We start from the raw sequence: 56,085 nt of genomic DNA, 5'->3' as shown, positions 1-56,085 counted from the left end.
CGACGACGGCGGGCCGGGGCAAGCGCCCCCGCCCGCCTTTCGGCGTTTCCACGGTGTCCTTGCTGGCGGTGCTGATAGCGCTGTTTTCGCTGCTTCCGCTGGGCTATGTCCTGTACATGACAGCAGCGACCGGCTGGGACACCGCCGTCGATCTGATCGTGCGTCCCCGCGTGGGCGAGCTGCTGCTGAACACGGTTTTATTGATGATCTTTACCGTGCCCCTATGCTTGGTGCTCGGCGTGGGCGGGGCGTGGCTGGTGGAGCGAACCAGACTCCGCGGACACCGCTGGTGGGCGGTGCTATTGGCCGCCCCTTTGGCTATACCTGCGTTCGTCAACAGCTACTCCTGGGTGTCCGCTGTCCCTTCCTTGGAGGGGCTCTGGTCCGGGGTGCTGATTGCCACGTTGTCCTATTTCCCGTTGGTGTACATCCCCGCAGCGGCGACGCTTGGCCGTTTGGACCCCGCCATTGAGCAGTCCGCGGCATCGTTGGGCCTGGGTTCCTGGGCCGTGTTCCTCCGCGTTGTCCTACCGCAGCTGCGCATCGCCATGACGGGCGGCGCCTTGCTGGTGGCCCTGCATTTGTTGGCTGAGTACGGTGCTTTCGCGATGATCCGTTTTGATACGTTCACCACGGCGATCATGGTCCAATTCCAGTCCACCTTCAACGGGACCGCAGGGAACATGCTGGCCAGTGTTCTGGTGTTCCTGTGTTTGCTCCTGCTGCTGGCCGAAGTAAAGAGCCGGGGCACTGCCCGCTATGCCCGGATCGGCTCCGGCGCGCAGGCAAAGGCTATCCGATTGCCCCTGGGTGGCTATCAAGTGCCTGCCCAGCTCGCTCTGCTGACCCTCACAGTCCTGGCCTTCGGGCTGCCGCTCTGGTTTGTGCTGAAGTGGGTGATGGCGGGCGGTTCTGACGTGTGGGCGGCTGATGAGTTCATCCCGGCACTCTCGCAAACCCTCATCTATGGGGCAGCGGGTGCACTGGTCACCACAGTGGTGGCATTCCCCATGGCGTACCTGGCGGTCCGGCACCCGAGCTGGTTCTCCAAGATGCTGGAACTGTCCAACTACGTCACCAGTTCGCTGCCGGGAATCGTGGTGGGCCTGGCCTTCGTCACCGTCAGCATCCGCGTGGTCCCCGGGGTTTACCAGACTGCGGGGGTTCTGATTGCGGCGTACGTCCTGCTGTTCCTTCCGAGGGCTTTGGTGAACATCCGTGCCGGCTTGGCACAGGCCCCCAAAGAACTCGATGAGGCCGCGCAGTCCTTGGGCAAAACGCCTTTGGCATCCTTCTTCAAAGTGACGTTGCGGCTCACCGCGCCGGCAGCTGCCGGCGGGGCTGCGTTGGTCTTCCTGGCCATAGTCAACGAGCTGACAGCCACCCTGCTACTCTCACCCAACGGTACGCGCACCCTGGCCACGGAATTTTGGAGCAAGAGCAGCGAGATCGACTACGCCGGTGCCGCACCCTACGCGTTGCTGATGATCCTGCTGTCAGCCCCCATGACATACCTCCTCTTCCAACAGTCCAAGAAAGTAGCCGGACAGTGACCGAACAATCTCCTTCCAGGCTTCCCGCGCCCCGGGTGGCCCCTTCGGTGGCTCCCACCACGAATGCGCATCTGGATATTCGGGAGGTCACCAAGAACTTCGGCTCCCAGGCGGTGCTGAAGGGCGTAAACCTCTCTGTGGCCAAAGGCGGGACCACTGCGATCGTGGGTCCTTCCGGTTCAGGCAAGACCACACTGTTGAGGTTGATCGCGGGCTTTGAGCATCCGAACACCGGTTCCATCAGCCTGAACGGTTCCCGGGTGGCCGGTGAAGGCGACTGGGTGCCTGCGCACAAACGGCAGGTAGGGTACGTCGCCCAGGACGGCGCGCTCTTTCCACACTTGACGGTGGGTCAGAACGTCGCGTTCGGCTTGGATTCGGGAAAGCTCGACGGCGGTCGCGGTGCCGTGAGGTCGCGGGTTTCGGAACTGCTTGAGATGGTGTCCTTGGATGCGTCCATGGCCAAGCGCCGGCCGCACCAGTTATCCGGCGGTCAGCAGCAGCGGGTCGCCTTGGCCCGGGCGTTGGCCAGGGAACCTGAACTCATGCTCCTTGACGAACCGTTTTCAGCGCTCGATGCCGGACTTCGGGTAGCCACCCGCAGGGCCGTAGCCAAGGTGCTCAGTGCTGCCGGTGTGACCACCATCCTGGTGACCCACGATCAAGCTGAAGCGCTCTCCTTCGCTGACCAGGTGGCCATCATGCGCGGCGGCAAGCTGGCCCAGATCGGTAACCCTTTTGTGGTTTACACCCGGCCGGCGGATCGCGCCACGGCTGAATTCCTTGGCGATGCCGTGATTCTTGATGCCTGGATGGAGGGCTCCCTGGCCACGTGCTCGCTGGGTGGAATCCCGGTCCGTCGACCCCCAGCCCAAGGGAAAGTCCAACTCATGCTCAGGCCCGAGCAAATCCGCATCGCACCCGATGGGCCCATCCGCGGAGTGGTGGTGGACACCGATTACTTCGGGCCGGAAACCACTGTTCGCATCAAGCTGGGTGAGTACACGGCCCCCGACGGCGGCGCCTCGGGCAACAGCCACCGCTATCCGGGCGGCGGCGAGATCATCACCATCAGGCACTGGAACGCTTCGATCACCAAACCCGGCACTGAATTGTGTCTGCGCGTGGTGGGCGAAGGGGTGGCGTTTCCTTCCGAGGCCTGACCGGCCCGCTGGATTACGTCGGCCGCTTTTTCTGGGGGTACGGGGTTTCGTGGCGGGCCAGCATCTCCACGAAACCAGCGATTTTGCGCGCCCGGGTCTCTGCCCGTTTGACACCGTTGGTGCGGTGGATCAGGGCGAAGCGGTTCTGTGACGTCAGGACGTCGAACATAGCCTGCGCCTCCGGGACTGCGGCGATCGCTGCCGCGAGATCGTCCGGAACCACCGAATCCGCCGGGCCCGCGTATGCAGCTTCCCACCGTCCGTCAGCTTTCGCGGCCTCAACCACGGCACGTCCGGCGTCGGTCATCCTGCCCTCGGACTCCAGACGGGCAATGTGCCCCACATTCCGCACTGACCAGATGCTCTTGCGGCCGCGGGGCGTCATCCGCTGGAAGTAGCTTTGGTCGTCGCGCCTCTTCACCTGACCGTCGATCCACCCAAAGCACAGGGCCTCGTCCAACGCGGCGTCATAGTCCAACTCCGTGACGTTGCCGCCCTTCTTGTGCAGGATCAGCCACACGCCGGGGCTGTCTGTGGCATTCGCGGAGAGCCAGGCACGCCACGCGGCGCCGTCTTTGACAAGGAGTTCCTCAAGTTCATTGGGCATGGATTCAGCATAGGCTTTGATGAGGACCCACCCAGGAGGACCAATGTTGCGAGCCCGCCCCACCCACTACACCTCGCGCCCCGAACAGTGGGCCACGCTGCTGATGGCCCTCGGTTTGGTGAAGACGGTGGACGACGGCGACTGGCGGGAGTTCGACGCCGGTTCGGGTCGCCTGGCGGTGGGCTCAGTAGTCCACGCACACCCCTTGGACGGCTCCACGGTTTTCGGGGTGGAGGTAGGCAACCTGGAGGAGTTCGCGCGCCGCACCGAGGAAGCCGGCACTCAAGCGGAAATCCACGAAGGTCATGAGGGAACCACCGTGCAGATCTCATCCGATGACGGCTTTGAGTTCTTCGCCTTCCCTGCGCAACGGGCAGCGGATGGCACGTGGGCCACCTCGGACAAGGCCGACCCAGGGCTGGCGGTGGTGGCTACCTGGGTCAGCCCTTTGGTGGGCCTTGCCGCCACCGCCTTGCGGAACACCGGCGCCCGGCCGCGCACTGAGGACGACGAATCAGCCACGTTCACCACCAAGAACGGCGGAATCCTTCGCATCATTCATGGCGCGGATGCCACTAACGGGGACCTCGCGTTTGAGTACGACGGCGATCTGGAACCACTGTTGTCCCGCCTCAAAGATGCAGACATTGAGGCCAGGATCGATGAGGACGTCCTGTACGTCGCCAACCCGGACGCCGTGAGTGGCGCGGCCCCGGCGTCGATCGTGGTGGTGGCTGTTTAGTCCTCCAGCGCCCCGTCACACAGGCGGCCGACCACCTCGGTAAGCATGGTGAGCCCGGCCACGATGTCCTCATCCGTGGTGTATTCGTGCTCATTGTGGGAGATGCCATCCACGCTGGGCACGAAGAGCATCACCGTGGGAACCAGGTCCTTCATATTCGTGGAGTCATGCCCGGCGAGGGTCATGACTTCCTTGTTGGACAACCCGAGGTCCGCGGCAACCTTGGCCGCGAGTTCCACGCCTTCGGGCTGGTACGGGGTGACGGCCCAGGAGTGTGAGTGGTGCTTCTCAACGGACACGTTGGCAAGCCGTTCGATCTCCGAGATTCGGGCGTGCAGCAGGGCGTCGGCCTCGGCCAGGACGGCTTCGTCGGCGCTGCGCAGGTCCAGCAGCAGGTTCACGCGGGAAGGCACCACCACGGGCGAATTTGGGTAGACGTTGAGCTGACCCACCGAGGTGTGCAGCACTCCGGGGAAGCGGTCGGCGAGTTCACGTGCGGCAACCACCAGCATGGACGCCCCAAGAAGGGCGTCTTTGCGGTCGGCAATCACCGTGGAACCGGTGTGTGCTTGCTCGCCGTGGACCACGAACTCGTACTTGTTCGCTGCCCAGTTGGAGCTGACCAGGCCGATGGTGATGCCCTCGCGCTCCATGCTGCGGCCCTGTTCGATGTGGATCTCGGCGCAATATGCAGCCTCCGGCCCCTCAAACGTCCCGCGGCAGCCGATCGCGTCCAAGGCATCACGCACGGTGACTCCGGCGGCGTCCTGGGTATTGAGTGCGTCCTCGAGATCCAGCTTGCCGGTGTAGACGGAGGAGCCCATCATGGACGGCTTGAAGCGGCTGCCTTCCTCGTTGAACCAGTTGACGACGGCGAGGTTGAACTTGGGTGCCTCGGCGCCGGCTTCCCAACGGGCTGCAAGGCGGAACGCGGCGTGGGCTGCGGCGAGGACGCCATAAGCGCCGTCGTAACGTCCCGCCGTCGGCTGTGAATCCATGTGCGAGCCCACCACCACGAACGGCGCACCTGGCACGGCTTCGTAGAGGCCCCACTGGTTGCCGGTGTGGTCGAACTTCACCGTGAAGCCGTGCTCCTCCAAGAGACCGGCGAGCCAGCGGCGCTGTTCGCCGTCGGGAATGGTTGCGGCTTGGCGGTCCACGCCGCCGTTCGCCGTGGCACCGAAGGCGCTCATGGTCCGGAAGTCCTGCACGAAAGCGGTGTCCTGGGCGGTGAAACTTGTGGTGGTTGTCATGGTCTCCCCTATGAGTGGGCCGCGAACGAACTTTCACGGGAAAGTTCAGCGTTGAAGCCGGTTGATTGATAGGTAAATCGGCCTCCGACGGCGGTGGCCAGGACGTGAAGTTCGCTGATGTCCAGTGCCGTCAAAGGTGAGGCAGAAAGGACGGTGAAGTCGGCCAATTTGCCAGCTGAAAGGGTGCCCTTCTTGCCCAGGGACCCTGTGGCTGCGGCGGCTCCGCTGGTGTAAGCGGCGAGGGCCTGCTGCGGAGTGAGGCGTTCGGCCGGGTTCCCGAAGACGGCCCCGGACCCGGTCCGGCGGTCCACGAACGCCTGCATGCCGCGGAGCACGTTTCCGTCGGCGACCGGCCGGTCCGAGCTTCCCGCGAGCACCACTCCGGCTTCCAGGAAACTGGCTGCCCGGTAGGCCCACGGCAAGCGGTCCGGCCCGAGGGACGCGGTCATCCCGTCACCGCCTTCGCGGAAGAAGCTTGCCTGGGGTGTCACGGCAATTCCTGCGTCCGCGAGCCTTGCCAGCTGCTCAGGGCGCGTCATGGAGGCGTGCTCGATCCTGTTGGGCAAGCGGCGCTGCCCATACTGAGCCTGGCAATCCGTGATGATGTCCACCGCGAGGTCCACGGCCCTGTCACCGATGGCGTGGGCTGCGATGGACCACCCGGCGGCGTAGGCGGCTTCGATGCGTTCCCGCAGCTGGGCGGGGTCCGCTTGGAAGTAGCCAACGTTGCCGCGGTTGTCCTTGTGGCCGTGGCTGCAGAACTCGTGGCTCACGGCTGCGGTTTCGCCCAGAAGTGAGCCATCCAGGAACACCTTTGCCGGGCCCAGGGACAAGTAGTCATTCCCGAATCCGCTGGTGATGCCAAGATCCAGCCCGGCCGGGGCCGCACCGGGACTGTCAGATGCATGCCCGCCCAACCCGTGCAGCACATCCAGCACCGGCATGACCTGGGCACGGGCATGCAACCGGCCGTGGGCGGAGGCGCTCTGGTAGGCGGCAAGCTCGGCCGGGCTGTGCCCGATCCACCCGCCGCCCACCCCGGCCTCAGTGAAACTCGTGATGCCCTCGGAGGCGTAGAACAGCGTGGCCCTCTCAAGGGCGGCCTCGATGTCCTCCAACGAATACGGCAGGATCAGCTGCTGGATCAGTTCCTGGGCCGTCTCTTGGACCAGCCCCGTGGGATGTCCCGCCGCGTCGCGGACGATCGCTCCGCCGTCGGGATCCGGGAACGACGGCGACTCGGCACCTGCCAGCCGCAGCGCGGCGGTGTTGACCACGGCCATATGCCCGGAGTTGTGCCGCATGAACAGCGGCCGCTCCCCCGTGATGCGGTCCAGCTCGGCGATGTCCGGGAAGGCCCCGCCGTGCTGGGTCTGGCTGAAGCCGGTAGCGAAAAGCCAGCCCACGCCGTCGATCCCCGAGTGAGTAACAGCACCGCGGAGAAGCTCATACAGCTCCTCCAGGCCGCGGGCACCGGACACGTCCAGCTCCGCCAGGCCCAGCCCGAACCACGTGGTGTGGCAGTGGGCATCGATGAAGCCTGGAGTGACGGTGGCACCGCCAAGGTCCAGGACCTCAACGGCGTCCAAACCATCAAGGTCCTCGTCCAGGCCCACGATGCGCCCCTTCCATATGCCCAGCGAACTGGCCACCGGGTGGTCCGGATCCATGGTGATGATGTCTGCGTTCCGCAGGAGGAGGTCTAGTTTCATGTCAGGTTCTAGCGGTGGGAGGTGGTGACGGACTTGATGCGCGTGTAGTCCTCAAGTCCATAGACAGAGAGGTCCTTGCCCGTACCCGAATGCTTGAATCCGCCGTGCGGTGCTTCGGCCGGGATCACCTGGTGGCAGTTGATCCAGACGGCTCCGAAGTCCAGCTCCATGGACACACGAGTGACCACGCCGTGGTTCTCGGACCACACGCTGGATGCCAGGGCGTACTTGGTGCCGTTGGCGAGTTCGATCGCTTCCTCCTCGGTGGCGAACGGCTGAACGGTCAGCACGGGGCCGAAGATTTCGTCGCACACTACCTCGTCTGTCTGGAAGACGCCGTCGATCACCGTCGGCTCAAAGTAGAAGCCTGTCCCGGTGCGCTTGCCGCCGGCGAGGACGCGGGCGTTGGCAGGCAGGCGGGACATGAAGCCCTCCACCCGATCCAACTGCGCGGCACTATTGAGTGGACCGAGGTCCGATCCCACTTTCAAAGCAGCAGCGGCGTCAGCCAGGGCAGCCGCGAACTCCGTATGAATATCCTGGTGGACCAGGACGCGGGTCACCGCAGTACAGTCCTGCCCGGCGTTGAAGAAGGCAGCCAGGGCGATTTCGCTGGCGGTCCGCTGGATATCGACGTCGGCAAACACCACAGCGGGCGCCTTGCCGCCCAGCTCCAGGTGGACATCCTTGAGGGTTTTGGACGCCGCGGACATGACCTGCGCACCGGCCCGGGTGGAGCCCGTAATGGAGACCATCTCCGGGATGTCATGCTCCACCATCGCGGCACCGGCCTCGCGGCCGCCGCACACGATGTTCACTACGCCTGCCGGGTAAACCTGCTGTGCCAGCTCACCCAGGACCAAGGTGGACCAGGGGGTGGTGTCGGCAGGCTTGAGGACCAAGGTGTTGCCCGCAGCCAGGGCCGGACCAATCTTCCAGATGGCCATCATGAACGGGTAGTTCCACGGCGTAATCTGGGCCACCACACCAATGGGTTCGCGCCTGATGGTGGAAGAGAAACCCTCCACGTATTCGGTCTGGGCCGTACCGGAAACCACCCGGCATGCCCCGGCAAAGAAGCGCAGTTGGTCCGCGCCGCGCAGGATTTCAAGCTCTTTGGTGAGTGCGGCAGGCTTTCCGGTGCAGGCCACCTCAGCCTCGAGCAGACGGTCAACGTTCGCCTCGATGAGGTCGGCCAGCTGCAACAGCAGCGACTGGCGCGTTCCCGGCGTCGTGCGCTTGTAGCTCTTGAAAGCTGCGGCAGCGGCCTGGAAGGCGGCGTCGACGGCGGCAGCGTCACTGTCCGGCGCGGTGCCGATCTGCTGGCCCGTGGCGGGGTCGAAGAACGGCAGGCTGGCCGCGGCGTCCACGGACTCGCCGTTGATGATGTTCTGAAGCTGGATCACGGTAAGGGCTCCGGTCAGTTGGTTGAAGTCTTGGGGGAACGCGTGGTGGGGTCCTGCGGCAAGTGCAACAGGGCCGGGAGGCCGGAGTCGACGGCGCGGCGGAACGCGGCCGCGAAGTCTTCCGTTCGCTCCACCCGCTCGCCGTAGCCGCCGTAGGAACGGGCGAGTGCGGCGAAGTCCGGGTTGGTCATGTGCGTACCTGAGGGCCGGTCCGGGTAATGCGCTTCCTGATGTTCGCGGATGGTGGCGAAGATGCCGTTGTCCACCACCAAGACGATGAACGCGGCGCCGTAGCCCATGGCCGTGGCGATTTCCTGGCCGTTCATCATGAAGCAGCCGTCGCCGGCCACGGAAATGACCTGACGGCCGGGATATGCCAGCGAGGCTGCCACGGCTGCGGGAATGCCCATGCCCATGGCCCCGTTGCGCGGAGCGGCCAAGGAGTTGGCCGAGTTGTGGCCCAGGTACCGGGCGGGCCACAGGGCGTGGTTTCCCGCACCGAAGGTGAGGACGGCGTCGTCGGCCATTTCCTTTGTGAGGACCTCCATGGCGACGCCCAGGTCCACACCGATACCGCCGTCGGGCCGGGGCGTGGAGAAGGTGAGCTGCTCGGCGCGGGCGCTGGCGAACCAGCCTTCCTGGCGTTCGCCAGCCGCATGAGTGCCAGCCAACGCGGTGGCGAACGCGGCGACGTCCGCGATGATGTGCTGGTCCACCCGGCCGAAGTGGCCCAGGAGGTTTGCGTCGGCGTTGACCACGACGGTCTCGGCGTCGAGTCCGCGTTTGTAGCCATCGGAGAGGACGTCGCCGCGGACACAGCCCACAAAAACGAGCAGATCGGCGTCGTCCAGGCGCTGGGCGTTGGCGTCGCTGCGGCCGTAGCCCAAGTAGCCGGCGTAGGCGTCACTGCGGTGGGGAACGGCGTCGTAAGCCCTGAAATCGGCAACCACCGGGACGCTGTGTCGGCTCGCCCAGGCGGCCAGCTGCTCGCCGGACTCCTGGGTCCAGCCTTCACCGCCGACGACGGCCAGCGGCTTGCGTGCCTTCTCCAGCTTCTGGGTCAGCTCAGCCAGCTCCGCGGGGGCCGGCTCTGGACGGGCAATCCTGCGGGGTTCGACGGTGGCGTTCTCCACCACATGCACCAGCACGTCCTCCGGCAGGCCGATCACCACGGGTCCGGGGCGTCCACTGAGGGCGGTGAAGATGGCGTCGTCCACCACGCGGGCGGCGGAAGCTGCGTCGTCGAGCGTCACTACTTTCTTGGCTGTGCTGCCGAACCAGGCGTTGATGTCGAACTCCTGGAACGACTCGCGGCCACGGTCGGCCACCGGGATCAGGCCGACGAACAGGATCAGCGGAGTGGCATCCTGGTAGGCGGTGTGTATGGCGATGAAGGCATTGGCTGCGCCCGGGCCACGGGTCACCATGGCGATGCCGGGAAGCTCAGTGAGCCGGCCTTCGGCCAGTGCCATGAATCCGGCGCCGCCTTCCTGGCGGGCCACCACGTTCTGGATCGGCGAACCGTGCAGGCCATCCAGGACGTCGAGGAAGCTCTCACCCGGCACGGTGTAGACGCGCTTGACGCCTGCCCGTTCCAGTTGGCCAACAATCAAGTGGCCGGCAGTGGTTGTGCTCAATGCTTCATTCCTTCTTCTTCGATGGAAAGGGCGGGGAGGAACAGGCCGGAAAGTGCCGTCAGTGCGGACACGACCAGCAGGATGATGGCGCCGGGCCAGAAGGAGTTGTTGGCGGCCACCAGCGCGGTGGCGATCAGCGGCACGAAGCCGGAGATAACGCCCGCAGTGTTGGAAGTGATGGCGACGCCGGTGTAGCGGACCTTCGTGGCGAACAGGGCAGTCAGCGCGGTGCCGGAGACGGCGTATGGGATGGAGAGGACAGCAACGCCGATCATCATGCCTAGGACCACCAGGACGGGGTTGCGGGAGTCGATGGCCAGGAAAACGGGAACTGCGATAGCGGCCGAGGCAACACCGCCCCACAGGATGACCTTACTGGCGCCGAACTTTTCGCCGAGCCGCCCGGCCCAGATGAGGGCGCCGATCTCAAGTGCTGCAGCCAACAGGGTGCCCAAGAGCAGGAGTTCGGAGGGCAGCTTGAGCACCTTGGTGCCGTAGAAGACCACAAAGCTGGTGATGAGGTAGAAGCCACCGATGCCGAGCAGCGCCGAGCACATGCCCACCAGGATCTGGCGCCAGCTGTTCTTCAGAACTCCACGGATGGGAGCATGTTCGGTCTCACCGGACTCCATGAGGGCTTCGAATTCGGGTGATTCGCTCAGGCGGCTGCGGATCCAGAGTGAGATTGCCAGCAGCGGGATCGCGGCGATGAACGGGATGCGCCAGCCCCACGCGTCAAAGTTGCTCTGACCCACCAGGAACAACATGCCGAAGAAGCCACCGGAAGAAAGGATGGTACCGATCGGGGAACCGATCTGCGGCAGGGCCGCGTAGCGTGCACGCTTCTCCACAGGAGCGTTTTCGACGGCGATGATCACCGCGCCGCTCCACTCACCGCCGACTGCGAGGCCCTGAACGATGCGCAGGGCCACCAGGAGAATAGGCGCCGCCAGGCCGATGGTCATGTAGTTCGGAAGCAGACCGATGAGGCCGGTGACAATGCCGATACCCACGATGGTGACCATGAGGATCTTCTTGCGACCCACCTTGTCACCCAGGGCGCCGAAGATGAAACCACCGATGGGGCGGGCCACGAAGCCGACGGCCAAGGTAGCGAAGGATCCCATGGCTGCTACAAAAGGGTCTTGGGAAACGAAGAACTGTGCGTTGAACACCAGCGCAGCAGCTGTGGTGAACAGGAAGAAGTCGTACCATTCCAGCGCAGTACCCACCAGGGCCGCGAGGGCCACCTTCTTGGTGACGCTTTCATCGACGACGCGTACTGCCTTGGGACTGGTGTCCGTGGCTCCGCTGACCGTGCTTGCCATTGTTGCTCCATGAGTGCGAACGGGACCGGACCTTGGGGATGCCCGGGCAAATTTGTGTGACTCAATCCATAGTGCCAGTAGTTTTTCCCAAAATGACTAGCAATCCATCACGGAAACATGGCGCTAGAATGTGTGAATGCACAATTCCGAGACATCCGGGCACGCCGTTCGTTGGACTGAACTGGTGGATCAGCTTGAAGGCCGGCTGGACACCCTGGCCCAAGCCTTCACCACGAGGGTCCGCGAGATCCCCGAGTACGGCGAAAGCCAGGTGACGGTCCTGGAAATCCAGGAGACCGCACGGGAGACATTCCGGCGGCTAATCAGCGGCTTGAGGAATGGCAGGACGGACAGCCGTGATGGCCTGCTCGACTTCGCTTCCGACCTTGGATCCAAGCGCGCAAGGGCCGGCATTCCGCCGGAGTCCCTCACCTCTGCCGTCCGGTTGGACTTCAGCATTCTCTGGGCCGAGCTGCTGGAGATCGCCCACACCGAGGACGCCGCGTTGCTGGCCACACGGGTGGACCAGGTATGGAGTGTGGTGGACGAATTCGCCACCCGGACGCACACGAGCTACCTGACCGAGCGCGTCAGGATGGCCCAGGAAGAATCAAGCATTCAGCGCGAGTTCATTGCCCGCCTCTTCAACCAGAGCACCCCCTCGCAGGAAACCTCCGCGCAAGTGGCTTCGGCTTTGGGCATCAATCCCGAATCACGCTTCGCCTTGGTAGCGGCCAGCGGTGAACCTGGTGCACGGCTGCGGGCAGCAACGTCCCAGTTCGGATCAGGACAGCACTCCCGGCAGCGGCTGTTCCTCCATGAGTCGGGCGGCAACACGTATGTCTTCTGGGCTCTGCCTGCCACCCGGACCCGCGGTCCGGAACCCCGGGGCGAGACGCGCAGCCCGGAACCCGACAGCCAGCAGCTGCCACCCGGCGTCGTGAACGTCCCCTGCGGCTACGTGCCTGAGGTCCTTGGACTGCGCGCACTTCCCGGAGCGGCCCGCACCGCTGAAAGCCTGGCGGCGCTGCTTCGCCCCCGCGACGCCGGCCCGCTGTCGGCCGATTCGGCCTGGGCCCGGCTGGCCCAGCAGAACCTGCAGGACGCCGGCCTCGACCTTGCCGCCGAACTCGAAGAGGCTTTGGCGGAGTGCCGGGGCGGCGAGCGCGAACGCCTGCTGGAGACGGTCCGGAACTATCTGGCCACCGGCAATGTCACAGTTACCTCCGAGCAATTGTTTTGCCACCGCAACACCATTCTCAACAGGCTCAATCGATTCCAGGAACTGACGGGAATCGATCTCGCTGTTCCCGCGAAGACGGCCCGGCTGGTAGTGGCCTGGGCATGACCGGCCGCTGCCGCGTTGCTACCTGACCCTGTTTTCCGGCGGCGAGGGTGAAAAGTGACCGGAAAGGGTTGATCTCGACCCGGCTGGGACCAAAATGAGGTCACCAAGCCACGGCGGCAGGCAGGCAGGCCCCACCAGGAGGCCCGTCGTCGGGAATTCCGTGCACCGTGGCTTCGGTGTGTGTTTTCACATTCCCGGGCCAGTTTTGATGGGAGTTATGCCATTGATGGTGTGATCGGGCACACACCATAGTTGTAGCTACCTTGCACCGGACATTCGTCCCCGCACCGCATCCGGAGAATCAGATGGCCCATACGGTAGATACTGCCTCCGCATCATCGTCCAGGCTTGACCTGGCAAAGATGCGCAAGATTGCCCTCGCCAGCGTTATTGGCACCACCGTCGAGTGGTACGACCTTTTCGTCTTCGGGACGGCGTCGGCCCTTGTCTTCAACAAGATCTTCTTCCCCAGCTTTGATCCGATCGTCGGCACCATGCTGGCCTTCGGTACGTTCGCTTCCGCCTACATTGCCCGCATGGTGGGCGCCATCATCTTCGGCCACTTCGGTGACCGATTGGGCCGCAAGTCCATGCTGCTGGTTTCCCTCCTGACCATGGGAGCGGCTACCTTCGCCATCGGCCTGCTGCCCGACTACAACAGCATCGGCATCATGGCGCCACTTCTGTTGCTCTTCCTCCGTGTCATCCAAGGCCTGGCCCTCGGCGGCGAATGGGGCGGTGCCGTGCTCATGACAGTTGAACACGCGCCCCCTACCCGGCGCGGCTTCTACGGTTCACTGGTACAGGTGGGGGTTCCCGCCGGCACCCTGATTGCGAACGTAGCCTTCCTGATTGTTGCCTCCACGGTCAGCACCGAAGCCCTCTATTCATGGGGCTGGCGCATCCCGTTCCTGGCCTCAGTCCTCCTTGTCACTGTGGGCATCTACATCCGCCTGCACATCGAGGAAACTCCGTCGTTCCAGGCAGTCAAGACCGCCGGCGCCAAGGCGAAAATGCCGTTCGCTGCGCTGATGGCCAAGTATTGGAAGCAGGTTGTCCTCGGCGGCGTCGCAACCCTGTCCACGGGCAGCACGTTCACCCTGCTGGTAGCCTCCGGCGTCTCCTACGGCAAGAAGGAACTCGGCCACTCCGAGAGCCTGATGCTCTGGGTGGTCCTGGCTTCCTGCGTCCTGGGGCTGTTCCTCATCCCGTTCTTCGGAAAGCTATCGGACAAGTTCGGGCGCAAGCCCATCATCTTCGCCGGTGTTGCTGCCGAGGCCGCCCTCGCGTTCCCGATGTTCTGGCTCATGGACACCAAGTCGGTGGCACTGCTGTTCGTGGCCTACCTGGCCATGATGACCGCGTTCTGCGCCAACTACGGACCCATCGCCACCTTCCTGGCCGAGCTCTTCGGGTCCAAGGTCCGCTACTCCGGCCTGTCGGTGGCCTACATGCTATCCGGCCTCCTAGGCAGCGCCGCCACCCCGTTCGTCACTACCTGGTTGTTGGGCATGACGGGGCAGAGCTCCTCGATCGCCTGGTACATCATGGCCGCGGCCGGACTGTCCTTGGTTGCACTCTTCCTACTGACCGAGACCCGGTACGGCAACATCGACGCCGTCGATGAGGCACCGGCGTCCGCTGGCTCCACGGAAGCCGCGGCAGCGCGGTGACCGTCACCACCATCGGGCGCCTGGCCGGTATCCCCGGCCAGGCGCCCGCCGTCGGGCCTTTTTCCCCGGCGGTCATTGCGAACGGTTTTGTGTTCACCTCCGGCCAGATACCGGCCATCACTGGACTGGATGATCAGCCGGAGACCTTCGAAGAACAAGTCCGGCAAACCATCCAGAACCTCGACGGCGTCTTGGAAGCCGCAGGATCCAGCCTGGAGCACGTGGTCAAGGTCAACACCTACTTGACCAGCCAGGACCAACTTGAGGAGTACAACCGCGTGTACGCGGAGTACTTCGGCACCGCCAAACCGGCCCGGACCACCGTGTGCGTGAGCCTGTGGGGCGTGTCCTTGGAAATCGAATGCGTAGCTGTCCTTGCGCAGAAAGCGGAGGTAACCCCGTGAGTCCAACACTCCTGAAGGACCTGACCGACGTCAGCTACCCGACCATCGGCCACTTCCTCGAGGACGGATTCGTCTCCCCCGCTATCCAGTCCCTGCATGCAAACGTGAAAATAGCCGGACCCGCCGTCACAGTCCGAATCGCGGACCACGATGCCATCGCCATGAACCACGCACTCCTGGCACTCCGGCCGGGCGACGTCCTGGTGGTGGACATGCTCGGAGACCACCATCATGCGCCCGTGGGGGCCGTCACGGCAGCCGCGGCACTCGCACAAGGTGCTGCCGCCGTCGTGGTTGATGGCATGGCCACTGACGTTCTGGAACTGCGGCAGACAGGTCTGCCGGTGTTTGCCCGCGGGACATCGTGCCTCACTACCAAACGGCTCCATGGCACAGGTTCCGCCGTCAATGTCCCTGTGCGCTGCGGAGGGACAGAGGTCAACCCCGGCGACCTGGTGCTCGGAGACGACAACGGACTGATTGTTCTTTCACCGGAAACTGCCCGGGATGTCCTGGAAAGAGCGCTGCAGTCGGACGCCGCGGAGCCCGCCATCCTTGCCCGCATAGCATCCGGGGAACCGCTCGAGTCGATCCTGGCCCTCTAATACTGCCGAGAGCGTAACCACGCAGCCACGGCAGCGCCGCCAAGGAAGTTCGGCGGGTGATGCGGTAGAACTTAACCATGAGCGTACGTACACCCGACCCGTATCCAGGCTGGCTTTCTGACGAAGACCTCTTCGAAGCCCGCGGCCGACTCCCCATGGTCTATGTGGAGGCCGTTCCGGTCAGGCTGGATCCGCTCGGCTATGTCAATGAGGTGGGCACACTCCTGCAGGGCGACGCCGACGGAAACATGGTCCGCTACCTCGTCTCCGGCCGCGTTCTGTACCGCGAGACCATCCGCGCGGCACTGCTGCGGCACATGGAAAAGGACCTAGGCCCCTTGGCCTTCCCGCAGCTGCCCATCAGCCCCGTTCCTTTCACGGTGGCCGAGTACTTCCCTGCCCCGTCACAGACCGGTTTCACGGATGACCGCCAGCACGCCGTCTCGCTGGCCTACGTCATCCCCGTCACCGGTGAATGTGAACCGCGCCAGGACGCCCTGGAACTGACGTGGATGACGCCCCAAGAGGTGCTGAGCGAGAACGTCCAGCAGGAATTCGACGGCGGTCGCGGGAACCTCGTGCGGCAGGCACTGGCTTTCTCGGGCATCGTTCTCTAGCGGGTCCCGGCCCTTGCGCCGGCTGGTCTTTGTAGACTGGACGGCGGACCCCACGAGAACCAAAGGATTTCCGATGACTCACAGCCCAGCCACACAGCAGTACAGAGAAAAGCAGGCTGGGGACCTGCAGCCCGGCGATTTTGTGTTCCCGCCCGGGGATGGCCCGGCCGAGGAAATCGCCGCCGTTGAGGTGCAAAACGACGATTACGGCGTAGCAGCGCTGCTGCTGGTAACAATGGTGGACGGCGGCACGGTGCGGATCGCTACAGGGTCCAGTGTTCCTGTGGGCGACGGTGTTCCGGCCGACTCCGGCGCGGACTCAAGCGCCTCGGACTCCTCCGCCGACGCAGCCCTGAACGCCACCACCGCTTCCGAGTCCGGCCACTCCCGCACCAGCACCCCCGCGGAAGGCGACGCCCAAGCGCAAGCCGGAGCCGCCGTCGTCGTGCCTCCCCGCCCGGAGACCCCACCAACGTACACCGGCCCCACCGCCGAGGAGCTTGCGCTCATTCCGGAGCCCGACGGCACGCCCGAAGCCGTGGTCCGTGCCGCGGCCGCCAACCACAAGGGCAAGAACGGCGTGCAGGTCCTGGCGGAACGGCTGGCGAAGGGCATCAACACCAAATCCGGGAGCTGCCTCCGGGACCTCAGTGATCTTGCCTTCGACCTGTGCATCGTGCTGCGCGATCCGGACCACGCCCTGGCCGTGGCCGATCTGCTGAACGTGCTGCCCTTTGACGGCAACCTGGACCGCTGGGCCTCGATCGAACGGGCGCTGGCGCTGTCCAGTTTCATCTGCCGCGAAGCCGGCCAATCCGAGCGCGCCGCTGTGTACGAGAAACTGCTGCGTGCGCCGGAGTCCCAGGAAGAAGACCCCTTCAAGGCCCGGATCAACGCCCGCGTGCGCCAGCGCTCACTCAACGAACCCAACCTGTATGACAAGGAAATCTTCCGCGCGATCGACAATGGGAATCGTGAGGCCGAGCGCGAATGGCGGTTCCTCCGGCTTGAAGCGCTGATGTTCCTGCGCGCCCACGGGGGCTCCATGACCATCGGCGAGGAAGAGCTGGCCCGGCGGATCGGCAACGAACTGGAATCGGTCCGTGCCTAACCGTCATTGGGGGCTGTCAAGACCTGTTATGTAGGCGCCAACGACGGTAGATTCGGGTCCATGACGAACAATCTGAGCGTTGTGGTTAATGCCGACGCGCAGCAGGTTTGGACAATGCTGCGCGAACCGTCGCTGGTGGCTCAATGGCACGGCTGGGAAGCTGACGATCTCACCGACGAAATCAAACAAATTTACTTCAACACCGATGTGGTGGAGGGGCCCGATCACACAAGCCTGACCGTCAACGGCGGTGACATTTTTGAGCTCCACCCGGTCTCCGGAGGCACCGAAGTGAAGGTCACCCGGGCCGCCCTGGACCACAATTCGGAATGGGCGGACTGGGACGAGGACATCACCCAGGGCTGGCTCACGTTCCTGCACCAGCTGCGTTTCGCCTTGGAACGGCACCCCCACGGGCACCGCAGGACGCACTTCCTGTCCCTGCCCGGCAAAGGCGGGCCTGCGATCGAAAAATTGGGGCTCGGTGATCTTCCACCCGTTGGGGAGGAATACTCGCTCACGCTTGCCACCGGGGAGAAGATCTCCGGCAAGGTGTGGTTCAAGAGCCGGCACCAAGTGGGCCTCACCGTTCACAGCTACGCCGAGCACGGGGACGGGCTGCTGATCGTGGCCGAGCAACTGCCCATTCCGGAGAAAAGGCCCGACGGCGGCTCCATGGTGATTGCCTCCACTTACGATTTGGGGGCCCACACTTTGGCGGACATCCGGTCCTCGTGGGACAACTGGAAAGCTGAGAAGTACGGGTCCTAGGGTTTGTCCGGCGGGTTACTCACGGTAAAGCTGGCACACTTGGAAGCGTGCCAGCTTCCTCATCTGCCCCTGCATCTTCCCCTGCGCTGCCCGGTTTGTCCCGCCGGCAATCCGAGTTCTCCTTTTCGGTGGGCCAGCGCCTGACCGAGACGTGCTCGCCGTCGGACGCCCAGATAGCCGCCAACGGCGGTTCTTTCCTGGGCCGCACCGGAACCATCACCACGCCGCACGGAACCATTCAGACGCCCGCGTTCATCGCCGTCGGAACCAAAGCCACGGTCAAAGCCGTACTGCCCGAGTCCGTTGCGGACCTTGGCGCGCAGGCCGTGCTGGCCAACGCGTACCACCTGTACCTGCAGCCGGGAGCGGAAATCCTGGACGCCGCGGGCGGACTGGGTGCCTTCATGAACTGGTCCGGGCCGACCTTCACCGACTCCGGCGGATTCCAGGTGATGAGCCTGGGCTCGGGGTTCAAGAAGGTCATCGATATGAAGAATGTGGACAGCTCCGGGCCTGATGACGCTGTGGCTCCGGGCAAGGAACGGCTGGCACACATTGACGACGACGGCGTCTGGTTCAAGTCGCACCTCAACGGGGACCGGCACCGCTTCTCCCCTGAGATTTCCATGCAGGTACAGCACCAGATCGGCGCGGACATCATGTTTGCCTTCGACGAACTCACCACACTGCAGAACTCGCGGGCGTACCAGGAGGAGTCGCTGGAACGGACCCGGTTGTGGGCGCTGCGGTGCCTGGAGGAGCATGCTTCCCTAACCGCCTCCCGCGAGGGCAAGCCGTACCAGGCCCTGTTCGGGGTGATCCAGGGAGCCCAGTATGAGGACCTGCGCCGCACGGCATGCCAGGACCTCGGCGCCATGCCCTTTGACGGGTACGGGATCGGCGGTGCGCTGGAGAAGGAGAACCTGGGCACTATTGTGCGCTGGTGCAATGAGGAATTGCCGGAGAACAAGCCACGGCACCTGCTGGGCATCTCCGAGCCGGACGATATCTTCACGGCAATCGAGAACGGCGCCGACACTTTTGACTGCGTCTCCCCCACCCGTGTGGCCAGGAATTCCGCGTTCTACACGCCCTTTGGCCGGTTCAACCTGTCCGGGGCTAAGTACAAGGCCGATTTCGGACCACTGCAGGATGGCTGCGACTGCTACACGTGCGTGAACTACTCGCGCGCGTACATCCATCACCTGTTCAAGGCCAAGGAAATGCTCTCGGCAACGCTCATCTCCATCCACAACGAGCGCTTCGTGGTGAAGATGGTGGACGACGCCCGCCTGGCCATCGACTCCGGGGAGTTCTTCGAGTTCAAGGCGGAGACGCTAGGCCGGTACTACTCCTAGTCGCGCCGAGATCGCCGGAGCCGTTGTCCACATAACGACGGCGGGGGCTACTTTCGGCGTCCAGCCTGCCTGAGGCTGGGGTGATGAGTCAGAAACCAACTGCTACCCTCCCCCAACTTGGAGCCCTTTGGCGCACCAGGCAGCTCAATGAACTGGGACTCAGTTCACGGGCAATCGGCACGCTGGTCCGCCAGGGTGACCTCATCCGAGTGCGCCACGGCTGTTATATACGCCGCGCGGCATGGGCAAATCAGCCGGATGACGTCCGCGGCAAGCTACTGATCCACGCACATGCACACGGAACCCTCACCACGTCCACCGACGGCTACGTTTATAGCCACACGTCGGCGGCGAGGCTGCACGGACTTTTTCTGTGGAACGTGGATCAAACCATCCACGTCACACTTCCCACCAACCCATCCAGTGAGCGCCTCGGCAAAGATGTTCGCGGGCACAAACTACGGTTGCCGCCTTCCCAGATCACCACTGTGGAGTTCCTCCGGGTCACCGACCTTGAGCGGACTGTTCTGGACTGTGCCAAGACTCTGAATTACCGGCAAGCGTTGATCATCATGGATCACGGGCTGCGGCTCGGAGCGGACAAGCAGCTCATGCAAGCCCACTCAGGTACTTTCTCCGGACGACGAGGCTGCCGTACCTTGCAGAGATGCCTGGCCAATGCTGACCCCAGTTCCGAATCTCCTGGCGAAACTCTGTGCAGGGAACTACTCGCCCGCCTCAAATTGCCCATGCCCACGGCGCAAGTGGAAGTGCAAAGTCGGGTTGGTCGGCACCGGATGGACTTCGCATGGAAGAAAGAGAAGGTGGCCCTTGAATTCGACGGGGAGGTCAAGTACTTCAAGTACGCCCGGACTGACCGGGTGATCTTTGAGGAACGACGCCGGGAGAAGGCCTTGGTAGAGGACGGCTGGTTCTTCATCCGGGTGGAATGGAAGGACCTGTTTCAGGAGCAGGAGTTCAAAGGGCGTGTTCTGAAAGCGCTCAGGAGATGAGGGTGGCCAGAGCAGCGCGAGAACGCCGGAGCAGCGAACTCACACGTTTCCGGCGAACTCAGCACAAGCCTAGGCTGCGGCTGCCCCGTAGCTCGGTTCGCGCTTCTTGATCCAACCAACCACCAGCACAGTGACCGGTACGAACAGGAACTCCACGGCGGTCTTGTACACGAAGCCAACCAGGACGTAGTTCAAGAACGAACCCGCGTCAGTGATGCCAATGACGGACGCTGCGATGCTGCAGAAAATCAGGGTGTCCACGAATTCGCCCACCACGGACGAGCCCATCAGGCGCGCCCACAGGCTCTTTTCGCCCGTGCGGGCCTTCATCTTCACCAGGATCCACGAGTTGATGGTCTGTCCTGCCAGGAATGCGAGCAGGGAAGCGAGCACGATCTGAGGCACGGGACCAAGGGCGCCCTCAATGGCAGCCTGCTTGGCGGTTCCGTACTCGTCGTTGAAGCCGGGCAGCACGATGATGATCCAGTAGCAGAGCGAGGCGAAGACCGACAACGCAAAGGAGGTAATGATCGCTTTGCGGGCAACTTTGAAGCCGTAGACCTCGCTCATCACGTCGCCCAGGATGTAGGCGATGGGGAAGAGGAAGAACCCGCCGTCGGTGATGATCGGCCCGAGCACAACGCCCTTGGAGGCGCCGATGTTGGACAGGATCAGCACCACGGCCATGATGGCCAGCATGATGCCGAAATACGGGGAGCCGATCGACGCAAAGCGCGGCGCGGGCTTGCTCAAGGTACTGGAGCCTGAGGGCGAGGGCATGGGTCATCCATTTCGTAGTGGTTCGCGCAGGCCCCCTTATTGAGGGTGCCCCGCTGTATTAGCACTGTGGTTGGTGGGGCATTCGGCCCGGCACCGGTTCCATTCTCCCACCACGCACCCTCTCTCACATCCCACCCCCTTTCGGGCCACTGCGGCCGTATGGTTTTCTGAGACAGGTTGATGGGAGATCGACTTCAGAATGACTGGTCCTAGAAGAAAATATGATGCGGCTTTCCGTAAGGAAGCTGTGCAGCTGGTGTTGTCCTCGGATCGTTCAGTGAAGCAAGTCGCTGACGAGCTCGGGGTTAAGGAGAGCACGTTGGGGAACTGGCTTCATCGGCACCGGGGAAAACATCAGGACGGTCCTGCTCTAGAGCCTGTGGACCCGGGCCCGGTGTCCTGGGATGAACACCGGAAAGCCTTGGCTGAGAACGAGAGATTGAAGGCCGAGGTCGAGTTCTTGGGAAAAGTCAGCGCCTTCTTTGCCGCGAAGCAAAAGTAGAGGACTTCTACGAGTTCATCGAAGCGGAGAAGGCCAACCATTCCGTGGCCTGGCTATGCCGGGCGTTGAAGGTTTCCAGGGCCTCGTTCTACCGATGGCGCAACCCGGCCGGGCCATCCCCGCGGGCAGTACGGCATCAGGATCTCGCCGCCGCGGTTACCGAGCTGTATAAGGAGGAGAAGGGCCGTGCCGGCCGGGACCAACTGACCCTGCTTTTGAACGAGAAGGGAGTGCGGGTCTCGGCCCCCACTGTCGGGGCGATCATGCGTGAGCACGGGCTGCGGGCCGTCCGCACCCAGGCCTGGAAGGCAACTACCGTCCAGGATCCGCAGGCCAAAACAGCCCACATCGAGAACCACATGCTCGATGCAGAGGGCAAGCGGGACTTCACCTCAACAGTGCCCGGAACCCGCCTGGTCGGTGACATCACCTACCTGCGCACGGGTGAGGGCTGGCTCTACCTGGCTACGGTGATCGATCTTTTCTCCGGCATGGTCATCGGCTGGTCCATGGCCGGGCACATGCGCGCGAGCCTGTGCACCGCGGCGCTGCAAATGGCCCGCAACCACGGCCACCTGACCGGGGCCTCGGTGGTGTTCCATTCGGACCGGGGCACCCAATACACCTCGGATGAATTCCAGAAATGGTGCGGCGATAACTCGGTGACGCAGTCCATGGGGAAAGTCGGGGTCTGCTGGGACAACGCCGTCGCGGAGAACTTCTTCTCCCACCTCAAAACCGAGTTCTACCACCACCAACGCTACGGCTCCCGACTCGCCGCCCGAACCGGTGTCATGGAATACATCGAGGGCTGGTACAACCGCCGCCGGCCCAACCGCCGAGCCGGCGGCATACCACCAGCCAAAGCCCACACCAACTACCAAACCCGCGCCCAGCAACCCCTGGCCGCCTAACCAAAAACAACAACGAGACCTGTCTCAAAAACTTGACGACCGCACACCTTCTCTCACATCCCGCGGGCCTAAACCAAATGCTCGCTCACTCAAACTTTTGAACACGTTCAGAACTCGTGACATACTCATTCTTGAACACGTTCAAAACTTCACGCAGGGAGCAGCTGATGGCAGCAAAGAGTGAACAGACCCGGCGACTGGTGGCCGATGTGGCGCTGAAGATGTTCCGTGAGATCGGCTTCGAGAAGACCACAATGCGCGCCATTGCACAGGAGGCCGGAGTGTCGGTAGGTAACGCCTACTACTATTTCGCTTCCAAGGACGAGCTGGTCCAGGAGCTGTACATCCAAGTCCAGGATGAGCACGCCGTAGTTGCGGCGCAGGCCCTCGAAGGGGTTCAGGATCTCGCGGGGCGCCTGAAAGCAGTGCTGCACACCGGCGTCGACGTCATGTCTCCGTACCACCAGTTCGGTTCCGACTTCATCGCGACGGCGATCCGGCCGTCGTCGCCCGTCAACCCGTTTGGCGAGGCGTCCACCGCCGCCCGCGAGGCCTCACTCGCGATCTTCCGTTCCGCCGTCGACGGTTCCTCCCCCGCCGTCGCCAAGAAACTGCGCGGCGATCTGCCCGAACTGCTGTGGTTGGCGTACATGGGCGTGGCGCTGTTCTGGGTTTATGACCGGTCCGAAGGCCAACGCCGCACACGCAAACTGATCGACGGCGCTGCCCCGCTGGTGACGCGCGGCCTGTCGCTGGCGAAGATTCCCGGCGTGAGCAAAGTGCTCGACGACGTTTTGGGGCTCGTACGCAGCGTCAAGGAAGACTCATAATGCCGCGGACGGTGGTGATCGCAGGTGCTTCCGGCTTCATTGGCAGTTACTTCAGGCGTCGGTTTCTTGAAGAAGGCTGGCAGGTCAGGACGGTGGGGCGGGACGCTTCGGCTGACGCACAATGGGACGACGACGGCGCCATCACCAAAGCGCTGGACGGCGCCGAACTGCTGGTGAACCTCGCCGGACGGTCTGTGAATTGCCGTTACGACGAGAAGCACCGGCGGGAGATTCTGGACTCCCGGGTTCTGACCACGCGTGCATTGGGCCGGGCTGTGGCTGCTTGCGCCGAACCGCCCCGGACGTGGATCAATTCGAGTACGGGAACCATCTATAGGCATGCGGAAGATCACCCACAATCAGAGGTTTCGGGCGAACTGGGCAGCGGGTTCTCCGTGGATGTGGCCCGCGCTTGGGAGAACGAGTTAGCGGCTGTCGTTGTGCCGGCTACGCGGAAGGTTCCGCTACGCATTGCGATCGTGTTGGGTTCCGGCGGGGTCATGAGCCCCCTCAGGAACCTGGCCAGGCTCGGCCTTGGTGGGCACATGGGCCCGGGCACGCAGAAGTTCAGCTGGATCCATGTGGAGGATTTGTTCCGTGTGGTGCTATTCATCCACGCGGATGCCGGAGTGACGGGTCCGGTGAACGCGGCGTCGCCCTACCCCGTGGACAACCGGGAGCTGATGTCACTGGTTCGCCGAAGCATGGGCGTCTCGTTCGGTATTCCCACTCCAGCGTGGCTGCTCGAGGCCGGAGCCGTTCTGATCCGCACGCAAACGGAGCTGGTGCTGAAGAGCAGATGGGTGGAGCCCCGCAAGTTGCTCGACGCAGGATTCTCTTTCCAGTACCCCGCCCTGGCTGGTGCGCTGAATCAGATCGCCAAGGCGTCCAGATGAGCGCGACTAACTCTCCGGCATTATGGCCCTACGATGCCAAGGACCGCGTGGTCCTGGGGTGGAAGGGACTTTTAGTTGGCATTCTCGTGGCCGACGTTGCATTCTTTCTTTTCTGGGCGATACCGTCCTTGAGTTCAACCCCAAGTCACGCCAGCTACACGCTGTCCATTACGCTCGCCGCAATGATCATCGGGTTTATCCCCATCGGTGCAGTTGGCGTAGCCGTGGCGTGGCCTTTGGGTCTGGCCCTCCGGCCTGTCCGCAACCAATGGCTCCACGTCGCAGCATTCTTCGCAGCCGGGGCAATTATTTGCGTCCCGTTCGGTGGTTTCTGGAGCGCCACAGCATGGGCCTTTCCGCTGAGCATTGCCTTCGCTTCAGGAATCGCCCGACTATCCGTGTGGAAACTCGTCCGCACCAACCACCAACGCTCGCTCACATAACCACCCCTTCAGCCGAACCCTCTCTCACATCACTCGTAGGTGGTCATGAGTCACGAACCCTAGCCTGTTGTTCGGGAGTATGTGTCTTCGCATTGTCCCTAGCCCTCGCCGCCGACGCTGGCGGCGTGGCTAGGTGGAAGCTGGTGCGAATCAACCAGATGGGCGAGCCCACATAGCGGGGAACGTCTCTCTGATAGTCGGCATAGGCCTGGCCGAATCGCTCCCTGAGCATATTTTCTTCCCACAGCGCGCCCAGATGTTCCACCAGCATTCCAGCAGGCAAAGTCACCAGGGCCCAAGCGGAACCCCTGGAAACCGCCACACCTGAGTGAATCAGCCACCACCCCAAATAAATCGGGTGGCGGCTCGCCGCATAGGGTCCGCTGGTCACCAAACCTTCGGGGTGGCCCAGAGCAAAGCTTCCAGTCGTTTTACGCCGGCGCTCCGCAACAGCCCAAGCGGTGATTCCCGCGCCGGTCAGCGCTAAGCCCACACCGGCCGCCCGGCGTCGGACGTCGCACCCAAGGTGAGCGTCGCGCCCAGGGACGGAGGCGGGATGCACACGATCGAGGACTACATCCAGCACCAGGCCCACAACCTGCCCTGGTGGCAGCGGAATGCTGGCTGCCTCACGTTTCACCGCGCGGGCGGTTCGTAGAACTGCACCCATGCCAAGAAGATATCCCCGGCCGCCCGGGAAAGCCACAGCCGAACCGGCAGCCGGGAATCCTGTGGCGAGCGCCCGCCGTCGAGCACTAACCGACGTCACCCGAAACCTAAGGAAGTGTTAGGAAATCCCCCGCGGACTAGGGCTGTGCCGTGCATCACCCATAGTTTGGAACATGTCCTCTTCACCCCGGAGGGCCTTTCTTAGTCAACGAAGAGCCATGCGCAAGGACGCCATGAGCACGAGCTTCATGGACAGAACGAACTCATGCAAGACACGGCCGTTGCAAAACGCTGCCGTCCAGGAAGGTTCATTGATGAGCACCCAACAAGCTGCACCTCTGAGCGAAGCCGCCCAGACACGCAAGGCCGTGAGCAATATCCTCAAGGGCTCCGCGGGCAACCTCGTGGAGTGGTTCGACCTCTACGTCTATACGGTTTTCGCGGCGTATTTCCAGTCGCACTTCTTCAACTCCTCGGACGATCTGCAGGCAGGCCTTGAGGCGATGGCTGTCTTCTCGACGTCGTTCCTCATGCGTCCCATCGGTAGCTGGTTCTTCGGCCGCTATGCCGACCGGAAGGGCCGCAAGGCTGCGCTGACGCTCAGCGTGACGCTGATGTCGGCCGGTTCCTTCGCCATCGCGATCCTGCCGACGCAGGACGTGATCGGCCTCTGGGCCCTGATCCTGCTGGTGTTCATCCGTGTGGTGCAGGGCTTCTCAGTTGGCGGGGAGTACGGCACCAGCGCTACCTACATGTCCGAGGCGGCGACGGCCAAGCGTCGAGGCTTCTTCTCCAGCTTCCAGTACGTGACGCTGATTGGCGGTCAGATGCTGGCACTCCTGGTGCTGGTCATCCTCCAGAACACCATGAGCAAGGAAGACCTGACAGCGTGGGGCTGGCGGATTCCATTCGCCATCGGTGGCGTCGCTGCTTTGGTTGTTCTCTGGCTCCGCCGTTCCATGGAAGAAACGCTGTCCTCCGATCAGCTCCGCGCCGCCCACGTCAAGGTTGAGGGCGAGGCCCAGCCTGGCACTATGAAGCTCCTGCTCACCAAGCACTGGAAGCCACTGCTCATCTGCATCGGCATCACCCTTGGCGGCACCGTGGCGTTCTACACGTACACCAACTTCATCCTGAAGTTCATGAACGATACATCCGGCATCGCCAAGACCGATACCTCAGTGATCAACTTCTGGGCGTTGTTGATCTTCATGCTGCTGCAGCCTGTGTACGGCCTGATCTCGGACAAGATTGGCCGCAAGCCCTTGCTGATCTGGTTCGGCGTGACCGGCGTGCTCTTCACGTGGCCGCTGCTCTCCACCCTTTCCGGCACCAAGGATCCGTTCGTGGCGTTCCTGCTGATGTTCGGCGGCCTGCTGATGGTGGGTGGCTACACGTCCATCAACGCGCTGGTGAAGGCTGAACTGTTCCCGGCATCCATCCGTGCCCTCGGCGTCGGGCTCGGATACGCGATTGCCAACTCGCTGTTCGGTGGCACGGTTCCGCTGATCGGTGCGGCCCTGCAGAAGTCGGGTCAGGTGGACATGTTCTTCACCTACGTCACCGCCGCGATCTTCATATCGCTGCTGGTGTACATCTTCGCGTTGAAGAACAAGAAGCCCACGCACTTGGATGCGGAGCAGGGCAACGCCTTCGTGGCCAAGGGCACCGCAAAGGAAACCGACGACGACGGCATGAAGGCTCGCGTCGACGCCTAGCCTGCCTGCCTTGTGAGGCCCGTTCTGCGCACTTTGGATACTCCGAAGGGCGCAGAGCGGGCCTCGCAACGTTAAGCTCTAGTAGCGGATCAGCCCACAGCAAGCCAAAGGACCTAGACAGTGCACGTGCTCATCGTCGAGGATGACGACGCCATGGCGTCGGCCTTGAGCGCTGCCGTCGCCTCCGCTGGCCACAAGCACACCCGGGTTTCCCGCGGCGAGGACGCACTCCTGGCCCACCGCCAGCACGAGGTCATCCTCCTTGACCTCGGCCTTCCGGACCTGGATGGCTTGGATGTCCTGCGGAAGCTCCGCCAGGTCACGCAGATCCCCATCCTGATCCTGACGGCCCGCGACGACGAACGCAGTGTGGTTCTTGGACTCCGTTCGGGAGCGGATGACTACCTCGTCAAGCCGGTGAAGCTCGTGGAATTGCTGGCCAGAATCGAGGCCGTGACGCGCAGAACCAATCGGGCGGGCAATGCAACGCCGCACAGCATCGTGCTCGGAGAACTGGAAGTAGACCTCGATCGCCGCACGGCCGCCGTCGGGGAAAGACAACTGGCCCTGACCGCCACGGAGTTCGACCTCCTGAGCCTCCTCGTCAGGAACGCAGGCTCGGTTGTCACGCGTGAGCAGATCCTTGACGCGCTCTGGGGCGACGCCTTCCTGGCCCACTCACGTTCTTTGGACGTGCACCTGACCGGCCTCAGGTCCAAGCTCCAGCTTCCCGGTTTCATCATCAATGTCCGCGGTGTCGGCTATCGCGTCGAGCAACCGTGAAAGTCCGAGTTCTCGGCATCCTGAGCCTGCTGGTGGTGATCATCGTGGTGACGGTATCCAGTGTGATCCTGACCTCGGCCAGCCGGGAACTCACCCAGGAACTACAAATCAACCGCGTCGCAGCCCTGAACCGCTTTGCGCAACTGGCCAGCGAAGCTGCGGAGGATAACGACACCACCCAACTCCAGCGCGAGATGGACCGATACTCAGAGCTATATGATGAAGGAATTCTGATCCGGCTCCAACAGAAAACCCTCCGTTCCGGCGGCCTCAGCGAGGACCAGCCCGAGGTCAGGGATGCTCTGAACCGGGCGAGCCTCAACCTCAGCGACACCACGCTCAGCCCCATCCGTGCCTTTGGCTCCGGCGGGGACACTATTTCAAGATCTTTCGGCACCGCCAGCCAGGTACTCGGCGAGGTAGTCCTTGAAGTGGACCTCGACGCGGCCCGGCAGAAGCTACGGGAGCGCTGGCTCGCCGTCGGAACCGCCGCCTTGGCGCTGGGTGCGCTGCTCCTGCTGGCGGCATCGCGCATCACTGCCTGGGTCCTTCGCCCGGTGCACAGACTGAGCAAAGCTGTCCACGAGTTGGAATCCACGGGCAAAACCAGCCAGCTTCCTGAAGCCGGTCCGCCTGAGCTGCGCGAGCTGAGCCGCTCCTTCACCACTATGGCCGACGCCGTGACCGAAAGCATGGAGTCGCAGCGCCGGCTCATTGCCGACACTTCACATCAACTCCGGAACCCTGTTGGCGCGCTGCGCCTGCGCATCGATCTGCTGCAGCTCGCCTTGCGCTCGGAACCCGAGAAGGAGGCAGCCGCCGGCGTCGTTGCGGAACTCGAGCGGGTGGAGGAAATGCTCGACGGCGTGCTGAAGCTGGCTGCGGCGGAACACCGCGCCTTTGAGGGGGCTACGCGCGTGCAAAAAGCAGAGCACAAACGCCTGGCCGTCATCGACCCCTACCCGGTCCTGCAGGGTGAAGTGGAAAGGGCGGCGCCGGCCGCTCACCGTGCAGGATCGCAGCTGACGTTGTTGGCCCCAACCTCGGAAAACCACATCATGTGCGACCCCGACGAACTCGCGCACATGGTGGGCGAACTCCTCACCAACGCCATAAAGTACGCCCCCGCTGCGCGTATCTCCGTGGCGACCCAGCCAACGCAAGGCGGCACCGCCGTCGTGATTTCCGACGGCGGGCCCGGCCTCCCAGCCGAGCAACTGGCCGCGTCCACCACCAGGTTCTGGCGGGCGCCGCAGCACAGCAAGATTCCCGGCAACGGTCTGGGCATGACCATCGTGGAGCGGCTGGCGCAGGCAAACGGTGGGCGACTGATCCTGGAGCCGGGCGATCCCCATGGCCTGACGGCCCGCCTCGAGTTCGTGAAACCCAAGGAGGGCACGCATGCCTGACTTACCCAGGTTCTCCCGGCGGAACGCCCTCAAAACCGCCGTCGCGATCGGCCTGGGCGGCAGCCTGCTCGCGACGACCACCGCCTGCACGCCGGAGGAACCCCTGCAGGAGCTCACGGTTGCCGGTGGTGAATCCGGTGGCTTCTATCTGGAGTTCGCCACTCTCCTGGCAGGCCTGTTGCAGCGGGAGCGCATCGCCGAAAGGGCCGTCGCATTGACCACTGGCGGCAGTCTGGAGAACATCCAGCGGGTCTTATCCGGCGAGGCGACGTTCGCCGTCGCACTGGCAGATGCAGCAGCCCAGGCCGCTGCCACCAGCCGGACCGGAGAGGGTTTGGTGGCGCTGGGCAAGGTGTACCAGAACTATGTCCACTGCATCGTCCGCGAAGACAGCGGGATACGGACCCTGGCAGACCTCTCCGGGAAGACCGCGGGCGTGGGCGAAGTGGGCTCGGGGACCACCCTGACCGCTGGACGCATCCTGACTGCTGCGGGACTTTCCGAGCCGCCCCGCGCCGTGAAGCAAGTGAACCTCGGCCTAAACCAGGCCCTGGCCTCACTGCAGGACGGTTCGATTGATGTGATGATCCAATCGGGAGGAGTGCCCACCGCTCCCATCGCTGCCGCAGCAAAGGACATTGGACTTCGGCTACTGGATATTTCCGAGCTCATCCCGGCGACGCGGGCTCAGTCGGGGTTCTTTTACGATCGCGTCCTGATTCCCGCAAACAGCTATGGCAACGCTCCCGCCGTCTGGACGGTGGGCGTTGCCAACCTACTCCTGTGCCGCAGGGACCTTGCCGACCATGTTGTTCGGCAAACTGTGGAGGTGCTGGTGGAACAAGCCCAGGATCTGGTTCCCACATCCAGCACCGGCGTGCAATTCCTTAGCCCGGAGACGCTCATCAACACCGCGGGTATCCCGCTGCATCCGGCGGCCGAAGCTGCCTACAGGGCGCTGCACGGCTAGGACTCACGAGCACCTTTCACGGGCCGGAATCGGCGTACGACCGGGAAACTGGCAAAATGGAAACCATGACTTCAGCCGTTGCCCCTGCCATTGCCCTGACCATTGCCGGCTCCGAAGCGACCGGAGGCGCCGGCGCACAGGCCGACCTCAAGACCTTCCAGGAACTCGGCGTGTTCGGCATCGCGAACCTCACCTGCATCGTTTCCTTCAACCCGAAGGACAACTGGAACCACCGTTTTGTGCCGGTGGACCAGCAGGTCATCGCAGACCAACTGGAGGCCACGACGGCGGCCTACGGTGCCGCTTCCGGCGCACCATCGGTGCTGGACACCGTCAAGATCGGCATGCTCGGAAGCCCGGCAACCATCAGCACGGTGGAGAAGGCGCTGACTGATGGCGCGTTCAAGCACGTGGTGCTGGACCCGGTGTTGATCTGTAAGGGCCAGGAACCGGGACACGCGCTGGACACCGACCAAGCTTTGAAGGCACAAATCCTGCCGCTGGCTACCTTCGTGACGCCGAACCACTTTGAAGCCGAGTCCCTGTCCGGGCTCACCATCACGGACGAAGAGTCCCTCAAGGCTGCCGCCGTTCGGATCCACGAAATCAGCGGCGCAGCAGTCCTCGCCAAAGGTGGGGTGCGGCTGGAAGGCCCCGACGCCGTCGACGTTTACTACGACGGTGAGACGCTGGAGGTCCTGCGCGCCCCGAAGGTTGGCGAAGTGGCCGTGTCCGGTGCCGGCTGCTCGCTTGCTGCCGCTGTGACCGCCGAACTGGCCAAGGGCGCGACGCCCCTTGAAGCCGCCCGCACCGCGAAAGCTTTCGTGACTGCCGGTATCAAGAACCGGGTGTCCTCCGGCGCTCCGTTTGATGCACTGTGGCAGGGTGGGGCTCTGTCCTAGCCTCTCTCGCTACAGACACAAGCAGCCGCCCCGGAAACACTTCCGGGGCGGCTGTTTTCTTTGCGCGAAGTTTTCTTTGTGCGAACGCGGGGACGCTAGCGCGAGACCTTGCCCATGAGGGAGGCAATGGGCCGCAGGAACAGTGGTCTGGCCAGGAACCAGGCCGCCGCGGTGAAGACAATGGAAGCCGCGAAGATGCCGAAGCCCCACCAGCTGTTGTTATCGTCAGTGGACGCGTACATGTGGTTGAGGTTCCTCAGCGCGCCGGTTGCCAGCACCAGCGTGACGTGGACAATCACGAAGGCCACGAAGTAGATCATCACTGGGAAGTGGATCTTGCGGGCAAGCTCGATTGGGTAGAACTTGTTGATCGCTGCCTTCTTGGGCCACGCACCGGACATCCTGATTCCGGTAATGATGGCCAGCGGGGCCGCGATGAAGACCGTGATGAAGTAGGTCAGGAGCTGCAGGCTGTTGTAGTTGTTCCAGCCGTTTTCGACGGGCCAATTCAGCGAGGCGTATTGCAGGCCTGCTGAGACCGCGTTCGGGAAGACGTCCCAGTTGGTGGGGACGATGCGCAACCACTGGCCGGTGGCGAAGAGGAGCACGATGAAGATGACGCCGTTCAGGACCCAGAGTGCGTCCAGCGTCAGGTGGAACCAGAGATCCAGGCTGATCTTGGTGGGTGGGTTCTTGGTCTTGATGAGACCTTTGTTGTTTCTGGTCCAGTTGGCGGCCGGGCGGGTGGTGGTGCGTACCTGCCAGCCCGAACGGATGATCAGAACGATGAAGAACATGTTGAGGAAGTGCTGCCACCCGAGCCACGCGGGGAAGCCAGTGGGGGTGCCCTCGGGAATGGCCGAGTGCCCGGGGTAGTCCACCAGGAACTGCTGCACGGGCTGAAGGGTCCGGAGCCATTGAGCAACGAGCACCAGGATCAGTGCCACCACCAAAGCTCCTGCGGTGACGACGACGGGCTTGAACCACCTGTTCGACGTGATCCCGGACGACTTGCTTGAAACGGACATCAGGCCGCGTTCCTCTCTGGCTTGTTTGGCTGCGACCAGTTGGCGCTATATAGCGATTCAACCAGTTGCAGCCCGACGGTAAAAACGGCACCCGGGTTTCGGGGCGTCCTGCGTCAAAAATCGCAGCATTCGGATACATGCCGCAATGTGTATTTCTAGAACAGACTTCCAGAATTATTTCCCGCAGTTCAAGGCTCAGTCAAGACTTGTTGTTGGCTATGTGGATTCTTTCGGAGGTAGGATTCCAGAAAATAGCCGTCCGACACTCCGATCTACGTCCTGCCTGCGAGAGGAGCCCAAGCGTGGTCCGTAAGACGTCCGAAGTAGCCAGCAACGCGGGCTCGTGGCAATGGACCCGGACAGCAGTCACCCAACGCAACCTGCTGGACGCTGCCACCCACGTTTTCGTGGAACATGGCTTCACCGACGCGAGCATCTCCGACATTGTTTCCCGCGCGGGATCCAGCGTTGGCAGCCTATACCACCACTTTGGTGGCAAAACCGAACTCTTCCTCGCACTCTGGGACGACTACCAAAACGAACACGAAAAGCTCGTTGCCGCGGCCGTGGCCAAAGCCCGGAAGGCCGGCGAATCCGATCCCCTGGCACTTTTCAACGTGGGCAGCCGGAGCTACTTTGACTATACGTGGAAGCACCGGGACCTGGAGCGCGTGTTCATCGAGGGCGACACTCCCCCGGGCTTCGAAGTCCTGCGGCGGGAACGCGGGCGTGAGTGGGTCCGGCAGAACACCGTGCTCCTCGGCACCAGCGACGACACCCTGGGCCGACTCACCGTAGCCGTGATCACGGACATCGTGACGGTGTCCGGTCAGGAAGTTGCCCTGAGCGCCTCCAAGCGCGAGGCCGACGAGGTTGTTGATGCTGCGGCCGTGCTGGTGAAGCGACTGGTCCGCTGATCCCTGGCTCGCCCGCTGCCCTTGACCAGCCTTCGCCAACTACCACCCCCTAGCGAAATACAAGGTAAAAGACGATTGCCAACGCCGGGAAGAGCGCCTGGCCGATGGCGCTGAGCAGGAGGCGCTTCTCTGTGACCCACAGCCAGAAACCAAGGAAGACGTGGCACGCGCAGCAGAAAATCACTATGGCTGACCCGCTGGCGGGAGTGCCTGAGAAGTTCACTAGCCACAGGCCCACTGCGATGCCGAGGCCGAAGGTGATGTTGTAGGCGCCAACATTCATCGCCCACATCCGAACTGCGCGCACGTCTTCCGGCCTGATCAGGAAGATCCGGTGGAACCGTTGGTCGCCATGGAAGAAGATCTCCAGGACGCCAACGCTTATCAGTGCCAGGCCGGTGGATCCAGCGAGTATCTGGCTTAGCACATTCATGCCGCGCTCCTAGGCCAATCCTGCAATCTCCGCTTCTTGCGTGCAGGCTACTCCTCAGGCGCGAAGACCTTCAAGGGGCCGGGCGCCGCCGCATTGACTGTTGAGCACCAGCCATCTCATGAAGTAGCCCGGCCCTCTAATCTGAGGGTTTGGCAGCAAGCGCCATAGCCCACTACGCGGGACGTGAGAGAGCGATCGGCTCAACCACGCGGGACGTGAGAGAGCGTCAGCGCTCGGAGTGGGCCGCCAGGAAGCTGTACACCTCGGTCTCGTCCACGCCCGGGAACGCACCCGGGGGCATGGCGGCAAGCAGGTGCGAGTGTGCGCGGGCGGAGGGCCACGCATTGCCGGCCCACTCGTTCGCCAGCGAGGCCGGGGGTCGCTTGCAGCAATTCGGGTCCGGGCAGTTTGACGTTGCCCGGGCCGTGGTCTCCCGGCCACGGAACCACTTCACGTGCTGGTATGGCACCCCAATGCTCAAGGAAAATTCACCAGCGGCGGAGCGTTCGGTGCGGGCAGTACACCAGTAGGTGCCCGACGGAGTGTCCGTGTATTGGCTGTAGGCGCTGAACTTGTCCGGCACATCGAATACCGCCCGCGAGGTCCATGCCTTGCACGACGGCTGACCCTCGATGGCCCCCGTGTGGTCCTGCGGGAAGGCCACGCCATCGTTCTCGTAGGCCTTGTAGATGATGCCGGACTGGTGGGTCTTCTGGAAGTGTGTGGTGATGCCCAGGTGCTTGGTGGCGAGGTTGGTAAAGCGGTGCGCTGCGGTTTCGTAGGACACGGCGAAGGCGTCGCGGATGTCCTCCACAGCGATTTCCTTGGCAGCCTTGGCCTTCTGCAGAAATTCCACCGTGGCCTGCTCCGGCAGCAACAACGCCGCGGCAAAGTAGTTGGTGGCCACCCGCTGCGCCAGGAAATCCCCGTAGTTCCGTGGAGTTTCATGCCCCAGCACGTAGTGTCCCAGCGCCTGGAGCAAAACAGACCGCGGATCGTGATCCTGGCGCTGGTTCTGCGTGAGATAAATTCTGCGGTTCTTCAAATCGGTCACGGACCGCGTGGAGTGCGGCAAATCGCCCACGTGATGCAGCGTAAATCCAAGGTTCTCGGCGATGTCCGCAATGACGTGCTGGCTGAGCGGACCCGTGGTGTAGCCAACCCCTTTGAGGACCTTCTGCGCCTCCGCCTCATACTCGGGGAAATAGTTACCGCGCTCGCGCATCATGGCACGCAACTCGCCGTTCGCGCGGCGGGCTTCTTCCGGCGTCGCCACCTGCTCATTTAGTTTGCGTTCGAGTTCCTGAAGCAGCCCCACCTGCGACTCCAGCACATCGAGCGGAAGCCGCGAGCTGATGCGGATTTTGGGCAGATTCAGGGATTCGTACAGCGGCCCGCGCTGGTACCGTTCCAGCTCGATTTCCAAGGCTGCCCTGCGGCTGGGCGGCTCGGCCCCCAGCAGCTGATCGATGGTCACATTCAGTGACGCGGCGAGCTGCTGCAGCAGCCCCAGTTTGGGTTCGCGCTTGCCGTTTTCGATCAGGCTCAACTGGCTCGGGGCGGTCCCGACGGCGGCACTCAAGTCATCCAGCGTCAGCCCGGCCTGCTTGCGCAGATGGCGCACGCGGCGGCCAAGGCTGATGACGTCCAGTTCAGGGGACGCAGCGGACAACGACGGCGATGCTACTTCGCGATTCCAGCTCACAGGCGACATTTATTGAGAATACGCGAAGAAGTGCATTTCTTTCCATAGTTTTCCTCTAGTAACCCTCTTGGAAGTGCAGAAAAGTAGGTCTTACGAAAAAGAAATACAGATCCCGGGCAAGCCGGCCAATGCAGCAAAGGCGCAGCGGAGGCCGGCCCGGGCACCACTTAGGAGATCAAAAATGACCGCATCATTTGAACCCGCAGAGCAGTCCGCAGAGCAGCAGGCCGCAGCGCTGGAACTTGAATGGTCCGCCAACCCGCGGTGGGAAGGCGTCACCCGTGATTACTCGGCCACCGACGTCGTCCGCCTCCGTGGTCGCGTCTCCGAAGAGCACACCCTGGCCCGCCGCGGTTCAGAGAAGCTGTGGAAGCAGCTCACCGAGGAAGCTCCCACCGGTGGCTACACCAACGCCTTGGGCGCACTGACCGGAAACCAGGCGGTTCAGCAGGTCAAGGCTGGTCTCCGAGCCATCTACCTCTCCGGTTGGCAGGTAGCCGCCGACGCCAACCTTTCGGGCCAGACCTACCCGGACCAGTCCCTGTACCCGGCCAACTCGGTACCCCAGGTTGTCCGCCGCATCAACAACGCCCTGCTCCGCGCAGACCAGATCGAGTATGCCGAGGGCGTCAAGACCGTTGAGGACTGGCTGGTCCCGATCGTCGCCGACGCCGAAGCAGGATTCGGTGGCCCGCTGAACGCCTACGAACTCATGAAGTCCATGATCACCGCCGGCGCCTCGGGCGTTCACTGGGAAGACCAGCTCGCTTCCGAGAAGAAGTGTGGCCACCTGGGCGGCAAGGTCCTGATCCCCACCCAGCAGCACATCCGGACCCTGAACGCAGCCCGCCTGGCAGCCGACGTCGCCGGTACCCCCACCGTGGTCATCGCCCGCACGGACGCCGAGGCAGCAACCCTGATCACCTCAGACGTTGACGAGCGCGACCAGGAATTCATCACCGGCGAACGTACCGCCGAGGGCTTCTACAAGGTCCGCAACGGAATCGAACCGTGCATCGCCCGTGCAAAGGCCTACGCACCGTACTCCGACCTCATCTGGATGGAGACCGGCACCCCGGACCTGGAACTGGCCCGTAAGTTCGCCGAATCGGTCAAGGCGGAGTTCCCGGACCAGATGCTCTCCTACAACTGCTCCCCGTCCTTCAACTGGCGCAAGCACCTGGACGACGCCACCATCGCCAAGTTCCAGCGTGAGCTCGGTGCCATGGGCTTCACGTTCCAGTTCATCACCCTGGCCGGATTCCACGCCCTTAACTACTCCATGTTCGATCTCGCCCACGGCTACGCCCGTGAAGGCATGAGCGCCTACGTCGAGCTCCAGGAGAAGGAATTCGCCTCCGAGTCCCGCGGCTACACCGCCACCAAGCACCAGCGCGAAGTCGGCACCGGCTACTTCGACGACATCGCAACCGCGCTCAACCCGAACGCATCCACTTTGGCCCTGGTGGGATCCACCGAAGAAGGCCAATTCCACTAATCAACACCCGACGGCAGCTGGTCCCGGCCTGAACCTCCGGCCTACAGACCGGCAACGCTCTGCCTGCTATCCCCATATCCGCCCTATGACCTCGTAGAACTCGGTCGAGGGCGGATACAGGGCCCCTTTACGCAGGCTGCCGCATTACCGGCCCTTCGGCCTCGTGCGCACCTCACGGACGTGCCGCCGTCGAACATTTGCTTCTCATAGGAGAGATTGAAATGAACAGCTTCACTGACAACTTCACTATCAATGGCATCACCATCACCGCGCAGCCCATTTGCCGGCAGAACGAGGTCCTCACGCCGGACGCCCTCGAGTTCATTGGCAAGTTGCATCGGGCGACGGCGGATCGTCGTCAGGAGCTGATGCAGGCGCGGCACGCCCGCCGCAACCAGATTTCAGGGGGCCAGGATCCGCGGTTCCTGCCGCAGACCGAGGCCATCCGGAATGACCCGTCTTGGCGGGTCGCTCCCCCGGCGCCCGGGCTGGAGGATCGTCGTGTTGAGATCACGGGCCCGGTGGATAAGAAGATGACCATCAATGCCCTGAACTCTGGTGCGAAGGTGTGGCTGGCGGACATGGAGGACTCGTCCACGCCGACGTGGCGCAACGTGATTCAGGGGCAGCTGAACCTGACGGATGCGCTGGAGCGGCGCATCGACTTCACGTCCCCTGAGGGCAAGGAATACAAGCTCAAGGCCGCCGAGGACCTGCCCACCATCGTGGTTCGTCCCCGTGGCTGGCACCTGCCCGAGAAGCACATGCTGATCGACGGCAAGCCGATCGCCGGCGGCATTGTGGACTTCGGTTTGTTCTTCTTCCACAATGCCCGCCGCCTGCTCGCCCAGGGCAAGGGCCCGTACTTCTACCTGCCGAAGATCGAGAACCACCTCGAAGCACGGTTGTGGAACGACATCTTCGTCCTGGCGCAGGACCTGCTGGGCATCCCGCAGGGCACCATCCGCGCCACGGTGCTGATCGAAACCATCACCGCCGCGTTTGAGATGGAAGAGATCCTGTACGAACTTCGGGACCATGCTTCGGGTTTGAACGCCGGCCGCTGGGACTACATCTTCTCCCTGATCAAGAACTTCCGCACCCGTGGACCGCGTTTCGTGCTCCCGGACCGTGGCCAGGTGACCATGACCCAGCCGTTCATGCGTGCTTACACCGAGCAGTTGGTCCGGGCCTGCCACCGCCGCGGTGCCATGGCCATTGGGGGCATGGCAGCAGCGGTTCCGAACCGGAAGGACGAGGCCGCGAACACGGCGTCGTTCGAGAAGGTTCGTGCTGACAAGACCCGCGAGGCCAACGACGGCTTTGACGGTTCGTGGGTGGCCCACCCGGATCTGGTGCCCGTGGCACGCGAGGTCTTTGACAAGGTGCTGGGCAACAAGCCCAACCAGTTGGACCGCTCCCGCGAGGACGTCACCCCGGATGACCGTGCACTGATCGACATCGCCAGCACCGAGGGCACCATCACCGAGGGCGGGGTTCGCCTGAACATCGAGGTGGGCATCCGCTACATCGAGTCCTGGCTGCGCGGCAACGGGGCCGTGGCCATCCACAACCTCATGGAAGACGCCGCCACAGCGGAGATCTCCCGTTCCCAGCTCTGGCAGTGGATCCACTCCCACGCCATCACGGACCACGGAGACATCATCACCGCGCAGTGGGTGGAGGACATGCTGGATGAGGAATACGCCCGCCTGGAACGCTTCGACGGAGACCGCTTCGCTGACGCCCGCGCCATCTTCGAAGAAGTCACCTTGGCCGAAGAATTCCCCACCTTCCTGACCATCCCCGCGTACGCCCGCTTCCTCACCGAGGCCCGTGAAGAGGCCACGAAAGAGGAGCTCGTCGCCGCTTAGATCTACTGAGTAGCGACACAATCAAGCCCCGACGCTGGGCTGCCTGCACTTTTCGCAACAAGTGACCCCGACCGCCGGGGAGGCAGCCCAGCAGCGGGGCTTCTCCATGCCCGGGCCCTCCCGATTCGATGGCTCGCTGCACACCGTGCCGTGCGAACGGCATCCTCCGCAGGGAACCCCCGAATCGGGCACGCGAGAAGAGCTCAGCGCTGACGGGCCACCCAGCGCACGGACAAGGTGGTGCACACACAGAACGCGAGCACCGAGCCGAGGATCACGAAGAGCGGCACCGTCCACCCATCGGTCTCACTGTGCACGAACCCAACAACAGTGGGAGCCAACGCGGCGAAGCAATAACCAACCCCTTGCACCACAGCGGACATCTTCCCGGCCGCGGCCTGCGACTGCGCAAACTTGATGATGGCAATGAAGATCACCGTGATCCCGCCACCCTGCGCAACACCGCCCAGTGAGGACCACAACCACCAGAAACCAGGAGCCAGCAACAAGCCCACGGGAACCGTCAGCCACAGCGCGCTCAAGGTGACCGCCACCGTCGTCGTACTGGTGAAACGGGCCAGGAGTGGCACGCCCAGGCCGCCCACGATCGCGAAAATCTGGAACAGCGAGGACCCCGCACCGGCTTCGGCGGTACCCATGGCGAGTTCGTCGGCAAGAAAACTGGGCAACCACGCGGTGACCCCGTAGTAGGAGAACGCCTGACCCGCGAAGCCGAGAGTCAGGCCCACAGTCAGCCAGCGAACACCCGCAACAGGACCGGCCCCGGAAGCAACAGGCAAGGGAACCGCAGCGGGAACAAACGCCCGCCGCGCACCCACTGTTGGAACCCAGAACAGAATGGCCGCCAACGCCAACAGAGCGCTCGCAGCCAGGGCAAGCCGCCAGCCCACCAGTTCGGCGAGGGGCGCGGTGGCCACGGAGGTAAGGAATGAGCCCACGTTGAGTGCAGCAGTGTAAACGCCCATGGCGGTTGCCTGACGCCGCGGTGCGAAGTCTCGACGGATGATCAGCGGCACTGCAATATTGCCGATGGTGATGGCCACGCCAATGATGACCGTGCCCACCATCACCGAGGCGCCACCGCCGCTGGATCGAATCACCACACCGGTCAGCACCCCCAGCAGGGTGAGCATCACCGCGAATTCAGCCCCCAGGCGGCGCCCGGCCAACGAAGCCAAAGGCGAAGCAAGGGAGAAGCAGAGGACGGGAATGCCGGTCAGGAGCCCGAGTTCCACAGGCGAGAATCCGAGATCCTGCTGTAACGAATCCACCACGGGCGCCACCGCCACGAAGGGTGCGCGCATGTTCAGGGCAATGAGGCCGATGCACGCGAGGATCAGCCAGCCGCGGGGAATTCTGGCGAGGAACCGGGTCATTGGGCGCACGGGGAAGCGAAGAAAGTACTCATCACTTTCATTGCTATCACGCTCCCACGCCGCGGAAGCCCATAAGAAGGGCTTAGCCCGCCGCTTGGAGCGTGGCCTCAATCACGGACGGTGACAGAACATGCTGGGTCACCAGGTGGCTGGCGCCAAGGATCGCCGCGCGCTGACCGGCCATGGAAATGCCGATGCGCAGGTGCGTGGTGGCCAGGGGCAAGGACCGCCGGTAGACCACTTCGCGGATCCCGGCCACCAGGTGCTCACCCGCCTCCCCCACGCTGCCGCCGATGATGATCATGGACGGGTTGAGCAGGTTGACCACGGTGGCTAAAACATCGCCAACATCGCGTCCGGCCTGCCGAAGCGTCTGGATGGCCTGCAGGTTTCCTTCGCCAACGAGTCGCAGGACGTCGGCGCCGCTGGCAGCTTCCAGCCCTTGTGCCTGCAGTTGACGCGCGACGGCGGGACCTGAGGCCAGCGCCTCGAGGCAGCCGTGGTTGCCGCAGCGGCAGAGGACGTCGTCACCGCGGGGCACGCGGACGTGGCCGAGGTCGCCGGCGGTGCCGTTGGCGCCGCGCTGTAATTGTCCGCTGCTGATGATGCCCGCGCCGATTCCGGTGGCCACTTTGATGAAGAGGAAGTTTTCATGGTCCGGCCAGTACGCGGTGCGTTCACCGAGGGCCATGATGTTGACGTCGTTGTCCACCAGGACTGGAACCGGCAGGGAGCGCTGAACGTACGTGACGACGTCGAATCCGTCCCAGCCAGGCATGATGGGCGGCTTTACCGGCCTGCCGCTGGCGTGTTCCACGGGACCGGGCAGGCCGATGCCTATTCCGGCGAGCTCGCCGGGTTCGCGGCCGGCTTCGGCCAGGAGTTCCATGCCCGCTGAAACCACGCGGCCCAGGACCACGTCCGGCCCGTCAGCGACCTCCTGCGTCAGCCGTCGCTCGGCCACAACGTCGCCGCCGAGATCGGTGACGGCAACAATCACGTGGGTAGCTCCGACGTCGACGGCCAGGACAACGCGCGCGGCGGGGTTGAACGCAACGCGCGACGGCGGCCTGCCGCCTGTGGAGCTCGCCTCGCCAGCAGGGCCGACGAGCCCTGAGCTGATGAGGGCGTCAATCCTTGAGGCAACGGTGGAGCGGGCAAGGCCAGTGGTTTCTGCAAGCTCAGCCCGGGTGCGCGCCTTACCGTCGCGGAGGAGTTGGAAGAGATTTCCGGCGCGGGAGAGATTGCCGGCTTCGGGCACGGAGCTATTTCCGGCGTCGATTCCGGCCTCAGATGTCATGCAATTAGTGAAGCATGATTGCTTATGCATGTCATCCAGCAGAAGTTTTGCGGAATTCTTGCAACTTTTGCTAGACGCTAGGCAAAAGTCCCTTTAGGCTGAAGGAGTTGGTGTCCAGTCCATTGACGTGTGGAATCGGTGGCTCCCCGAGGGGGCGCTCACTAGACTGGCGCCAAGGCCCTGAAATCCCGGAAAAGCACTCCCGAAAAGGATCCCCATGTCGTATTCGCTCCAGCTGTATACCCTCCGAGATGCCATCCAGGAGGACCTGCCAGGCACCATCAAGAGGGTTGCCGAGATCGGTTTCACGCAGGTGGAGCCCTATAACTTCGTGGCCACGGCCAAGGAACTTGGCGCGGCGTTAAAGGAGAACGGCCTGACGGCTCCGTCCGGCCATGCCCCGCTGTTGAGCCAGGACCAGGATGAGATCTTTGCAGCAGCCAAGGAGCTGGGCATCACCACGGTGATCGATCCATTCCTTCCCGCCGAGCACTGGCAGTCGGCCCAGGACATCCAGGCCACCGCGGCCAAGCTCAACGCAGCAGCGAAGAAGGGTGCCGAGTACGGCATCCGCGTCGGCTACCACAACCACGCATGGGAGCTGGAGTCCACCATCGAAGGCAAAACCGCCCTGGAGTACCTCGAAGGTTTGCTGGATCCCGAACTCGTCCTTGAAGTAGACACGTACTGGGTTGCCGTCGGTGGCCAGGACCCCGTGGAACTGCTGGCACGCCTGGGTGACCGCGTGAAGCTCATCCACATCAAGGACGGCCCGGCCACCACCGACACCAAAGCCCAGCAGCCCGCAGGCCAGGGCACCGTCCCGGTGCTGGACGTCATCGCCGCAGCGAAGTCCCTGGAAGTGGGCGTGGTGGAATTCGATGACTACTCCGGAGACATCTTCCAAGGCATCACCGAGAGCTTGAACTACCTCACCGCAGCGGCCAGCGCAGACGCTGCAACCGACACCCAGGCAGCAAAAGGAGCCAAGGCATGAGCTTCGCACCGTCTACCCGCAAAGGCCCCGTGGGCGTTGCCGTCATCGGCGCGGGCAACATCAGCAAGCAGTACCTGGACAACCTCACGGTCTTCCCGGACCTGAAAGTCCTGGTGATCGCGGACCTCTTCGAAGAGGCAGCAAAGGCGCGCGCCGAAGAATACGGGATCCCCGAATTCGGTGCCCCGGAGCTGGCCCTGAACCACCCCGACGTCGAGATCATCGTGAACCTGACCATCCCGGCAGCGCACGTCGAGGTCGCCACCGCAGCCGTCAACGCGGGCAAGCACGTCTGGACCGAGAAGCCCTTCTCCTTGAACCGCGAATCCGGGCTCGGCCTGCTCAAGGCAGCCGACGCCGCTGGGATCCGCCTGGGCACGGCCCCGGACACGTTCCTCGGCGCCGGGCTGCAAACCGCCCGACGCATCATTGAGCGCGGCGACATCGGCACACCCCTGACCGGCATGACCACGTTCCAAACCCCCGGCCCGGAGTCCTGGCACCCCAACCCCGCGTTCCTGTTCCAGCACGGCGCCGGCCCCCTGTTCGACATGGGCCCGTACTACCTCACCGCCCTGATCCAGACCTTCGGATCGATCCGCAAGGTGGCCGCCGTCGGTTCCTCCGCCAAAGCGACCCGCGTCATTGGTTCCGGCCCCAAGGCAGGCGAGGAATTCGCCGTCGAGGTCCCCACCCACGTCTCCGCGATGGCGCAGTTCGAAGGCGGCCAGTCCTCCCACAGCGTGTTCTCCTTCGAATCACCGCGCCTGCGGATGGGCTTCGTGGAAATCACCGGCTCTGAGGCCACCCTGTCCCTCCCGGATCCGAACTACTTCGACGGCGACCTCAAGCTCTGGCGTCCCGGCGCGGAAGAGTCGGAGATCATCCCTGCAACGGGTCCGGCCAACGGCCGTGGCCTGGGTGTTCTGGACATGGCCCGCGCCCTTCGTGCCGGAACTGCCCACCGGGCCACCGGCGACCTCGCCTACCACGTGCTGGACAGCATGGTTTCCATATCCGAATCCGTGGAATCGGGTACCTTCGTGGACGTCACCAGCAACGCACCCGCCTCGGCCGCCCTCCCCGAGGACTGGGCACCCGAAACCGCCACCCTCTAGAGCCGGCGACGAACCTGATGACTATTCCTACATCCTCGCCGCTGGGCGTCGCGGTAATCGGTTACGCCTTCATGGGTAAGGCCCACTCGAATGCTTGGCGGAACGTCTCCAGCTTCTTCGACGTCCCGGCCTTCGAGCAAAAAGTGCTGGTGGGCCGGGACGCAGATGCCGTCGCGGAAGCCGCCGCCAAGTACGGCTGGGCCGAGTCCGCCACTGACTGGCGCTCCGTGATCGAACGGGACGACATCCACATCATCGATATCTGCGCACCGGGCTGGATGCACGCCGAAATCGCCATCGCGGCTTTGGAAGCGGGCAAGCACGTTCTGGTGGAGAAGCCGCTGGCCAACACCTTGGGTGAGGCCGAGCTGATGACCGCAGCCGCCGCAAAGGCCCGGGACCGCGGTGTGCAGTCGATGATCGGCTTCAACTACCGCCGCGTCCCAGCGCTTGCCCTCGCCAAGGAACTCATTGCGGAAGGTCGTCTCGGCACAGTCCGGCATGTTCGCGCCGCGTACCTGCAGGACTGGCTGACCGACGCCCAGTCCCCCATGTCCTGGCGCCTCCGCAAGGAAACCGCCGGATCCGGCGCCCTGGGCGACATCGCCTCTCACGCCATCGACCAGGTCCTGTACCTTCTGAACGATGCTGTCACCGAGGTTTCGGGCCGCCTGCAGACTTTTGTTGATCAGCGCCCCGGCGCAGAGGGCCCGGAGGATGTCACGGTCGACGACGCCGCCTGGGTAAACCTCTCGCTCGCCTCCGGAGCAATCGCCTCAGTTGAAGCTTCCCGCGTAGCGACTGGCCAGAAGAACTCCCTGAGACTGGAAATCTACGGCTCGCTTGGTTCAATGACCTTTGACCTGGAGAACCTGAACGAACTCTATTTCATGGACACCACAGTGCCCGTCCGCGAGCAGGGCTTCCGCCGGATCCTGGTCAACGAGGCCGAACACCCGTACCTGGAAGCGTGGTGGCCGCAAGGTCACATCATCGGCTGGGAACACACCTTCACGCACCAGATCCGCGACTTCCTCACCGCGATCGCCGCGGGTGAGTCGCCGTCGCCGTCGTTTGAAGAGGGACTGAACGTCCAGCACATCCTGGCCGCCGTGGAAGAGTCCGCAGCCGCCAAAAGCTCACTGATCCAGCTCACCGCATCCGTTACTGAAGGAGCCTGACATGCCCCGCCCGTACACCCTGTTCACCGGCCAGTGGGCCGACCTCCCCTTCGAGGAAGTCGCGCGTCTTGCTTCCGGCTGGGGCTACGACGGCCTGGAAATCGCCGTCTCCGGAGACCATCTGGACGCCTGGCGCTGGGACGAACCCGGCTACGTCGAATCCAAACTCGCTGTCCTGGAAAAGTACAACCTCAAGGTCTGGGCCATCTCCAACCACCTCAAGGGCCAGGCAGTATGCGATGACCCCATCGACTTCCGCCACGAAGCGATCGTCGGCTCACGCGTCTGGGGCGACGGGGAACCCGAAGGCGTCCGCCAACGCGCCGCCGAAGAAATGAAACACACCGCCCGCCTCGCCCGCGCCCTCGGCGTGGACACCGTCGTCGGGTTCACCGGCTCCTCCATCTGGCAGTACGTCGCCATGTTCCCTCCCGTCCCGGAGAAGGTCATCGACGCCGGCTATCAGGACTTCGCCGACCGCTGGAACCCCATCCTGGACGTCTTCGACGAATGCGGCGTCCGCTTCGCCCACGAAGTCCACCCGTCCGAGATCGCCTACGACTACTGGACCACCGTCCGGACCCTCGAAGCGATCGGCCACCGCGAAGCGTTCGGCCTGAACTGGGACCCGTCCCACTTCATGTGGCAGGGCATCGATCCCGTGTCCTTCATCTGGGACTTCAAGGACCGGATTTACCACGTGGACTGCAAGGACACCAAGCTGCGCCCCACCGGCCGGAACACCGTCATGGGCTCGCACCTGCCCTGGGGAGATCCCCGCCGTGGCTGGGACTTCGTCTCCGCAGGACGAGGCGACGTGCCCTGGGAATCGTCCTTCCGTGCCCTCACCGCCATCGGTTACAACGGCCCCATCTCCGTAGAATGGGAAGACGCAGGAATGGACCGACTCCACGGCGCCCCGGAAGCGCTGGCCGCCCTCAAGAAGTTCGACTTCCCGGCTTCGCAGACCTCCTTCGACGCCGCCTTCAGCAGCAAGGACTAAGCACGTGACCCTCAGCAACGGCACCTCTGATGGAACTATCCGCTGGGGAATCCTCGGCACAGGATTCATCGCAGGGCTCCAGACCAAGGACTTGAAGGAGAACGGTTTCACGGTGCAAGCCGTGGGATCGCGATCGTTAGAATCGAGTGAGTCGTTCGCTGGGGAGTACGGCGTGGCCACCGCGCATGGCAGCTATGAGGACCTTGTTGCAGATCCCCTGGTTGATGTGGTCTACGTGGCCACGCCGCACCCTTTCCACCATGAGAACGCCCTCTTGGCGTTGAATGCGGGCAAGCACGTCCTGGTGGAGAAGGCGTTCACCATGAATGCCCGCCAGGCACAGGACATTGTTGACCTCGCGGAATCCAAGGGGCTCGTGGCGCTGGAGGCCATGTGGACCCGGTTCCTGCCGCACATGATTCGCCTCCGGGACATCATCGCTTCAGGAACCATCGGTGCGGTACGCAAGGTGGTGGCCACCCACAACCAGAGCCTTCCCAAGGATCCCGCCCACCGGCTCAACGATCCCGCCCTGGGCGGCGGGGCGCTGCTGGACCTGGGCATCTACCCGGTTTCCTTTGCCTTCGACATCCTGGGCACTCCTGCGTCCATAAAGGCCAGCGCCTCCATGTCGGCCACCGGAGTCGATCGTCAGACCGCAGCAATCTTCGAATACGCCAGTGGTGCCCAGGCGATGGTGGATTGCGAACTCGACGCCGCCGGCGCCAACCGTGCCATGGTGATCGGCAGCGAAGGGTGGATCGACATAGAAAGCACATGGTACAACCCGGTTCCCTTCACCGTTCATGCCGTGGACGGCAGTGTCATTGAGCGGTATGACCAGCCCGTCACCAGCCGCGGCATGCAGTATCAGGCTGCTGAACTGGAACGCCTGATCCGCTCAGGTGAGACTGCCGGAACCATCCTGCCGCCAGCCGAGACCGTGGCCATCATGGCCGCCATGGACGAAATCCGGCGCCAGGTAGGACTGAGCTACGACGCTGACCGGGTTGGTGCGGCATGAGCGAATCTGCACGCATGGTGGAGCTGAAGCAGCAGGAAGATGAACTGGTGTTCGGTTCATTCGATCACCATGACGCATGGCGACTCGGCTCACTGATCGCCAACCACGCCATCGCGTCGGACTTCGGCGTCGCGATCGATATCCGCAGGCACAACATTGTGCTGTTCCGCTGCGTCCTGCCCGGTGCCACGGGCGACCAGGAAGAGTGGATCCGCCGCAAGTCCGCCGCCGTGCTGCGATTCGAGCACAGTACGGCATTGTTGGGTGAACAATTCGCCGAGCGCAACCCGTTGGGCGGCGGATGGCTTGCCCCCGAGGACTACACCCTCGACGGCGGTTCCTTCCCCATCCGCGTCCGGGGAGCCGGTGTGATCGGTGCTGTCACGGTTTCGGGGCTGAGCTCTGACGAGGACCACCAGATGGTGGTGGACGGAATACGGAACTACCTGAAGACGGTAGGGGTCTAGCGGCGGGGCACCAAGTGCTGAGAAATCTCAGCGGAAGAATCCCGCAGTTCGATGGCGCCCGCGGCGACTCCAACCACAAGCTCGAAGCCTTTTTCCGTGGTGAAGTCATGCTTATATCCGTTGATCCACAGCAACAGCACCATGAGCGTCCACGCAGTTCGCTTGTTCCCATCTATGAGGGGATGGAACCGGGCGACAGACTCCAATAGCGCAGCTGCCTTAATTGCAAGATCAGGATAGGCTTCCGCTCCCATGACAGTTGTAGCCGGCCTGGCCAACGCCGAGGCCAACAAGCCAACATCGCGAATATGAAAGCCGTACCGGTCAACGACTTGAAGGGCGTCTTCAATGTCCAGGTACGCTGTCACGCGTCCTCAAGGCGCGTCAGCAGCTCAGCATCATGACTCATCACGAAATCAAGGCCTTCACTGATTTCGCGTCGACGCGCATGACGCTGCAGAACCAACTCTGCCCCCTGCAACAGGAGTGCGGACTTGGACGTGTGTTCCTCTGCGGCCAACTTCTCCAGCCGTCGATCGAGGTCTTCTGGGACGCGCAGATTCATAGCCATGGTTCGATGGTACCAAAGCGGTACCTTGGACCTTGGAAGCCGTCATCAGTCACGTCGCTGTGAAGAAGCTGTGCTTGGCGTAACGTGCACCCATCACAAAAGGTAACGTCCCGCCGTCGTCCTCGGTACCGGCAATTATTCTGGGCAGTAACCTCACGCCCAGCCCGAAGGAAGCCCATGCCAACCCAAGAACATCCCCTCCGCAAGCTTGGATTCCTCACCATCGGCCTGTTCGACCCCACCGATCCGGCCGCCGGGCACCGATCCACGCTGGAGATCATTGAACTCGGCGAGCGGCTGGGGTTCGACAGCGCATGGTTGCGGCACCGCCATCTGCAGTTCGGCATCTCCTCCCCCGTGGCGGTGATGGCCGCCGCCAGCCAACGCACGTCCAGGATTGAACTCGGCACCGCAGTAACGCCGCTGGGTTGGGAAAACCCGTTACGCCTGGCAGAGGACCTGGCCACCGTGGACCTACTCGCGGGGGGACGGATCAATCCGGGGCTGAGCGTGGGCGAACCCATGAACTACCACACCGTGAAGCATGAGCTGTACCCGGATTCTTCGGAATCAGAAGACTTCTCATATGCCCGCGTGGACCGGTTCGCACGGTTGGTGGCAGGCGAAAAAGTAAGGGACTTCTCCGGCAAGCAGGGCGTTGTGGAGGAGTACTCCAACCGGGTGGAGCCGCACTCACCCGGACTGCGCAGCCGCCTTTGGTACGGGGCGGGCAGCATGAAGTCGGCCGTATGGGCGGGGGCCAACGGCTTCAATCTGCTGTCCAGCAGCGTGATTTTCCCGGATAAGGACCAGGAACCGGACTTTGCCAGGGTCCAACAATCACAGATCCGGGCGTACCGTGAAGCCGCAGCAGCGTCCGGAAACACCGCCCGGGCTTCGCAGGGCCTGGTGGTCATCCCCACCGATTCGGCTTCCGCGGCCCAGCAGGAGAAATACCAGCGCTACGTCGATCAGCGCACTCCGCGGACCAGCGCTCCGCAGGGGCCCAAGGGCATGCTTTTCGCAAAGGACCTTATTGGCACCAGCGACGAAATCGCCGCGCAACTGTACGCCCATGAGGGCTTTCAGGAAGTGGACGAAGTCGCCTTCGCCCTGCCGTTCAGTTTTGACCACGAGGACTACGTGCAGATCCTTAGCGACATCGCCGGGAAGCTGGGGCCGGCATTGGGCTGGAACCCGACCGCATGAGCACCTAGCGCTGAAATGCACATTTCAGCGTAGAAAAGCCTAATTGGTGTATGAGCGAGATGACAGTCACTGTTGCGCGAAGTCGGCTTTCCGAAGCGGTTGATACCGCGCGAGTAAGCCACGAACCGGTGTATTTGCTGCGCCGTGGTCGCCGCGTCGCGGCACTGAGCTGCTCGAACCGAAATGACCAAGACCGGCAGTGGTGCCGTGCCATGGGAGGAAGTCAAAGCGGAGCTGGGCTTGGCTTGAGCTATTCAGTGCAGCTCGCGCCTGCCGCCGTCCGTCAGTTGCGAAAGCTCCCGCCGGACGCACGCCGACGTATTCAGGCTGCTATTGAACTCCTCGCCGAAACACCTCGCCCGCCAGAGGCAAAAGCTATCCGGCAACAGTGGTGACTGGCGTGTCCGTACCGGCGACTTCCGGATTATCTATGAGATCCGGGACGCTCAACTTATTGTTCTGGTAGTCGCCATGGGCCACCGTCATGATATCAACCAGCACTGATTCGCACCCCTCAGGACTCACCGCCCCTTCAGCACATATCGCCTTTCAGGGCGTCCGACGCCGTACTTGAGTCTGACCTCCAGCGCCCCCTCGTCGTGGAGGTACTCAAGGTAACGACGGGCGCTGACCCGGGACGTACCCAACTGTTCTGCAAGCTCGGCGGCTGAGAGGTCACCGGGCGCAGACTTGAGCGCCGATTCAACCAATTCGAGCGTCTCCACGCTGCAGCCCTTGGGAAGGGTCCGCTCGGAAACACTCAACCCGAAGACGCGGTTTACATCGGATTGCTCCGCTTCAACCTTGGACGCGTCCAGGCCCTGGTAAGCACTGAGATAGTGCTCCAGCCGCTCCTGTAGGTCGGATTGGGAGAACGGCTTGATCAGGTAATGGACTATGCCGCCGCGCAAAGCCTTCCGCACAGTCTCCACTTCGCGGGCAGCGCTGATCACCAGGACATCCAGCTCCGGGGCAATATCGCGGAGCTGGTGCATGAGGTCAAGCCCGTTGATGTCCGGGAGATGGATGTCCAACAGCACCAGGTCCGGCTGCAGCCGCTCGGTCTCCACCAGGGCCTGCGCACCCGTATGGGCCACGCCCACCACTCCGAAGCCGGGCGTCCGTTGGATGAACCCGGCATGGACCTTGGCCACCATGAAGTCGTCGTCGACGATCAGTACTTTAATCACGGCTGAGTTGCCCCCTTGTTGCTGAAGCGTGCTGAGAACACCGCTCCATGGTCGTTGGAGAAGCTCAGGTCCCCTCCGGATCGCCGGCAGATCACCCGTGACAACGCCAAGCCAAAACCGCGGGCGTCTCCCGGGCCGGGCTCTTTGGTGGAGAAGCCCTGCCGGAAGATGTCCTCGGCGGAGCTGGAGGGTACGCCGGGGCCGTTGTCCCGGACCGTGACGGCCACCTCGTCACCGGAGTCTGCTACCAACACCCGGACCGATGCCCCCTGAAGGCCGGTAACGGCGTCGAACGCGTTATCCACCAGGTTGCCCACCACCGTGGTGAGGTCCCGCGACAGTTCCTCGTTGACGCGCGGCAGCGCGGACTGCGGGTCCAGCTGCAGTTCCACGCCGCGCTCGGTGGCAAGACTGGCTTTCGCGATGAGGAGGGCTGCGAGCGCGGGGTCCTGGATGCGGCTGGTGACGTCGTCGTTGAGCCTGGTCCGGTCCAGTGTGGCGCCGTTGACGAACTGGACTACGGAATCGTATTCGCCGATTTGGATGAGTCCGGAGATGACGTGGAGTTGGTTGGCGAACTCGTGGGCTTGGGCCCGCAGGGTGTCCGTGACGGTGCGGGTGGCGCCGAGTTCGCTCTCCAGGGAGGATAGCTCGGTCCGGTCCCTCAGTGTTGTCACCGAGCCGATGTCGCGGCCGTGCGAGTGGAGGGCCACGCGGTTCATGACTACCAGCCGTTCCCCGACGAGCACCAGCTGATCGGGGTCTGACTGCTCACGGGTAAGGACGATTTTCAGTGCAGGATCCACGTGCAGGGATCGCAGCTTTTTACCCACGCAGTCCGGTGGCAGGCCAAGGAGTTGCCGGGCGCTCTGGTTTGCCACTGTGATGCGCTCGTGGGGATCCAGCGCCACCACACCTTCTTTGAGGCCCTGCAGCATCGCTTCACGGTTTTCCACGAGCCCCGTGATTTCCCGCGGTTCCATGCCCAGGGTTTGCCGTTTGACGCGGCGGGACAGCAGAAGGGATCCGGCCACTCCGAGGACACTGGCCACGCCCAGATAGGTGAGGAGGTTGGGAACGGCGTCTCCCAGCCGCTCGATGGTGGAAGGGTAGTTCCGGCTGATGGAGGCTATGCCGATCATTGTTCCAGCGTCGTCCAGGACGGGGACGTGGGCGGAAAGTACGGCACCGTTACTGCCCGGCAAGACGCCTGTCCAGGCACGGCCTTCCATGACCCTGCTGTCACCGAGCGGCATCGACTGCCCCACCAGGCTTGGATCTGAGGAGGCCACCACGGTGCCGTCCATCCTGGCGAGCGCCACGTGGGAGGATCCGGAGACGGTGCGGACAGATTCGGCAACGGCGGGAAGTGCTGATCCGGTGCGGGGTTCGGCAGCAGGTAGCAGTGCACGCACCGTAGGGTTGTTGCCCAGGGCTTCGGCTGCAGAAAGCGCCCGGCGGCCTTCGGTCCGTTCGAAGGCGGCGGCGGATTGCGCCAGCGAAATAGCCACCACGGCAACAAGAACCGCCAGGACGATCAGCAACTGCAGCACAAGGTATTGCCCTGCCAAGGACATCCCTCGTCTTCGAGGCCGTCGAGTCAATCGCGTCACTGCTGGGTTCCTTTGGTGGCGCCTGTGAGCGGGGTGCGGGCAACTGCTCCCCCTGGCGTATCGGAACTATACCCCAGCGGCACAGAAGACCCCAGTGGTACAGAGGGCCAGCTCAGACCGTCAAAAACCGTGAACGCAATGAACTTAAAGATCACTGCGAACACAAGAGTGATCCCTGTCACTTACGGACCTAGCATCAAATCAACGGGGCACAACGCTGATCGCCCTGCACTGAATTTTCGATGATGAGAAGAGGAACACCATGCGCCAGATCCGCGCATTGCGAGTCGCCGCCGTCGCCGCCGGCATCGCCCTGATGGCCACCGGCTGCGGTGCCACAGGCAAGTCCACCAGTTCTGACAGCACCGGCGCAGCAGGACCCATCACCGGCCTCCAGATCATGGTTCCCAACACCCCCGGCGGTGGCTACGACACCACTGCACGTGCAGCTGCGAAGGTCCTGGACGACGAGAAAATCTCCACCAACACCGAGGTCTTCAACCTTGCCGGTGCGGGCGGCACCGTGGGCTTGGCCCGCATCGTCAACGAGAAGGGCAACGGTGATCTCACCATGCTCATGGGTCTGGGCGTTGTTGGGGCGAGCTACACCAACAAGTCCGAGTCCAAGCTGACCGAAACCACCCCGCTGGCCAAGCTCATCGAGGAACCGGGCGCCATCATGGTGGGCAAAGACTCCCCGTACAAGACCATTGATGATTTGGTGAAGGCATGGAAAGCCGATCCTGCTTCCATCTCGGTTGGCGGCGGCTCCTCTCCCGGCGGTCCGGACCACCTCCTGCCGATGCAGTTGGCCGGCGCTGTTGGCATTGACGCCACAAAGGTCAACTTTGTTTCCTACGACGGCGGAGGCGACCTTTTGCCGGCCATCCTCGGTAACAAGCTGGGCTTCGCCGCTTCAGGTGCCGGCGAGTACCTGCAGCAGATCAAGTCCGGTGAGATCCGCGTACTGGCCACCAGTGGCGAGAACCGCCTGGACGGTGTGGACGCTCCCACACTGAAGGAATCCAACATTGACCTGGTCTTCACCAACTGGCGTGGCGTTGTGGCCCCTCCGGGCATCAGCGAGGACGACAAGAAGTCCCTGATCGCCGCCCTTGAGAAGATGCACGCATCCGCTGGATGGAAGGAAGCTCTCAAGACCCACAGCTGGTCCGATGCGTTCGTTACCGGTGACGAGTTCAAGACATTCCTGACTGACCAGGACAAGCGGGTGGCGGACGTCCTCACCAAGCTCGGGTTGGCGTGAGCTCCTTAGCCACAGGCCTTAAAGGCCGCGCCGAGCTGGGGGTAGCCCTCCTGCTCGGCGCGGTGGGCGTCCTGGTCTTCCTGGATGCGAACGGCCTGGTGACCCCGTACTCCCAGTCGGACCCGGTGGGTCCGAAGACTGTTCCGTTCATTGTTTCCGGACTCTTGATTATTTGCGCCATCCTCCTTGCCATCAACGTCCTCCGGGGCGGCAAGGGTGAAGCCGAAGGCGGCGAAGACGTGGACCTCGCCCACTCTGCAGATTGGAAGACTGTCCTTCCCCTGGCAGGAGCTTTCATCCTGAATATCCTGCTCATCGACTGGGCCGGCTGGGTCATTTCCGGAACGGTGCTCTTCTGGGGCAGTGTGCTGGCACTGGGCAGCCGCCGCTACATTCGTGACGGCCTCATTTCCGTCGCCCTGGCCCTGCTGACCTTCTACGGTTTCTACCTCGGCCTGGGCATCGCACTGCCGGCCGGGCTCCTGGAAGGAATCCTCTAATGGACGTCTGGTCCTCCTTGATGGACGGTTTCGCCACCGCCCTGACCCCCATGAACCTCTTGTTCGCCGTAATCGGCGTCCTCTTGGGCACCGCCGTCGGCGTCCTTCCCGGACTTGGCCCGGCCATGACTGTGGCTTTGCTCCTGCCGGTGACCGCTGCGTTGGAGCCCACCAGTGCCTTCATCATGTTCGCCGGTATCTACTACGGCGGCATGTTCGGCGGTTCCACCACCTCCATCCTCCTCAACACACCGGGAGAATCGTCGTCGGTGGTGACGGCCATCGAAGGCAACAAGATGGCCAAGGCGGGCAGGGCCGCGCAGGCGCTTGCCACTGCGGCCATCGGTTCCTTCATTGCCGGTACCATCGGCACTGCCCTGCTGGCCGTCTTCGCACCTATTGTGGTGCAATTCGCCGTCAGCCTGGGCGCTCCCAGCTACTTCGCGATCATGATTCTGGCCCTCCTTGCCGTCACCGCAGTCCTTGGTTCCTCAAGACTCCGCGGCTTCGCTTCGTTGGCCCTGGGCCTCGCAATCGGGCTGGTGGGCATCGACTCGGTAACCGGCCAACGCCGCCTGACCTTCGGCCAGCCCCTGCTGGTGGACGGCCTGGACATTGTGGTGGTGGCTGTTGCCATCTTCGCCGTGGGTGAAGCGCTCTGGGTTGCCGCCCACCTGCGCCGGACCCCGCTGCACGTGATTCCCGTTGGTCGCCCATGGATGGGCAAGAAGGACTGGCAGCGTTCCTGGAAGCCCTGGTTGCGCGGCACCGCTTTTGGTTTCCCGTTCGGTGCTTTGCCCGCCGGTGGCGCCGAAATACCCACCTTCCTCTCCTACGTCACGGAGAAACGACTCACCAAGCACCCCGAGGAGTTCGGCAAGGGCGCTATTGAGGGCGTCGCCGGGCCGGAAGCGGCCAACAACGCAGCCGCTGCAGGAACACTGACCCCCATGCTTGCCCTGGGCCTGCCCACCAACGCAACTGCCGCCGTCATGCTCGCAGCTTTCACGTCCTACGGCATCCAGCCAGGACCGCAGCTATTCTCCAGCCAGGGCCCCCTGGTGTGGGCGTTGATCGCGAGCCTGTTCATTGGCAACTTCCTGCTGCTGCTGATCAACCTGCCCCTGGCACCGGTCTGGGCCAAGCTGCTGCAACTCCCCCGCCCATACCTCTACGCAGGCATCCTGTTCTTTGCCACGCTGGGCGCCTACTCAGTGAATCTGCAGGCTTTCGACCTGGTGATCCTGCTGGTACTGGGCGCCCTGGGCTTCATGATGCGGCGCTTCGGGCTCCCGGTCCTGCCGCTAATCCTCGGCGTCATCCTTGGCCCGCGCATCGAAGGCCAGCTCCGCAAGACGCTGCAACTGAGCGCGGGCGACCCCGCAGGCCTCTTCAGCGAACCCATCGCGATTGTGGTCTACATCATCGTGGCGATCATCCTGGCCTGGCCGTTCATCTACAAGCTCATCCGACGCAATCGGCCAATGCCAGCCACCGTGATCCCGGGGAATTCCGGGGCGACTGTCCCGAGGGAAGCCGGCGGCGTAAGCCACGGCAGCCACCGCGCGGACGGAACGGCGGACGGTGATGGCGACGGCTAGCCTGGCGCCTGTCAAGGCCAGCCGCCCTTTCAACTACAAATACACCAAGGAGAAACCATGACCATCGTGGTGGGATACGTCCCCACACCGGAAGGCGAAGCGGCACTGACGCAAGCCATTGCCGAGGCCAAGAAGAGCAACGACACACTGCTGGTCATCAACTCCTCCAAGGGCGACGCCCTGGTGGATAACCGGTACGCCCAGGAACCGGATATCCAAAGCATCGAGGAGCGGCTGGCGGACCATGGAATCCAGCACATCATCAAGCAGCCGGTCCGCGGCCATGACGCAGCGGCCGAGGTCCTGGACGCCGCCGACGAAAATGACGCCAGCCTGATTGTGATCGGCCTTCGCCGCCGCAGCCCGGTGGGCAAGCTCATCATGGGCAGCGTGTCCCAACGGATCCTGCTGGAGGCGGACTGCCCGGTGCTGGCGGTCAAGGCGGAGTAACAGGACTTTTTCGTACAGCTAATGCCCCTAAGATTCGTTCTTGGGGGCATTAGCTGTCCAAAAACTCGCAAGGGGGACTCACGTGACTGAAACCATCCGCACCGCAACAACGCACGACGCCGGGAAGCTGGCTGAGCTTGCCGCCATCACCTTCCCGCTGGCCTGCCCGCCTGGCGCCTCACCGGCGGACATCCAGGCCCACATTGAAAAGACCCTGAGCGAAGACAACTTTGAGGACTACCTCGCCGACGCGAAAATCACCATCCTGGTGATCGACGACGACGGGCAGCTCAACGGGTACACCATGCTGATTGCCAAGCCGACCAGCGACCCCGACGTCGCATCCGTCTTGTCCGCGCTCCCCTCCACCGAGCTGAGCAAGTGCTACGTCCACCCGGACCACCACGGCAAGGGCGCAGCATCAGAACTCATCAGGGCCTCGTTGGCGAATGCTGCTGACAAGGGCGCAGCCGGGGTGTGGCTGGGCGTGAACAGCGAGAACGCGAAAGCCATCCGCTTCTACGAGAAGAGCGGTTTCCAGCGGGTAGGCACAAAATCTTTCAAGCTCGGCAACACCGTGGAGCATGACTTCGTCATGGAAAACGAGCTCTAGCCGAACAAGTCC

At 63.3% G+C, this 56,085-nt stretch carries 55 protein-coding genes (2 of these 55 running past the window's edge); 37 read left to right on the top strand and 18 right to left on the bottom strand.

Features of this window, described 5'->3' with window-relative positions:
- Together ACZ5J0_RS03570 and ACZ5J0_RS03565 are read left to right on the top strand one after the other, a co-directional pair.
- Positions 1-1,553, top strand: the 3' portion of a protein-coding gene (locus ACZ5J0_RS03570; protein ID WP_464094192.1) for an ABC transporter permease. It extends 49 nt beyond the left edge of the window; the window shows 1,553 of its 1,602 coding nt (coding positions 50-1,602); the start codon falls outside the window, past its left edge; it ends in the stop codon at positions 1,551-1,553.
- Entirely contained in the window at positions 1,550-2,716 is a 1,167-nt protein-coding gene (locus ACZ5J0_RS03565) for an ABC transporter ATP-binding protein (protein ID WP_464094191.1), read from the top strand. Before ACZ5J0_RS03570 ends, ACZ5J0_RS03565 begins: the two co-directional genes overlap by 4 nt.
- A 13-nt stretch (positions 2,717-2,729) precedes the next feature.
- On the opposite strand, the gene ACZ5J0_RS03560 is transcribed toward ACZ5J0_RS03565, so the two are convergent.
- Entirely contained in the window at positions 2,730-3,323 is a 594-nt protein-coding gene (locus tag ACZ5J0_RS03560) for a YdeI/OmpD-associated family protein (protein WP_223941762.1), read from the bottom strand.
- Positions 3,324-3,366: 43 nt separating this feature from the next.
- Between ACZ5J0_RS03560 and ACZ5J0_RS03555 the strand changes: the two genes are divergently transcribed.
- Positions 3,367-4,065, top strand: a complete 699-nt coding sequence (locus ACZ5J0_RS03555; RefSeq protein WP_464094190.1) for a hypothetical protein — start codon at positions 3,367-3,369, stop codon at positions 4,063-4,065.
- On the opposite strand, the gene ACZ5J0_RS03550 is transcribed toward ACZ5J0_RS03555, so the two are convergent.
- Genes ACZ5J0_RS03550 through ACZ5J0_RS03530 form a run of 5 tightly spaced genes read right to left on the bottom strand, consistent with a single transcriptional unit; the run spans position 4,062 to position 11,401 of the window.
- On the bottom strand, positions 4,062-5,318 hold the full coding sequence (locus ACZ5J0_RS03550) for a M20 family metallo-hydrolase (RefSeq protein WP_166843143.1): 1,257 nt from the start codon (positions 5,316-5,318) through the stop codon (positions 4,062-4,064). The genes ACZ5J0_RS03555 and ACZ5J0_RS03550 overlap by 4 nt on opposite strands.
- A gap of 8 nt (positions 5,319-5,326) precedes the next feature.
- Positions 5,327-7,030, bottom strand: a complete 1,704-nt coding sequence (locus ACZ5J0_RS03545; protein WP_250819621.1) for an amidohydrolase — start codon at positions 7,028-7,030, stop codon at positions 5,327-5,329.
- 8 nt (positions 7,031-7,038) lie between these two features.
- On the bottom strand, positions 7,039-8,436 hold the full coding sequence (locus ACZ5J0_RS03540; protein WP_464094189.1) for a gamma-aminobutyraldehyde dehydrogenase: 1,398 nt from the start codon (positions 8,434-8,436) through the stop codon (positions 7,039-7,041).
- 14 nt (positions 8,437-8,450) lie between these two features.
- The gene (locus tag ACZ5J0_RS03535) at positions 8,451-10,073 is read right to left on the bottom strand and encodes a thiamine pyrophosphate-dependent enzyme (protein WP_142936683.1); all 1,623 of its coding nucleotides are present in this window, start codon (positions 10,071-10,073) and stop codon (positions 8,451-8,453) included.
- Positions 10,070-11,401 carry an MFS transporter gene (locus tag ACZ5J0_RS03530; RefSeq protein ID WP_142936684.1) on the bottom strand — a complete coding sequence of 444 codons (1,332 nt, stop codon included), beginning with the start codon at positions 11,399-11,401 and terminating at the stop codon, positions 10,070-10,072. The genes ACZ5J0_RS03535 and ACZ5J0_RS03530 overlap by 4 nt, the downstream gene beginning before the upstream one ends.
- A gap of 136 nt (positions 11,402-11,537) precedes the next feature.
- Here ACZ5J0_RS03530 and ACZ5J0_RS03525 point away from each other — a divergent pair, with 136 nt between their 5' ends.
- The 9 genes from ACZ5J0_RS03525 to ACZ5J0_RS03485 all read left to right on the top strand — a co-directional run bounded on the left by ACZ5J0_RS03525 (position 11,538) and on the right by ACZ5J0_RS03485 (position 20,301).
- Positions 11,538-12,749, top strand: coding sequence for a PucR family transcriptional regulator (locus tag ACZ5J0_RS03525; protein WP_142936685.1), 1,212 nt, complete (start codon positions 11,538-11,540; stop codon positions 12,747-12,749).
- 305 nt (positions 12,750-13,054) lie between these two features.
- Positions 13,055-14,422, top strand: coding sequence for an MFS transporter (locus tag ACZ5J0_RS03520; RefSeq protein ID WP_162520262.1), 1,368 nt, complete (start codon positions 13,055-13,057; stop codon positions 14,420-14,422).
- The gene (locus ACZ5J0_RS03515; RefSeq protein ID WP_166843139.1) at positions 14,419-14,826 is read left to right on the top strand and encodes a RidA family protein; all 408 of its coding nucleotides are present in this window, start codon (positions 14,419-14,421) and stop codon (positions 14,824-14,826) included. The genes ACZ5J0_RS03520 and ACZ5J0_RS03515 overlap by 4 nt, the downstream gene beginning before the upstream one ends.
- Positions 14,823-15,431, top strand: a complete 609-nt coding sequence (locus ACZ5J0_RS03510) for an RraA family protein (RefSeq protein ID WP_142936687.1) — start codon at positions 14,823-14,825, stop codon at positions 15,429-15,431. The genes ACZ5J0_RS03515 and ACZ5J0_RS03510 overlap by 4 nt, the downstream gene beginning before the upstream one ends.
- Positions 15,432-15,508: 77 nt before the next feature.
- Entirely contained in the window at positions 15,509-16,048 is a 540-nt protein-coding gene (locus ACZ5J0_RS03505; protein ID WP_024819523.1) for an NUDIX hydrolase family protein, read from the top strand.
- Between the two features lie 73 nt (positions 16,049-16,121).
- The gene (locus tag ACZ5J0_RS03500) at positions 16,122-17,159 is read left to right on the top strand and encodes a DUF6707 family protein (protein ID WP_464094188.1); all 1,038 of its coding nucleotides are present in this window, start codon (positions 16,122-16,124) and stop codon (positions 17,157-17,159) included.
- Between the two features lie 60 nt (positions 17,160-17,219).
- Positions 17,220-17,930, top strand: coding sequence for an SRPBCC family protein (locus tag ACZ5J0_RS03495; RefSeq protein ID WP_142936689.1), 711 nt, complete (start codon positions 17,220-17,222; stop codon positions 17,928-17,930).
- A 47-nt stretch (positions 17,931-17,977) separates the two neighbouring features.
- On the top strand, positions 17,978-19,288 hold the full coding sequence (gene tgt / locus ACZ5J0_RS03490) for a tRNA guanosine(34) transglycosylase Tgt (protein ID WP_464094187.1): 1,311 nt from the start codon (positions 17,978-17,980) through the stop codon (positions 19,286-19,288).
- A gap of 83 nt (positions 19,289-19,371) precedes the next feature.
- Positions 19,372-20,301, top strand: coding sequence for a type IV toxin-antitoxin system AbiEi family antitoxin domain-containing protein (locus ACZ5J0_RS03485; protein ID WP_464094186.1), 930 nt, complete (start codon positions 19,372-19,374; stop codon positions 20,299-20,301).
- 69 nt (positions 20,302-20,370) lie between these two features.
- Here ACZ5J0_RS03485 and ACZ5J0_RS03480 read toward each other — a convergent pair whose 3' ends face one another.
- Positions 20,371-21,081, bottom strand: coding sequence for a queuosine precursor transporter (locus tag ACZ5J0_RS03480; RefSeq protein WP_223941754.1), 711 nt, complete (start codon positions 21,079-21,081; stop codon positions 20,371-20,373).
- 199 nt (positions 21,082-21,280) lie between these two features.
- Between ACZ5J0_RS03480 and ACZ5J0_RS03475 the strand changes: the two genes are divergently transcribed.
- From ACZ5J0_RS03475 to ACZ5J0_RS03460, 4 genes are all read left to right on the top strand, one after another.
- Positions 21,281-22,497, top strand: a protein-coding gene (locus ACZ5J0_RS03475) for an IS3 family transposase (protein WP_464094185.1) whose coding sequence is annotated in 2 segments (ribosomal slippage) — positions 21,281-21,545 and positions 21,545-22,497 — 1,218 coding nt in all. Because the reading frame shifts where the segments join, the coding sequence is not laid out codon by codon here.
- 167 nt (positions 22,498-22,664) lie between these two features.
- Positions 22,665-23,327, top strand: coding sequence for a TetR/AcrR family transcriptional regulator (locus ACZ5J0_RS03470; protein ID WP_464094184.1), 663 nt, complete (start codon positions 22,665-22,667; stop codon positions 23,325-23,327).
- Positions 23,324-24,223 carry a TIGR01777 family oxidoreductase gene (locus ACZ5J0_RS03465; protein WP_464094689.1) on the top strand — a complete coding sequence of 300 codons (900 nt, stop codon included), beginning with the start codon at positions 23,324-23,326 and terminating at the stop codon, positions 24,221-24,223. The genes ACZ5J0_RS03470 and ACZ5J0_RS03465 overlap by 4 nt, the downstream gene beginning before the upstream one ends.
- On the top strand, positions 24,220-24,666 hold the full coding sequence (locus ACZ5J0_RS03460) for a hypothetical protein (RefSeq protein ID WP_142936695.1): 447 nt from the start codon (positions 24,220-24,222) through the stop codon (positions 24,664-24,666). The genes ACZ5J0_RS03465 and ACZ5J0_RS03460 overlap by 4 nt, the downstream gene beginning before the upstream one ends.
- A 43-nt stretch (positions 24,667-24,709) precedes the next feature.
- Here ACZ5J0_RS03460 and ACZ5J0_RS03455 read toward each other — a convergent pair whose 3' ends face one another.
- Entirely contained in the window at positions 24,710-25,435 is a 726-nt protein-coding gene (locus ACZ5J0_RS03455) for a methyltransferase family protein (protein WP_464094183.1), read from the bottom strand.
- Between the two features lie 214 nt (positions 25,436-25,649).
- On the opposite strand from ACZ5J0_RS03455, the gene ACZ5J0_RS03450 reads away from it, so the two are divergent.
- The 5 genes from ACZ5J0_RS03450 to ACZ5J0_RS03430 all read left to right on the top strand — a co-directional run bounded on the left by ACZ5J0_RS03450 (position 25,650) and on the right by ACZ5J0_RS03430 (position 31,117).
- Positions 25,650-27,053 carry an MFS transporter gene (locus tag ACZ5J0_RS03450; RefSeq protein ID WP_464094182.1) on the top strand — a complete coding sequence of 468 codons (1,404 nt, stop codon included), beginning with the start codon at positions 25,650-25,652 and terminating at the stop codon, positions 27,051-27,053.
- A gap of 120 nt (positions 27,054-27,173) precedes the next feature.
- On the top strand, positions 27,174-27,836 hold the full coding sequence (locus ACZ5J0_RS03445; RefSeq protein ID WP_166841351.1) for a response regulator transcription factor: 663 nt from the start codon (positions 27,174-27,176) through the stop codon (positions 27,834-27,836).
- Positions 27,833-29,245 carry a sensor histidine kinase gene (locus ACZ5J0_RS03440; protein ID WP_464094181.1) on the top strand — a complete coding sequence of 471 codons (1,413 nt, stop codon included), beginning with the start codon at positions 27,833-27,835 and terminating at the stop codon, positions 29,243-29,245. The genes ACZ5J0_RS03445 and ACZ5J0_RS03440 overlap by 4 nt, the downstream gene beginning before the upstream one ends.
- A complete protein-coding gene (locus ACZ5J0_RS03435; RefSeq protein ID WP_464094180.1) occupies positions 29,238-30,215 on the top strand; it encodes a TAXI family TRAP transporter solute-binding subunit in 978 nt (325 codons plus the stop codon). Before ACZ5J0_RS03440 ends, ACZ5J0_RS03435 begins: the two co-directional genes overlap by 8 nt.
- A 65-nt stretch (positions 30,216-30,280) precedes the next feature.
- Positions 30,281-31,117, top strand: a complete 837-nt coding sequence (locus ACZ5J0_RS03430) for a hydroxymethylpyrimidine/phosphomethylpyrimidine kinase (RefSeq protein ID WP_446698031.1) — start codon at positions 30,281-30,283, stop codon at positions 31,115-31,117.
- A gap of 95 nt (positions 31,118-31,212) precedes the next feature.
- On the opposite strand, the gene ACZ5J0_RS03425 is transcribed toward ACZ5J0_RS03430, so the two are convergent.
- Positions 31,213-32,145, bottom strand: a complete 933-nt coding sequence (locus ACZ5J0_RS03425) for a cytochrome b/b6 domain-containing protein (RefSeq protein ID WP_464094179.1) — start codon at positions 32,143-32,145, stop codon at positions 31,213-31,215.
- Positions 32,146-32,447: 302 nt separating this feature from the next.
- On the opposite strand from ACZ5J0_RS03425, the gene ACZ5J0_RS03420 reads away from it, so the two are divergent.
- Complete coding sequence (locus ACZ5J0_RS03420; RefSeq protein WP_464094178.1) at positions 32,448-33,062, top strand: TetR/AcrR family transcriptional regulator; 615 nt, start codon at positions 32,448-32,450, stop codon at positions 33,060-33,062.
- A 49-nt stretch (positions 33,063-33,111) separates the two neighbouring features.
- On the opposite strand, the gene ACZ5J0_RS03415 is transcribed toward ACZ5J0_RS03420, so the two are convergent.
- Together ACZ5J0_RS03415 and ACZ5J0_RS03410 are read right to left on the bottom strand one after the other, a co-directional pair.
- Positions 33,112-33,495, bottom strand: a complete 384-nt coding sequence (locus tag ACZ5J0_RS03415; RefSeq protein ID WP_142936711.1) for a DUF1304 family protein — start codon at positions 33,493-33,495, stop codon at positions 33,112-33,114.
- Between the two features lie 226 nt (positions 33,496-33,721).
- Complete coding sequence (locus ACZ5J0_RS03410) at positions 33,722-35,209, bottom strand: XRE family transcriptional regulator (RefSeq protein WP_250819636.1); 1,488 nt, start codon at positions 35,207-35,209, stop codon at positions 33,722-33,724.
- Between the two features lie 172 nt (positions 35,210-35,381).
- Here ACZ5J0_RS03410 and aceA point away from each other — a divergent pair, with 172 nt between their 5' ends.
- Together aceA and aceB are read left to right on the top strand one after the other, a co-directional pair.
- Positions 35,382-36,698, top strand: a complete 1,317-nt coding sequence (gene aceA / locus ACZ5J0_RS03405) for an isocitrate lyase (protein WP_223941747.1) — start codon at positions 35,382-35,384, stop codon at positions 36,696-36,698.
- A gap of 221 nt (positions 36,699-36,919) precedes the next feature.
- Positions 36,920-38,572, top strand: a complete 1,653-nt coding sequence (gene aceB, locus ACZ5J0_RS03400) for a malate synthase A (RefSeq protein ID WP_223941746.1) — start codon at positions 36,920-36,922, stop codon at positions 38,570-38,572.
- A 203-nt stretch (positions 38,573-38,775) separates the two neighbouring features.
- Here the strand turns inward: aceB and ACZ5J0_RS03395 are convergent, their stop codons facing one another.
- Positions 38,776-39,969, bottom strand: coding sequence for an MFS transporter (locus ACZ5J0_RS03395; protein ID WP_464094177.1), 1,194 nt, complete (start codon positions 39,967-39,969; stop codon positions 38,776-38,778).
- A gap of 82 nt (positions 39,970-40,051) precedes the next feature.
- Positions 40,052-41,269, bottom strand: a complete 1,218-nt coding sequence (locus tag ACZ5J0_RS03390; RefSeq protein WP_464094176.1) for an ROK family transcriptional regulator — start codon at positions 41,267-41,269, stop codon at positions 40,052-40,054.
- 217 nt (positions 41,270-41,486) lie between these two features.
- Between ACZ5J0_RS03390 and ACZ5J0_RS03385 the strand changes: the two genes are divergently transcribed.
- From ACZ5J0_RS03385 to ACZ5J0_RS03360, 6 genes are read left to right on the top strand one after another with little or no spacing between them, the layout of a single operon-like run.
- Complete coding sequence (locus ACZ5J0_RS03385; RefSeq protein WP_464094175.1) at positions 41,487-42,266, top strand: sugar phosphate isomerase/epimerase family protein; 780 nt, start codon at positions 41,487-41,489, stop codon at positions 42,264-42,266.
- The gene (locus tag ACZ5J0_RS03380; RefSeq protein WP_464094174.1) at positions 42,263-43,384 is read left to right on the top strand and encodes a Gfo/Idh/MocA family protein; all 1,122 of its coding nucleotides are present in this window, start codon (positions 42,263-42,265) and stop codon (positions 43,382-43,384) included. Before ACZ5J0_RS03385 ends, ACZ5J0_RS03380 begins: the two co-directional genes overlap by 4 nt.
- 17 nt (positions 43,385-43,401) lie before the next feature.
- Positions 43,402-44,565 carry a Gfo/Idh/MocA family protein gene (locus tag ACZ5J0_RS03375; protein ID WP_464094173.1) on the top strand — a complete coding sequence of 388 codons (1,164 nt, stop codon included), beginning with the start codon at positions 43,402-43,404 and terminating at the stop codon, positions 44,563-44,565.
- A gap of 1 nt (position 44,566) precedes the next feature.
- A complete protein-coding gene (locus tag ACZ5J0_RS03370; RefSeq protein ID WP_250819640.1) occupies positions 44,567-45,568 on the top strand; it encodes a sugar phosphate isomerase/epimerase family protein in 1,002 nt (333 codons plus the stop codon).
- A 4-nt stretch (positions 45,569-45,572) separates the two neighbouring features.
- Positions 45,573-46,592, top strand: a complete 1,020-nt coding sequence (locus ACZ5J0_RS03365) for a Gfo/Idh/MocA family protein (protein WP_464094172.1) — start codon at positions 45,573-45,575, stop codon at positions 46,590-46,592.
- The gene (locus ACZ5J0_RS03360) at positions 46,589-47,059 is read left to right on the top strand and encodes a heme-degrading domain-containing protein (RefSeq protein ID WP_142936721.1); all 471 of its coding nucleotides are present in this window, start codon (positions 46,589-46,591) and stop codon (positions 47,057-47,059) included. The genes ACZ5J0_RS03365 and ACZ5J0_RS03360 overlap by 4 nt, the downstream gene beginning before the upstream one ends.
- On the opposite strand, the gene ACZ5J0_RS03355 is transcribed toward ACZ5J0_RS03360, so the two are convergent.
- Both ACZ5J0_RS03355 and ACZ5J0_RS03350 read right to left on the bottom strand, forming a co-directional pair.
- Positions 47,056-47,427, bottom strand: coding sequence for a type II toxin-antitoxin system death-on-curing family toxin (locus ACZ5J0_RS03355; protein ID WP_464094171.1), 372 nt, complete (start codon positions 47,425-47,427; stop codon positions 47,056-47,058). The two genes, ACZ5J0_RS03360 and ACZ5J0_RS03355, sit on opposite strands and share 4 nt — an antisense overlap.
- Positions 47,424-47,630, bottom strand: coding sequence for a ribbon-helix-helix protein, CopG family (locus ACZ5J0_RS03350; protein ID WP_223941739.1), 207 nt, complete (start codon positions 47,628-47,630; stop codon positions 47,424-47,426). Before ACZ5J0_RS03350 ends, ACZ5J0_RS03355 begins: the two co-directional genes overlap by 4 nt.
- Before the next feature lie 177 nt (positions 47,631-47,807).
- Between ACZ5J0_RS03350 and ACZ5J0_RS03345 the strand changes: the two genes are divergently transcribed.
- Both ACZ5J0_RS03345 and ACZ5J0_RS03340 read left to right on the top strand, forming a co-directional pair.
- The gene (locus tag ACZ5J0_RS03345) at positions 47,808-48,839 is read left to right on the top strand and encodes an LLM class flavin-dependent oxidoreductase (RefSeq protein ID WP_464094170.1); all 1,032 of its coding nucleotides are present in this window, start codon (positions 47,808-47,810) and stop codon (positions 48,837-48,839) included.
- A 333-nt stretch (positions 48,840-49,172) separates the two neighbouring features.
- A complete protein-coding gene (locus ACZ5J0_RS03340) occupies positions 49,173-49,343 on the top strand; it encodes a type II toxin-antitoxin system RelE family toxin (RefSeq protein WP_464094169.1) in 171 nt (56 codons plus the stop codon).
- A 17-nt stretch (positions 49,344-49,360) separates the two neighbouring features.
- On the opposite strand, the gene ACZ5J0_RS03335 is transcribed toward ACZ5J0_RS03340, so the two are convergent.
- On the bottom strand, positions 49,361-50,029 hold the full coding sequence (locus tag ACZ5J0_RS03335) for a response regulator (RefSeq protein WP_142936724.1): 669 nt from the start codon (positions 50,027-50,029) through the stop codon (positions 49,361-49,363).
- On the bottom strand, positions 50,026-51,606 hold the full coding sequence (locus tag ACZ5J0_RS03330) for a sensor histidine kinase (protein WP_464094168.1): 1,581 nt from the start codon (positions 51,604-51,606) through the stop codon (positions 50,026-50,028). Before ACZ5J0_RS03330 ends, ACZ5J0_RS03335 begins: the two co-directional genes overlap by 4 nt.
- A 298-nt stretch (positions 51,607-51,904) precedes the next feature.
- Here ACZ5J0_RS03330 and ACZ5J0_RS03325 point away from each other — a divergent pair, with 298 nt between their 5' ends.
- The 5 genes from ACZ5J0_RS03325 (at position 51,905) to ACZ5J0_RS03305 (ending at position 56,073) form a co-directional block, all read left to right on the top strand.
- Positions 51,905-52,909, top strand: a complete 1,005-nt coding sequence (locus tag ACZ5J0_RS03325) for a Bug family tripartite tricarboxylate transporter substrate binding protein (RefSeq protein WP_142936725.1) — start codon at positions 51,905-51,907, stop codon at positions 52,907-52,909.
- A complete protein-coding gene (locus ACZ5J0_RS03320) occupies positions 52,906-53,409 on the top strand; it encodes a tripartite tricarboxylate transporter TctB family protein (RefSeq protein ID WP_142936726.1) in 504 nt (167 codons plus the stop codon). Before ACZ5J0_RS03325 ends, ACZ5J0_RS03320 begins: the two co-directional genes overlap by 4 nt.
- Positions 53,409-55,010: a tripartite tricarboxylate transporter permease gene (locus tag ACZ5J0_RS03315; RefSeq protein WP_464094167.1), complete on the top strand. Its 1,602-nt coding sequence runs from the start codon at positions 53,409-53,411 to the stop codon at positions 55,008-55,010. Before ACZ5J0_RS03320 ends, ACZ5J0_RS03315 begins: the two co-directional genes overlap by 1 nt.
- A gap of 57 nt (positions 55,011-55,067) precedes the next feature.
- Positions 55,068-55,460, top strand: a complete 393-nt coding sequence (locus ACZ5J0_RS03310; RefSeq protein WP_142936728.1) for a universal stress protein — start codon at positions 55,068-55,070, stop codon at positions 55,458-55,460.
- 82 nt (positions 55,461-55,542) lie between these two features.
- Positions 55,543-56,073 carry a GNAT family N-acetyltransferase gene (locus tag ACZ5J0_RS03305; RefSeq protein ID WP_166841335.1) on the top strand — a complete coding sequence of 177 codons (531 nt, stop codon included), beginning with the start codon at positions 55,543-55,545 and terminating at the stop codon, positions 56,071-56,073.
- Here ACZ5J0_RS03305 and ACZ5J0_RS03300 read toward each other — a convergent pair.
- Positions 56,070-56,085, bottom strand: partial view of an amylo-alpha-1,6-glucosidase gene (locus ACZ5J0_RS03300; protein WP_464094166.1) — the 3' end only. Its footprint extends 2,120 nt past the window's final position; only the last 16 of its 2,136 coding nucleotides appear in the window; its start codon lies off the right edge, out of view; its stop codon occupies positions 56,070-56,072. The genes ACZ5J0_RS03305 and ACZ5J0_RS03300 overlap by 4 nt on opposite strands.

The organism is Arthrobacter sp. DualSoilB13 (assembly GCF_055389195.1).
Note: the sequence above shows the minus strand (reverse complement) of the source record. Positions and strands in the feature narration are given on the sequence as shown.

Bases quoted from the DNA above. Each gene is read 5' to 3' on its own strand.
- ACZ5J0_RS03560 (WP_223941762.1), bottom strand. From the start codon at position 3,323: ATGCCCAATGAACTTGAGGAACTCCTTGTCAAAGACGGCGCCGCGTGG.
- ACZ5J0_RS03555 (WP_464094190.1), top strand. From the start codon at position 3,367: ATGTTGCGAGCCCGCCCCACCCACTACACCTCGCGCCCCGAACAGTGG.
- ACZ5J0_RS03550 (WP_166843143.1), bottom strand. From the start codon at position 5,318: ATGACAACCACCACAAGTTTCACCGCCCAGGACACCGCTTTCGTGCAG.
- ACZ5J0_RS03545 (WP_250819621.1), bottom strand. From the start codon at position 7,030: ATGAAACTAGACCTCCTCCTGCGGAACGCAGACATCATCACCATGGAT.
- ACZ5J0_RS03530 (WP_142936684.1), bottom strand. From the start codon at position 11,401: ATGGCAAGCACGGTCAGCGGAGCCACGGACACCAGTCCCAAGGCAGTA.
- ACZ5J0_RS03525 (WP_142936685.1), top strand. From the start codon at position 11,538: ATGCACAATTCCGAGACATCCGGGCACGCCGTTCGTTGGACTGAACTG.
- ACZ5J0_RS03520 (WP_162520262.1), top strand. From the start codon at position 13,055: ATGGCCCATACGGTAGATACTGCCTCCGCATCATCGTCCAGGCTTGAC.
- ACZ5J0_RS03505 (WP_024819523.1), top strand. From the start codon at position 15,509: ATGAGCGTACGTACACCCGACCCGTATCCAGGCTGGCTTTCTGACGAA.
- ACZ5J0_RS03500 (WP_464094188.1), top strand. From the start codon at position 16,122: ATGACTCACAGCCCAGCCACACAGCAGTACAGAGAAAAGCAGGCTGGG.
- ACZ5J0_RS03495 (WP_142936689.1), top strand. From the start codon at position 17,220: ATGACGAACAATCTGAGCGTTGTGGTTAATGCCGACGCGCAGCAGGTT.
- ACZ5J0_RS03485 (WP_464094186.1), top strand. From the start codon at position 19,372: ATGAGTCAGAAACCAACTGCTACCCTCCCCCAACTTGGAGCCCTTTGG.
- ACZ5J0_RS03480 (WP_223941754.1), bottom strand. From the start codon at position 21,081: ATGCCCTCGCCCTCAGGCTCCAGTACCTTGAGCAAGCCCGCGCCGCGC.
- ACZ5J0_RS03470 (WP_464094184.1), top strand. From the start codon at position 22,665: ATGGCAGCAAAGAGTGAACAGACCCGGCGACTGGTGGCCGATGTGGCG.
- ACZ5J0_RS03460 (WP_142936695.1), top strand. From the start codon at position 24,220: ATGAGCGCGACTAACTCTCCGGCATTATGGCCCTACGATGCCAAGGAC.
- ACZ5J0_RS03450 (WP_464094182.1), top strand. From the start codon at position 25,650: ATGAGCACCCAACAAGCTGCACCTCTGAGCGAAGCCGCCCAGACACGC.
- ACZ5J0_RS03435 (WP_464094180.1), top strand. From the start codon at position 29,238: ATGCCTGACTTACCCAGGTTCTCCCGGCGGAACGCCCTCAAAACCGCC.
- ACZ5J0_RS03430 (WP_446698031.1), top strand. From the start codon at position 30,281: ATGACTTCAGCCGTTGCCCCTGCCATTGCCCTGACCATTGCCGGCTCC.
- ACZ5J0_RS03425 (WP_464094179.1), bottom strand. From the start codon at position 32,145: ATGTCCGTTTCAAGCAAGTCGTCCGGGATCACGTCGAACAGGTGGTTC.
- ACZ5J0_RS03415 (WP_142936711.1), bottom strand. From the start codon at position 33,495: ATGAATGTGCTAAGCCAGATACTCGCTGGATCCACCGGCCTGGCACTG.
- ACZ5J0_RS03410 (WP_250819636.1), bottom strand. From the start codon at position 35,209: ATGTCGCCTGTGAGCTGGAATCGCGAAGTAGCATCGCCGTCGTTGTCC.
- aceA (WP_223941747.1), top strand. From the start codon at position 35,382: ATGACCGCATCATTTGAACCCGCAGAGCAGTCCGCAGAGCAGCAGGCC.
- aceB (WP_223941746.1), top strand. From the start codon at position 36,920: ATGAACAGCTTCACTGACAACTTCACTATCAATGGCATCACCATCACC.
- ACZ5J0_RS03395 (WP_464094177.1), bottom strand. From the start codon at position 39,969: ATGACCCGGTTCCTCGCCAGAATTCCCCGCGGCTGGCTGATCCTCGCG.
- ACZ5J0_RS03390 (WP_464094176.1), bottom strand. From the start codon at position 41,269: ATGACATCTGAGGCCGGAATCGACGCCGGAAATAGCTCCGTGCCCGAA.
- ACZ5J0_RS03385 (WP_464094175.1), top strand. From the start codon at position 41,487: ATGTCGTATTCGCTCCAGCTGTATACCCTCCGAGATGCCATCCAGGAG.
- ACZ5J0_RS03380 (WP_464094174.1), top strand. From the start codon at position 42,263: ATGAGCTTCGCACCGTCTACCCGCAAAGGCCCCGTGGGCGTTGCCGTC.
- ACZ5J0_RS03375 (WP_464094173.1), top strand. From the start codon at position 43,402: ATGACTATTCCTACATCCTCGCCGCTGGGCGTCGCGGTAATCGGTTAC.
- ACZ5J0_RS03370 (WP_250819640.1), top strand. From the start codon at position 44,567: ATGCCCCGCCCGTACACCCTGTTCACCGGCCAGTGGGCCGACCTCCCC.
- ACZ5J0_RS03360 (WP_142936721.1), top strand. From the start codon at position 46,589: ATGAGCGAATCTGCACGCATGGTGGAGCTGAAGCAGCAGGAAGATGAA.
- ACZ5J0_RS03350 (WP_223941739.1), bottom strand. From the start codon at position 47,630: ATGGCTATGAATCTGCGCGTCCCAGAAGACCTCGATCGACGGCTGGAG.
- ACZ5J0_RS03345 (WP_464094170.1), top strand. From the start codon at position 47,808: ATGCCAACCCAAGAACATCCCCTCCGCAAGCTTGGATTCCTCACCATC.
- ACZ5J0_RS03330 (WP_464094168.1), bottom strand. From the start codon at position 51,606: ATGTCCTTGGCAGGGCAATACCTTGTGCTGCAGTTGCTGATCGTCCTG.
- ACZ5J0_RS03325 (WP_142936725.1), top strand. From the start codon at position 51,905: ATGCGCCAGATCCGCGCATTGCGAGTCGCCGCCGTCGCCGCCGGCATC.
- ACZ5J0_RS03315 (WP_464094167.1), top strand. From the start codon at position 53,409: ATGGACGTCTGGTCCTCCTTGATGGACGGTTTCGCCACCGCCCTGACC.
- ACZ5J0_RS03310 (WP_142936728.1), top strand. From the start codon at position 55,068: ATGACCATCGTGGTGGGATACGTCCCCACACCGGAAGGCGAAGCGGCA.